49 protein-coding genes, 2 tRNA genes, 2 pseudogenes, 1 CRISPR repeat array and 1 riboswitch (2 of these 55 only partly in view) are annotated in these 57671 nt (G+C 39.2%); of the genes and pseudogenes, 27 read left to right on the top strand and 26 right to left on the bottom strand.

Features of this window, described 5'->3' with window-relative positions; genetic code table 11:
• The 10 genes from DXB54_RS01495 to dnaA all read right to left on the bottom strand — a co-directional run.
• Window positions 1–886, bottom strand: partial view of a hypothetical protein gene (locus DXB54_RS01495; RefSeq protein WP_118694035.1) — the 5' portion only. The gene continues 797 nt to the left of window position 1, outside the view; 886 of the gene's 1683 nt are visible here — the first part of the coding sequence; the start codon lies at window positions 884–886; the stop codon falls past the left edge of the window.
• A 13-nt stretch (window positions 887–899) separates the two neighbouring features.
• Complete coding sequence (locus tag DXB54_RS01490) at window positions 900–1496, bottom strand: Fe-S-containing hydro-lyase (protein WP_118694034.1); 597 nt, start codon at window positions 1494–1496, stop codon at window positions 900–902.
• 103 nt (window positions 1497–1599) lie between these two features.
• Window positions 1600–2442: a fumarate hydratase gene (locus DXB54_RS01485; protein WP_118694033.1), complete on the bottom strand. Its 843-nt coding sequence runs from the start codon at window positions 2440–2442 to the stop codon at window positions 1600–1602.
• Between the two features lie 116 nt (window positions 2443–2558).
• On the bottom strand, window positions 2559–2840 hold the full coding sequence (locus DXB54_RS01480; protein WP_021937856.1) for a hypothetical protein: 282 nt from the start codon (window positions 2838–2840) through the stop codon (window positions 2559–2561).
• Window positions 2841–2893: 53 nt separating this feature from the next.
• A complete protein-coding gene (gyrA, locus tag DXB54_RS01475) occupies window positions 2894–5482 on the bottom strand; it encodes a DNA gyrase subunit A (protein WP_118694032.1) in 2589 nt (862 codons plus the stop codon).
• A gap of 37 nt (window positions 5483–5519) precedes the next feature.
• On the bottom strand, window positions 5520–7445 hold the full coding sequence (gyrB, locus tag DXB54_RS01470; RefSeq protein WP_118694031.1) for a DNA topoisomerase (ATP-hydrolyzing) subunit B: 1926 nt from the start codon (window positions 7443–7445) through the stop codon (window positions 5520–5522).
• 32 nt (window positions 7446–7477) lie between these two features.
• Window positions 7478–8560, bottom strand: a complete 1083-nt coding sequence (gene recF, locus DXB54_RS01465) for a DNA replication/repair protein RecF (protein ID WP_118694030.1) — start codon at window positions 8558–8560, stop codon at window positions 7478–7480.
• Between the two features lie 22 nt (window positions 8561–8582).
• Entirely contained in the window at window positions 8583–8792 is a 210-nt protein-coding gene (locus DXB54_RS01460) for an RNA-binding S4 domain-containing protein (protein ID WP_021937860.1), read from the bottom strand.
• Between the two features lie 21 nt (window positions 8793–8813).
• On the bottom strand, window positions 8814–9926 hold the full coding sequence (gene dnaN, locus DXB54_RS01455; protein ID WP_118694029.1) for a DNA polymerase III subunit beta: 1113 nt from the start codon (window positions 9924–9926) through the stop codon (window positions 8814–8816).
• Between the two features lie 280 nt (window positions 9927–10206).
• Window positions 10207–11556, bottom strand: coding sequence for a chromosomal replication initiator protein DnaA (dnaA, locus tag DXB54_RS01450; RefSeq protein ID WP_330426330.1), 1350 nt, complete (start codon window positions 11554–11556; stop codon window positions 10207–10209).
• A 517-nt stretch (window positions 11557–12073) separates the two neighbouring features.
• Here dnaA and rpmH point away from each other — a divergent pair.
• The 8 genes from rpmH (at window position 12074) to rsmG (ending at window position 19405) form a co-directional block, all read left to right on the top strand.
• Window positions 12074–12208, top strand: a complete 135-nt coding sequence (rpmH, locus tag DXB54_RS01445) for a 50S ribosomal protein L34 (protein ID WP_004852723.1) — start codon at window positions 12074–12076, stop codon at window positions 12206–12208.
• 217 nt (window positions 12209–12425) lie between these two features.
• Entirely contained in the window at window positions 12426–12770 is a 345-nt protein-coding gene (gene rnpA / locus DXB54_RS01440) for a ribonuclease P protein component (protein WP_021937863.1), read from the top strand.
• A gap of 20 nt (window positions 12771–12790) precedes the next feature.
• Window positions 12791–13003 (top strand): membrane protein insertion efficiency factor YidD, encoded by a 213-nt coding sequence (gene yidD / locus DXB54_RS01435; RefSeq protein ID WP_199708717.1) that lies wholly within the window; start codon window positions 12791–12793, stop codon window positions 13001–13003.
• A gap of 11 nt (window positions 13004–13014) precedes the next feature.
• Window positions 13015–14388, top strand: a complete 1374-nt coding sequence (gene yidC / locus DXB54_RS01430) for a membrane protein insertase YidC (protein ID WP_021937864.1) — start codon at window positions 13015–13017, stop codon at window positions 14386–14388.
• The gene (jag, locus tag DXB54_RS01425) at window positions 14388–15023 is read left to right on the top strand and encodes an RNA-binding cell elongation regulator Jag/EloR (protein WP_021937865.1); all 636 of its coding nucleotides are present in this window, start codon (window positions 14388–14390) and stop codon (window positions 15021–15023) included. The genes yidC and jag overlap by 1 nt, the downstream gene beginning before the upstream one ends.
• A gap of 358 nt (window positions 15024–15381) precedes the next feature.
• Window positions 15382–16761 carry a tRNA uridine-5-carboxymethylaminomethyl(34) synthesis GTPase MnmE gene (gene mnmE, locus DXB54_RS01420; protein WP_118694027.1) on the top strand — a complete coding sequence of 460 codons (1380 nt, stop codon included), beginning with the start codon at window positions 15382–15384 and terminating at the stop codon, window positions 16759–16761.
• A 22-nt stretch (window positions 16762–16783) separates the two neighbouring features.
• Window positions 16784–18664 (top strand): tRNA uridine-5-carboxymethylaminomethyl(34) synthesis enzyme MnmG, encoded by a 1881-nt coding sequence (mnmG, locus tag DXB54_RS01415; protein WP_021937867.1) that lies wholly within the window; start codon window positions 16784–16786, stop codon window positions 18662–18664.
• A gap of 18 nt (window positions 18665–18682) precedes the next feature.
• The gene (gene rsmG, locus DXB54_RS01410) at window positions 18683–19405 is read left to right on the top strand and encodes a 16S rRNA (guanine(527)-N(7))-methyltransferase RsmG (RefSeq protein ID WP_021937868.1); all 723 of its coding nucleotides are present in this window, start codon (window positions 18683–18685) and stop codon (window positions 19403–19405) included.
• Between the two features lie 161 nt (window positions 19406–19566).
• Here the strand turns inward: rsmG and DXB54_RS01405 are convergent, their stop codons facing one another.
• The 11 genes from DXB54_RS01405 to trmB all read right to left on the bottom strand — a co-directional run bounded on the left by DXB54_RS01405 (window position 19567) and on the right by trmB (window position 31795).
• Window positions 19567–20526 carry a 3'-5' exonuclease gene (locus DXB54_RS01405; RefSeq protein ID WP_021937869.1) on the bottom strand — a complete coding sequence of 320 codons (960 nt, stop codon included), beginning with the start codon at window positions 20524–20526 and terminating at the stop codon, window positions 19567–19569.
• A gap of 30 nt (window positions 20527–20556) precedes the next feature.
• Window positions 20557–20630 (bottom strand) — tRNA-Arg (locus tag DXB54_RS01400).
• 166 nt (window positions 20631–20796) lie between these two features.
• Entirely contained in the window at window positions 20797–21678 is an 882-nt protein-coding gene (locus tag DXB54_RS01395; protein WP_118694026.1) for a DUF3881 family protein, read from the bottom strand.
• A 15-nt stretch (window positions 21679–21693) separates the two neighbouring features.
• Entirely contained in the window at window positions 21694–22980 is a 1287-nt protein-coding gene (gene serS, locus DXB54_RS01390; protein ID WP_118694025.1) for a serine--tRNA ligase, read from the bottom strand.
• Between the two features lie 193 nt (window positions 22981–23173).
• The gene (locus DXB54_RS01385; protein WP_021937872.1) at window positions 23174–23704 is read right to left on the bottom strand and encodes a DUF4446 family protein; all 531 of its coding nucleotides are present in this window, start codon (window positions 23702–23704) and stop codon (window positions 23174–23176) included.
• An 11-nt stretch (window positions 23705–23715) separates the two neighbouring features.
• A complete protein-coding gene (locus DXB54_RS01380) occupies window positions 23716–24666 on the bottom strand; it encodes a ParB/RepB/Spo0J family partition protein (RefSeq protein ID WP_021937873.1) in 951 nt (316 codons plus the stop codon).
• Window positions 24667–24938: 272 nt separating this feature from the next.
• Window positions 24939–25712 carry a ParA family protein gene (locus DXB54_RS01375; RefSeq protein ID WP_021937874.1) on the bottom strand — a complete coding sequence of 258 codons (774 nt, stop codon included), beginning with the start codon at window positions 25710–25712 and terminating at the stop codon, window positions 24939–24941.
• 515 nt (window positions 25713–26227) lie between these two features.
• Complete coding sequence (argS, locus tag DXB54_RS01370; protein WP_118694024.1) at window positions 26228–27919, bottom strand: arginine--tRNA ligase; 1692 nt, start codon at window positions 27917–27919, stop codon at window positions 26228–26230.
• Between the two features lie 284 nt (window positions 27920–28203).
• A complete protein-coding gene (locus DXB54_RS01365; RefSeq protein WP_021937876.1) occupies window positions 28204–29394 on the bottom strand; it encodes a hypothetical protein in 1191 nt (396 codons plus the stop codon).
• 99 nt (window positions 29395–29493) lie between these two features.
• Window positions 29494–31128, bottom strand: coding sequence for a D-alanyl-D-alanine carboxypeptidase family protein (locus DXB54_RS01360; RefSeq protein WP_021937877.1), 1635 nt, complete (start codon window positions 31126–31128; stop codon window positions 29494–29496).
• 22 nt (window positions 31129–31150) lie between these two features.
• On the bottom strand, window positions 31151–31795 hold the full coding sequence (gene trmB, locus DXB54_RS01355) for a tRNA (guanosine(46)-N7)-methyltransferase TrmB (protein WP_118694480.1): 645 nt from the start codon (window positions 31793–31795) through the stop codon (window positions 31151–31153).
• A gap of 362 nt (window positions 31796–32157) precedes the next feature.
• Here trmB and DXB54_RS01350 point away from each other — a divergent pair.
• Window positions 32158–32230 (top strand) — tRNA-Lys (locus tag DXB54_RS01350).
• 144 nt (window positions 32231–32374) lie between these two features.
• Here the strand turns inward: DXB54_RS01350 and DXB54_RS01345 are convergent.
• Window positions 32375–33838 (bottom strand): aminoacyl-histidine dipeptidase, encoded by a 1464-nt coding sequence (locus tag DXB54_RS01345; protein ID WP_021937879.1) that lies wholly within the window; start codon window positions 33836–33838, stop codon window positions 32375–32377.
• Window positions 33839–34088: 250 nt separating this feature from the next.
• Between DXB54_RS01345 and DXB54_RS01340 the strand changes: the two genes are divergently transcribed.
• The 4 genes from DXB54_RS01340 to DXB54_RS01325 all read left to right on the top strand — a co-directional run bounded on the left by DXB54_RS01340 (window position 34089) and on the right by DXB54_RS01325 (window position 37733).
• Window positions 34089–34916, top strand: a complete 828-nt coding sequence (locus DXB54_RS01340) for an Mrp/NBP35 family ATP-binding protein (protein WP_021937880.1) — start codon at window positions 34089–34091, stop codon at window positions 34914–34916.
• A gap of 63 nt (window positions 34917–34979) precedes the next feature.
• On the top strand, window positions 34980–35837 hold the full coding sequence (locus DXB54_RS01335) for an undecaprenyl-diphosphate phosphatase (protein ID WP_021937881.1): 858 nt from the start codon (window positions 34980–34982) through the stop codon (window positions 35835–35837).
• On the top strand, window positions 35830–36723 hold the full coding sequence (locus tag DXB54_RS01330; protein WP_021937882.1) for a radical SAM protein: 894 nt from the start codon (window positions 35830–35832) through the stop codon (window positions 36721–36723). The genes DXB54_RS01335 and DXB54_RS01330 overlap by 8 nt, the downstream gene beginning before the upstream one ends.
• A 2-nt stretch (window positions 36724–36725) precedes the next feature.
• Window positions 36726–37733: a hypothetical protein gene (locus DXB54_RS01325; protein ID WP_118694023.1), complete on the top strand. Its 1008-nt coding sequence runs from the start codon at window positions 36726–36728 to the stop codon at window positions 37731–37733.
• A 69-nt stretch (window positions 37734–37802) separates the two neighbouring features.
• Here DXB54_RS01325 and DXB54_RS01320 read toward each other — a convergent pair whose 3' ends face one another.
• The 3 genes from DXB54_RS01320 to DXB54_RS01310 all read right to left on the bottom strand — a co-directional run bounded on the left by DXB54_RS01320 (window position 37803) and on the right by DXB54_RS01310 (window position 41085).
• Window positions 37803–38972 carry a DHHW family protein gene (locus DXB54_RS01320; RefSeq protein WP_021937884.1) on the bottom strand — a complete coding sequence of 390 codons (1170 nt, stop codon included), beginning with the start codon at window positions 38970–38972 and terminating at the stop codon, window positions 37803–37805.
• Window positions 38973–38983: 11 nt separating this feature from the next.
• Window positions 38984–40345 (bottom strand): MBOAT family O-acyltransferase, encoded by a 1362-nt coding sequence (locus DXB54_RS01315; RefSeq protein WP_330426329.1) that lies wholly within the window; start codon window positions 40343–40345, stop codon window positions 38984–38986.
• Window positions 40346–40479: 134 nt separating this feature from the next.
• On the bottom strand, window positions 40480–41085 hold the full coding sequence (locus DXB54_RS01310; protein WP_021937886.1) for a hypothetical protein: 606 nt from the start codon (window positions 41083–41085) through the stop codon (window positions 40480–40482).
• 306 nt (window positions 41086–41391) lie between these two features.
• On the opposite strand from DXB54_RS01310, the gene cas9 reads away from it, so the two are divergent.
• The 4 genes from cas9 to csn2 are packed head-to-tail and all read left to right on the top strand — an operon-like array spanning window position 41392 to window position 47307.
• Window positions 41392–45450: a type II CRISPR RNA-guided endonuclease Cas9 gene (gene cas9, locus DXB54_RS01305; RefSeq protein WP_118694022.1), complete on the top strand. Its 4059-nt coding sequence runs from the start codon at window positions 41392–41394 to the stop codon at window positions 45448–45450.
• 3 nt (window positions 45451–45453) lie between these two features.
• Complete coding sequence (gene cas1, locus DXB54_RS01300) at window positions 45454–46326, top strand: type II CRISPR-associated endonuclease Cas1 (RefSeq protein WP_021937888.1); 873 nt, start codon at window positions 45454–45456, stop codon at window positions 46324–46326.
• On the top strand, window positions 46316–46636 hold the full coding sequence (gene cas2 / locus DXB54_RS01295; RefSeq protein WP_279220688.1) for a CRISPR-associated endonuclease Cas2: 321 nt from the start codon (window positions 46316–46318) through the stop codon (window positions 46634–46636). The genes cas1 and cas2 overlap by 11 nt, the downstream gene beginning before the upstream one ends.
• Window positions 46633–47307 carry a type II-A CRISPR-associated protein Csn2 gene (gene csn2, locus DXB54_RS01290; RefSeq protein WP_021937890.1) on the top strand — a complete coding sequence of 225 codons (675 nt, stop codon included), beginning with the start codon at window positions 46633–46635 and terminating at the stop codon, window positions 47305–47307. The genes cas2 and csn2 overlap by 4 nt, the downstream gene beginning before the upstream one ends.
• A 73-nt stretch (window positions 47308–47380) precedes the next feature.
• A CRISPR array of direct repeats spans window positions 47381–47877; the repeat unit is 36 nt; unit sequence GTTTGAGAACCTTGTAATTTATGATATGTCTTAAAC.
• 152 nt (window positions 47878–48029) lie between these two features.
• Here the strand turns inward: csn2 and DXB54_RS01285 are convergent.
• Complete coding sequence (locus tag DXB54_RS01285) at window positions 48030–49007, bottom strand: hypothetical protein (protein WP_021938198.1); 978 nt, start codon at window positions 49005–49007, stop codon at window positions 48030–48032.
• 392 nt (window positions 49008–49399) lie between these two features.
• Between DXB54_RS01285 and DXB54_RS12145 the strand changes: the two are divergent.
• From DXB54_RS12145 to DXB54_RS01240, 10 genes and pseudogenes are all read left to right on the top strand, one after another.
• Window positions 49400–49549: pseudogene (locus tag DXB54_RS12145) on the top strand (family 1 glycosylhydrolase); the annotation flags it as partial.
• A gap of 31 nt (window positions 49550–49580) precedes the next feature.
• Window positions 49581–49718, top strand: a pseudogene (locus DXB54_RS01275) (family 1 glycosylhydrolase); the annotation flags it as partial.
• Entirely contained in the window at window positions 49702–50571 is an 870-nt protein-coding gene (locus DXB54_RS01270; protein WP_118694020.1) for a hypothetical protein, read from the top strand. The pseudogene DXB54_RS01275 and the gene DXB54_RS01270, both read left to right, overlap by 17 nt.
• Before the next feature lie 241 nt (window positions 50572–50812).
• Complete coding sequence (locus DXB54_RS01265; RefSeq protein ID WP_021938195.1) at window positions 50813–51856, top strand: helix-turn-helix domain-containing protein; 1044 nt, start codon at window positions 50813–50815, stop codon at window positions 51854–51856.
• A gap of 53 nt (window positions 51857–51909) precedes the next feature.
• Window positions 51910–52608 (top strand): ABC transporter ATP-binding protein, encoded by a 699-nt coding sequence (locus tag DXB54_RS01260; protein WP_021938194.1) that lies wholly within the window; start codon window positions 51910–51912, stop codon window positions 52606–52608.
• An 11-nt stretch (window positions 52609–52619) separates the two neighbouring features.
• Window positions 52620–54896, top strand: a complete 2277-nt coding sequence (locus DXB54_RS01255) for an ABC transporter permease (RefSeq protein WP_021938193.1) — start codon at window positions 52620–52622, stop codon at window positions 54894–54896.
• Window positions 54897–55117: 221 nt separating this feature from the next.
• Entirely contained in the window at window positions 55118–55732 is a 615-nt protein-coding gene (locus DXB54_RS11910; protein WP_021938192.1) for a TetR/AcrR family transcriptional regulator, read from the top strand.
• Complete coding sequence (locus DXB54_RS11905; protein ID WP_021938191.1) at window positions 55732–56550, top strand: class I SAM-dependent methyltransferase; 819 nt, start codon at window positions 55732–55734, stop codon at window positions 56548–56550. Before DXB54_RS11910 ends, DXB54_RS11905 begins: the two co-directional genes overlap by 1 nt.
• Window positions 56551–56590: 40 nt before the next feature.
• Window positions 56591–57202: an L-2-amino-thiazoline-4-carboxylic acid hydrolase gene (locus DXB54_RS01245; RefSeq protein ID WP_021938190.1), complete on the top strand. Its 612-nt coding sequence runs from the start codon at window positions 56591–56593 to the stop codon at window positions 57200–57202.
• A 92-nt stretch (window positions 57203–57294) separates the two neighbouring features.
• Window positions 57295–57370, top strand: a riboswitch (cyclic di-GMP riboswitch).
• Window positions 57371–57465: 95 nt separating this feature from the next.
• A protein-coding gene (locus tag DXB54_RS01240) for a type II secretion system protein (RefSeq protein WP_021938189.1) crosses the window boundary here: on the top strand, window positions 57466–57671 show its start. 415 nt of this gene lie beyond the right edge of the window; only the first 206 of its 621 coding nucleotides appear in the window; its start codon is at window positions 57466–57468; its stop codon lies beyond the right edge, outside the window.

Below are 57671 nucleotides of genomic sequence, written 5' to 3'. Positions count from 1 at the left end.
GATCACACACAATGACGCCATCTACATCCATGGCTCCGAATAGACCGGCATTTGCCTTCATGGTAGGACATATATAGTATGGATTTCCCTCATTATCAAGCTCAAGATAATAATCATCTATAAGCTTTGTAGGATACTTCATCTGGACATGTCTCATGAGATTATCATTAAAATACGCTGATGGCACATACTTCATTGGCTTATCAAGCTTTACATACTGTGCCTCGTTCTTTACAGGATCCACCAGAACATATCCCGGAACCCCGGCATTCTTGTTGTTAAAGTATTTGATAAATCCAGCATATTCCAGAGACGCTACTTTCATAGGTCTTCCGTTGTAATCTATTGTGCTGTAGTAATCGCTTACCACATACTGGCTTACCACATCTGAAAGGGAACCTATGGCTCTCTCTCCGATTATCTTGGCTGTTTCTGTATCCATTAGAGCAATATTGTTTATATCTGTGCTCTCAGGTATATCTGTAGCAAAGTTTCCATCCTCAATGTTTATAAGACTTGCATACTTGGATGAAAAGAAAAGCTTGGATGAGAAAAATGACGCAAATATAAGAATCACGATTATGCCTGCGATTGCCATAATACCGTACTTGGTTACCTTATTTACCAGCTTTACTCCGTCTACTATTATTACATTTTCCTTTTTCTTTAAATTAAGGAAACATACCATAAGAAGAATAACAGTAACAATAAGCCACTGATACAGTTCACCGGAATATATGCTTAATGAAGGCACGCAAATATAATAATATATTGCTTCAACTATAAGAAACAGCACCAGCATTACTGCATTTACCTTTGAAAATACAAACCCGCTGGTGAATATGTTCTTATTTGCCGATGTTTTCTTTCTTGATTGCTTTCCCATGGAATATCCCTCCTTAAGTCCTTGAGTTTCTGTAATCCTCAACCGCTGTTTCATAGAGATTGTTTCCCTGGCAATCGATAACAACTATAGCCGGGAAATTTTCAACTCTCATTTTCCTGATTGCTTCTGCTCCAAGGTCATCATATGCAATGACCTCTGACTCCTTGATACAGCCGGACAAAAGTGCACCGGCTCCACCTACGGCAGCAAAGTAAACTGCCTGATCCTTGATTATTGAATCTATTACTGCCTGACCTCTCTTACCCTTTCCTATCATTCCGTTAAGACCCTTGCTTAAAATAAGTGGGGTGTATTTGTCCATTCTTGTACTGGTTGTAGGTCCTGCAGAACCTATTACCTGTCCCTCCTTTGCAGGTGTAGGTCCAAGATAATATATTACATTATTTGTAAGATCAAATGGTATTACACCTTTTTCATATAATGTCTTTCCATCGGCGTCACTATACTCTGACGCAAGGATAGCATCATACATTCTCTTATGCGCCGCATCTCTTGCACTATAGATGGTTCCTGAAATATATACATAGTCACCGGCTTTAAGGTCTTTAACCTGTTTCTTGTCAAATGGTGCATTTATATGTTTTTCCATTATTTATCCAATCTCCTTATCCAAATATCAGATTAGTTTATTATATAAATTGTCCAGATCATATAATATGTCTCTCAAATACAGTTATATTAATATTCTCATATTAAATTACGACTGTAACATGTCTGTTTACATGGCAGCACATATTTACCGCAAGTGGCATACCAGCAATGTGGGTTGCGTAGGTTTCAATATTTACTGCAAGGGCTGTGGTCTTACCGCCTAAGCCACCAGGACCTATACCGCTCTTGTTTATTGTATCAAGCACCTCTTCCTCTATCCTGGCAATGTGAGGAAGCTTTGAATGTTCCCCTGCCTTTCTTGTAAGAGCTTTCTTGGCAAGCTCTGCCGATAACTCAAAGTCTCCGCCTAAGCCAACACCTACAAATACCGGTGGGCATGCATTAGGTCCTGCTTCCATAACAGCCTTTACGATAGCTTCCTTTACACCCTCTTCTCCGTCAGCAGGCTTAAGCATGAACACCCTGCTCATGTTCTCGCTTCCAAAGCCCTTAGGAGCTATTGTGATCTCAAGCTTATCTCCCGGCACAATGTCATAGTGGATAATGGCAGGAGTGTTGTCGTTTGTATTTACCCTTAAAAGTGGATCCGATACAACTGACTTTCTGAGATATCCTTCTTTGTAACCTCTTCTTACACCTTCATTTATGGCGTCTGTAATATTCATTCCTTCAAGGTGTACATCCTGTCCTATATTAACAAAAAATACAGCCATGCCGGTATCCTGACATATTGCAATTTCGTCTCTTGCTGCTATATCAAGGTTATCACATAGCTGATTCATGATCTGTCTTCCAAGTTTGCTGTCTTCTTCTGCTGCTGCTTTTCTTATGGTATCTTCCATATCCTGGGACAAATGTATATTTGCCTTTATGCACATGTCCTTTACAACATCAATTATACTTTCTGTCTTTATTATCCTCATTCTTCTTTTTTCGGGAATAATTACTGTGAAACCTGTGATCCCTTAACACAGATTTCAGGGGGATGGGCCGCAAAACCCATCTCCCTGGTCATCAGTTGCTTGTTTGATTTAGTACATTACTCATCAAGGAAATCATCGTCATTATGTTCATAATCAGGATCCTTGCTGTGTATATACGCTTTTCTTACGTGAAGCAGAATTGTTATTACAAGAAAAAATATTGCGATCACCACAAGGATCACTATTACATCCTTTATGATCATGGATATTTTATCAGTGTTCCTGGCAATATTAATGATGTTTAATATCTCATTTTTTGCCTCCGTTGTGGCACTGCTTCCTGCTTCCGTTGTAACCTCCGTAGCTGTATCGGCAAGTACTTTAATAAAATCTGTCACTATGGCTTCCTCCACCCATCACAAAAAATTGATTATTTTTCGTGATTTTCTCTTTATTCCTTATCTTCATCAACAGAGCCGTTATCTTGTTCAGTCCAAGCATTGCCGGTATCTTCAACGTCATCAATAACTTCAATGGCTGTTGTTTCAACCTCATCCTCATCAACTATGTCGCTGGATGAAATTTCTGCCGGCTTGTCTCTTACCTTTGTAATAGCTGCAACAAACACCCCATTTTCATAATCAATGTTCATAAGTTTAACACCGGATGTTACTCTTCCAAGAGCTGACACATCACTGCTGTCAAATCTTATTATTATACCCTCATTGGTTATCAACATCATTTCATTTTCATCATTTACTATCTTGGCACCTACAAGATTTCCTGTCTTCTCAGTAATCTTGTAACACTTAAGACCCTTACCGCCACGATTCTGGGATGAGAATTCAGCAATATCTGTCTTCTTGCCCATACCATTTTTTGTAACAAAGAGAATATGGTCCCCATGACTTCCCATGATGAGTGATATTACCTTATCATCCTTTGAAAGGCTTATACCCTTCACACCCATAGTACTACGTCCGGTACTCCTTACATCTCTCTCATTAAATCTGATACACATTCCACCCTCAGTAATAAGGAACATATCATCCTTACCGTCAGTGATCTTAACCTCGATAAGGTCATCATCATCCTTAAGATCGATGGCGATAAGTCCTGATCTTTTCACATTTACATAATCAATGAGTGGTGTTTTCTTAATCATACCATTCTTGGTTGCCATGAACAGATATTTGTTCTCTTCATATCTCTTGAATGGAATGATGGCTGTTACCTTCTCACCAGGCAACATCTCAAGGAGATTTACGATAGCTACTCCTCTCGCAGTCCTGCTTGATTCAGGTATATCATAGCCCTTTAACCTGTACACCCTTCCCTTATTGGTGAAGAACATAATATAGTGGTGGGTAGTGGTCATGAATATATCTTCGATATAATCATCTTCGATAGTAGGCATACCCTTAATACCCTTACCACCTCTCTTCTGAGCCTTAAAGTTATCATCCTGCATTCTCTTAATGTATCCAAGATGAGTTCTTGCTACTACAATGTTTTCCTTCTCAATAAGCTCTTCATCCTTAATATCATCATCATCCTGACCAAGGGAGGTTCTTCTGTCATCACCGTACTTATCTGATATTGCCAGTAATTCTGTCTTGATAACACCGAGAAGCTTGTTCTTGTCTGCGAGTATTGCCTTTAACTCTGCAATCCTTGCAACTAACTCTCTGTGCTCGTTCTCAATCTTTTCTCTTTCCAGACCTGTAAGAGAACGAAGCTTCATATCTACGATTGCCTGAGCCTGTGCATCTGAAAGTCCAAATCTCTCCATGAGATTTATCTTGGCTTCATTTGCAGTTCTTGACGCTCTGATTATCTGTATTACTTCATCAATATTGTCAAGGGCAATAAGCAGACCCTGTAATATATGGTCTCTCTCTTCTGCCTTGTTAAGGTCGTACTGTGTTCTTCTGGTTACAACATCTTCCTGGTGCTTTATGTAATAGAAGAGCATTTCGTTGAGATTAAGTATCCTTGGCTGATTTTCAACCAGTGCAAGCATTATTACTCCAAATGTATCCTGGAGCTGGGTATGCTTGTAGAGCTGATTAAGAATAACATTGGCATTGGCATCCTTTCTAAGCTCAACAACAACTCTCATACCCTCTCTTGAGGACTCATCTCTTATATCTGTAATTCCTTCAATTCTCTTATCCTTTACAAGCTCAACCATCTTCTGGATAAGAAGTGCCTTGTTTACCATGTAAGGAAGCTCTGTAATAACAATTCTGCTCTTACCGTTTGGCATAACCTCAATATCGGTAACACCACGAACCTTTATCTTACCTCTTCCTGTTCTGTAAGCGTCGTTTATTCCCCTTCTGCCTAAGATCTGTGCTCCTGTAGGGAAATCAGGACCCTTTACTATCTCCATAAGCTCTTCTATGGTGGTCTCCCTGTTTTCCTCTATCTTGTTATCTATGACCTTTACCGCAGCACCGATTATCTCTCTTAAGTTATGTGGAGGGATATTGGTTGCCATACCAACTGCTATACCTGATGTACCATTTACAAGAAGATTAGGATACCTTGACGGAAGAACTGTAGGCTCCTTCTCTGTTTCATCAAAGTTAGGTACGAAATCAACTGTATTCTTGTTAATATCAGCTAACATTTCCATGGATATCTTTGAAAGTCTTGCCTCTGTATATCGCATGGCAGCCGCATGATCTCCATCCACTGAACCGAAGTTTCCGTGACCGTCAACCAGTGGATATCTTGTATTCCATTCCTGTGCAAGCTTTACGAGAGCTTCATAGATAGAACTGTCTCCGTGTGGATGATATTTACCCATTGTATCACCGACAATACGGGCACATTTACGATGTGGCTTGTCGGGTCCGTTATTCAACTCTATCATTGCATGGAGAATTCTTCTCTGTACAGGCTTTAATCCGTCTCTGACATCCGGCAGTGCTCTGGCTGCGATAACACTCATGGCATAATCTATATATGAGCGTTCCATTGTCTTTTTAAGACCAACCTCATCTACCTTATCAAAAATCTTATCGTCTTCCATTTTTTCATCCTTTCATCAAAAGAAAAATGTTCAAATATTAAATATCCAGATTCTTAACGTACTTCGCATTCTTCTCTATGAATTCTCTACGAGGCTCAACCTTGTCACCCATTAATACGTTAAATGTCATATCTATCTCTGACTCGTCGTCATCATCTATGGCAACCTTAAGAAGTATTCTTCTCTCAGGATCCATTGTTGTCTCCCAAAGCTGTTCAGGATCCATCTCACCAAGACCCTTGTATCGCTGAATCTTGTTGTTCTGATCTCTTCCTACCTCGTTAAGTATTCTGTTAAGCTCATCATCACTGTATGCATACCATATCTTCTTATTCTTCTCTAACTTATAGAGAGGAGGCTGTGCCAGATATACATGTCCCTTTCTTATAAGGTCAGGCATAAATCTGTAGAAGAAGGTAAGCAGAAGTGTTGCAATATGGGCTCCGTCTACATCGGCATCAGTCATAATGATTATCTTGTTATATCTGAGCTTGCTTATATCAAAGTTCTCATGTATACCTGTTCCAAATGCAGTTATCATGGCCTTAATTTCTTCATTTCCAAGTATTCTGTCTATTCTTGCCTTCTCCACATTAAGTATCTTACCTCTTAACGGAAGTATAGCCTGGGTTGCTCTTGATCTGGCAGTCTTTGCTGAACCACCAGCGGAATCACCCTCGACTATATATATCTCACAGTTCTTAGGATCCTTATCTGAACAGTCTGCAAGCTTTCCAGGAAGTGCCATATTGTCACCGAGATTAGCCTTTCTTGCCACATCTCTTGCTTTTCTTGCAGCTATTCTTGCTCTCTGGGCAAGTGTTGCCTTGTTTACGATTATCTTGGCTACATCAGGATTCTGTTCAAGGAAATAGGTTAACTGTTCGGTTACTATTCCTTCTACTGCAGGCCTTGCTTCTGAGTTACCCAGCTTCTGCTTGGTCTGTCCCTCAAACTGAGGATTACCGATCTTAACCGATATAACTGCTGTAAGACCCTCTCTCAGGTCATCTCCCGACAGATTGTCATCCTTGTCCTTAAGTATTCCGTTCTTTCTTGCATAATCGTTGAATACCTTGGTTATTGCAGCCTTAAAGCCTGTAAGATGTGTTCCACCCTCAGGTGTAACTATATTATTTACAAATGAATATGTTGATTCATTGTAAGAGTCATTATGCTGGAGAGCAACCTCTACCATTACATCATTCTTCATACCCTCACAGTAGATTACCTTCTCGTAAAGAGGAGTCTTATGTCTGTTAAGGTACTGGACAAATTCCTTTATACCTCCCTCGTAATGGAAACTTCTTACCTTTGCAGGCTCTTCTCTTAAGTCTGTAAGGGTAATTCTTAATCCCTTTGTAAGGAATGCTATCTCACGAAGTCTGTTTCTTAAGGTATCAAAATCATAAACTGTCTGTTCAAATATTGTATCATCAGGAAGGAATGTTACCTTTGTTCCGGATTTATCCGCAGGAGCCTCACCAATCTCCTTAAGCTTATACATTACCTTTCCTCTTTCGTAACGCTGCTTATATACTTTTCCATCTCTTGTTACTTCAACCTCAAGCCAGTTTGAAAGGGCATTAACCACTGACGCACCTACACCGTGCAATCCACCTGATACCTTGTATCCTCCGCCACCGAACTTTCCTCCGGCATGAAGTATAGTGAATACTACCTCAACAGCAGGTATACCTGTCTTCTTCTGTATACCTATAGGGATACCTCGACCATCATCAATAACAGTTATGGAGTTATCCTTGTTTATGAATACCTCAATATGAGTACAAAATCCAGCCAATGCCTCATCAACTGAATTATCTACTATTTCATACACAAGATGATGTAATCCTCTCTCGGACGTACTTCCTATGTACATACCAGGTCTTTTTCTTACCGCTTCCAGTCCCTCTAGGATCTGGATTTGGTCAGCATCATATTCTTCATAATTGTTACCCATTTTTGTCCTCCTTAATAATCAGCAAATGCTGATCACTCCTTAGAAACAGTACCATTCACTACTTTGTAAACACTGTTGATCGTCATCTGTTCTTTTATAAAATCGTCATAACCGGTACAGGTTATAATTGTCTGTATATCTTTTATCTCATCTATCAGCGAAGCCCTTCTCTTACTGTCAAGCTCACTCATTACATCATCAAGTAAAAGTATGGGATCGTCATTTATCATCTTCTTAACAAGTTTAATTTCAGCCATCTTTAATGAAAGTGCCACAGTCCTTTGCTGTCCCTGGGATCCGAATTTTCTTGCATCTATACCATTTATCAAGAATGAAATATCATCCCTGTGGGGTCCTGTCTGGGTACTTGTATAGTTTAAATCCACATTTTTCTTATCAACAAGAGTATCTTTGAATTTATCTGCTTCTACACTCTTTTCATATACTATCTCAAGCTTTTCTTTACCGGATGTAAGATTATAGTGTATGTCGTATATGATCTCATTCATCATCCGTACAAATCTTTCCCTTTCTTCTATGACCCTTGATCCATACAATACTAACTGGTCATCCCATACCTCAAGAGTATCCATGAGACTCTTATTGTAGGCAAGCTGTTTAAGAAGACTGTTTCTCTGATTTAATATCTTATGATATGAGGAAAGATTTTGGTAATAGAGCTTATTTAACTGGCACAGCTCCATATCAATAAATCTTCTTCTTTCAGAAGGTCCGTTTTTTATTATGGACAAGTCCTCCGGAGAGAAAAAAATCACATTTAATAAACCAAATAATTCAGTTGTTCTGTGTATTGAAACACCATCAACTGCTACTCCCTTATTTTTGCTTTTCTTGATATGCATATCTATTTCATGATCTACATCACATTTATTAATGCATACTCTTATATGTGACTCTTCCTGACCTATTCTTATTACTTCTCTGTCTTTGCTTCCTCTGTGGGACCTGGTAGTGGAAGACATATATATGGATTCCAGTATATTTGTCTTTCCCTGAGCATTGTCCCCATAAAGAATATTCGTATTTTTTTCAAAAGAAATATCCAGATTTTCATAATTTCTGAAATTATTTAACTTTAATGATTTTATGTACATAATGTCTATATTGATGAGATCACTACTTCTGGATACTTATCTTGTCTCCATCAAAGACAACCTCATCTCCGTCATATAGCTTTCTTCCCCTTCTTGTTTCAACTTCACCGTTTACAAGAACCAGTCCCTGAACTATATATTCCTTTGCTTCTACTCCTGAATCTACGAATCCCGCAGCCTTTAATGCCTGACCAAGCTTTATAAATTCATCTCTAAGTTTAATTATCTCCATCTTTTCTGCCTTTCAATCAGATCAATCTACACTATCATTTATTCCCATTGGAAGAATCAGGTACAGATAACTTTCCTGCTCATCCTTAATAAGACAAGGTGCCTTCTTGTTGTTCATGTAGATAGTTATCTCTTCATCATCAATTACTCTTAAAGCATCCATAAGGAATTTAGGATTAAATCCAATAATAAGATTTGCACCTTCCTTTTTTATCTCAACCTCTTCAGTGTTTGATCCTACAAGGGAATCTATCTTTAATCTGAGAAGATCATCCTCTATGGAAAGCTTGATAGGCTTCTTGTCTGATTCCTTTATCATGATGGAAGCTCTGTCTATGGAATTAAGAAGGTCTCTCTTATTTGCGGTTATTTTTATTTCATAATCAACTGAAAGCATGCTGTTTATTCTGAAATATTCACCCTCAATAAGTCTTGAAACAACCTTTGTATCGTTGAAACAGAATAATACATTATTCTCGTTAAAGTATATCTTTACTTCATCATCAATTCCGCCGTTTATTATCTTGCTTATATCAGAGAGAGACTTACCCGGTACAACAACCTTAACATCATTGTTTATTCCCTTAAGTCTTACCTTTCTTATGGAAATTCTGTGACCGTCAAGGGAAACTATGCTGAGAATATTATTATTTACCTCAATAAGCTCTCCTGTCATAAGCTTATTATTCTCGTTATCTGAAATTGAGAAGATAGTCTGGTTGATTATCTCTCTTAAAGTATACTGTGAAATTGTTACACACTTATTCTTTGCAACCTCAGGAAGGCTTGCGAAGTCATCTCCTGACTTACCTGAAAGAACGAACTTGGACTTCTCACATCTTAAGGTTGTCTTAAAATCTTCATTTACATCTATAAAAACTTCACTGTCAGGGAATTTCTTTATAATGTCTGAGAGAAGCTTGGCATCTAAGGCAACCTTTCCTTCCTCTGTAACGTTTCCCTTTATGTAACTTTCAATTCCTATCTCCATATCATTTGCAGTGAGCTTGATCTTGCCATTTGCTGCTTCAATCAGTATACATGAAAGAATAGGATGAGTAGTTTTGTTAGATACAGCTTTCATAACAATATTTATTCCCTGGAGAAAACTGTTCTTCATACATGAAATTTTCATAATGTTTATAACTCCTTTCAGGCACCGTGTGCATCTCATTTAATTAATAATATTATAGTAGTAATAGTAGTAGGGGTATTGTAAGTGTTGATAATTCCCGAACCCCTTGAAAATAAAGGAATTATCTGCCATGTATAAATGTTGTTAATCAATAGATTGATGTTTATTACCATGGGGGTTATAAACATTGTCAATTTTGAGGAAAAATCATTTAAAATGAGTTTTCAACAGGTTATACATACTAATCATCATTAATATAAACACCATATGTGGATAAATATTATGATGAAGGACTTATTTTTTTGGTTATTGCATCTATATCTGCTGCAAATTCTGAATCCTCGGAAAGCTTCTGCTCAACCTTCTTGATATTGCTCATGACAGTTGAGTGATCCTTTCCTCCAAAGAAGTTACCTATGGTCTTAAGACCGTTTACTGTGTACTTTCTGCACAGATACATGGCAACCTGTCTTGCATTGGAGATATCTTTTGTTCTTTTTGTTGACTTTATATCTTCAACTGATATTCCTGTGTGCTCTGAAACTACATTGATAATAAGTTCCGGAGTAATGGAAACTGTTCCTTCCTTTGATATGTGATCCTTAAGTATATCCTTTGCCTTTTCAAGGGATATATGAGTCTTTCCAAGCTCTGAGAATACACTTAACTTGTTAAGGGCACCCTCTAAGGCTCTTACATTGTATGTGATATTGTCAGCTATATATTCAAGTATATTCTCGTCTATATTATCCAGGTGATCCATCTCAACCTTGTTCTTAAGGATAGCCATTCTTGTTTCATAATCAGGAGCATGGATATCAATAGGAACACCCCATTCAAATCTTGAACGATATCTTTCATCAAGAGTCTTGATCTCTCTAGGAGGTTTATCTGATGAAAGTATGATCTGTTTTCCTTCATCATGAAGGGTATTGAAGGTATCAAAGAATTCCTGCTGGGTACTTTCCTTACCTATAAGGTACTGGATATCATCAATAAGAAGTACATCTACAGTTCTGTATTTATCTCTGAATTCCTGTGTTTTATTCTTTTTTATTGCCTCTACGATTTCATTTGTAAATGTATTTGAAGGAACATAGAGAACATTCATGCTTCGGTTATTTTCCATTATGTAATGGGCAATAGACTGCATAAGATGTGTCTTGCCAAGTCCTGCTCCTCCATATAAGAAAAGAGGATTAAACTTATCCTGTCCCGGAGAATCTGCAACAGCTATGCATGTTGCATAGGCATGTTTATTGCTTTCACCTACAATAAAGGTGTCAAATGTGTACTTTGGATTGAGGTTTCCCTTGTTTATTGAATAGTCCTGCTTAAGGGCAGGAGCTGCCTGGGATTTATCTGTATTAAAATCACTGGCAAGAGTTACTATCACTTCAACGGAACTATCGTTAAGTACTTCCCTTATTGCTGAAGCAAGGAGAATATCGTAAGATCTGTTTTTAATGAAATCTACACCTCTCTGTCCAAATTTCTCATCAACAACAAAATATACGGTTTTTCCTTCAACCTTATATATTGTTAAGGGTTTTATCCAAGTATTAATAAGTATGTGGGAGAGGTCATATCCCGATTCAAGGGTATTTAAAATCTCATCCCATTTTGACAAAATTTTCTCTTTCATAATGTAAAAATTGGTCCTTTCGTTGATAATTAGACATAGAAACAGATACTTATATTCTATAACAAACGGGTGCCGATTTCAAGTTTATTCATGTATTTGAACCAGTAATTGAAGAGTGGATAATGATCAATAAAAGTGGATCTTCTAATAATTTACAATGAAATGTATATTATATGGAAGAAAAAATTAAAGAAGAAATATAAAAAAACAGGTTTTGTAATATTTATGTAACATAATTTATGTTAAGTAATTAATATAATAAAAAAATATGTTTATAATGGAGCAAAAGGCTTAAAATGTTGATTTGATAAAAAAAATAAACACATTATCAATGAGTTATCCACAAGTTATAAACATTTTGTGGATAAATTTATGTAAATCAAAAGATGAAATTATGGTAATTTGAAACAAAATTGTCAATATTTTAAAAATAGCTTGACGATTACCGGGTATTTCAATATAATGGACAAGGTAATTTTTATGAGAAAGGAGGAGTATGGATATGAAGATGACATTCCAGCCAAAGAAGAGACAGAGATCTAAGGTTCACGGTTTCAGAAAGAGAATGAGCACTGCTAATGGCAGAAAGGTATTGGCCGCAAGAAGAGCTAAAGGAAGAAAGAAGTTATCAGCATAAGGTCACATGGTTGTGACCTTTTATTGTTGTTGTAATGATGTCTGTGACATCGTTACGCCGCAGCAACCCTTGCCGTAGGAAGCACCAAGTGTCGAAGACATATTTAGAATGGTGCTGACGAAATGCCGCCGAATGAATATGAGGGGGCGATACCAAACAGGCAATTACAAATGGTTGCTGATCCAGTTTTTCTAATTAAGTAAGATTCGGTGGTTATATGAGTAATTTTATTACGTTAAAAAACAGCAGAGAGTTTGGCAGTGTATATAATACAAAAAATTCGGTTGCCAACAAATATTTAATAATGTACCTGAGAGACAACTGCTTGGGATATAATAGAATTGGAATCTCTGTTAGTAAAAAAGTTGGAAATAGTGTGGTAAGACACAGGGTAACCAGATTAATTAGAGAAGCATACCGATTAAACATGGACAAGATTGACAAGGGCTATGACATTGTGTTCGTAGCCAGAGCCGGAGCATATGACAAGAAATACAGAGACATAGAAAGTGCTATGATTCATTTGCTTGGACTTAAAAGAATTGTAAAAAAGGAAAAATAAGTTCATATACGGTGATCAAAATGAAAAAATTGTTAATTGGTTTAATCAGATTTTATCAGAAGTACCTATCAGGATTAAAAAAACATGGTACTTGTAAGTATTTTCCTACATGCTCTCAATATGCTATAGAGGCATTGCAGAAGCATGGGGTGATTAAAGGAAGCCTTTTGGCAATCTGGAGAATACTCAGATGTAATCCTTTTTCTAAAGGAGGATACGATCCAGTTCCATAAAGGAGGACAAAATGTTTCTAACAGCGGAAGATGGTCTTATTCTCGGACCTATTTGCTGGTTATTCGGTAACATCTTTGAACTTATCTATAAGTTCGTTGAGTTGATAACCAAGGCAATGGGTTTCAACTATGTAAATCTTACAGTCTGCGTTATTCTGTTTACTTTCTTTATAAGAGCGTGTTTATTCCCTCTTAACTTTAAGCAGCAGAAATCATCAAAGATTATGAGTTTTATACAGCCTGAGATTAAGAAAGCAACTAAGAAATATAATGGCAAGACAGATCAGGAATCTCTCATGAAGAAAAATCAGGAGACACAGAAGATCCAGAAGAAATACGGTGTAAGTCTTACTTCAGGATGTCTTCCAACTCTTATTCAGCTTCCTGTATTCTACGGTCTGTACAGAGTCATTCAGAATATTCCTGTTTATGTATCAGATATGTTGATAAAATATCAGGAAGTTCTTGGGTATATTAAGACAGCAGCACCTGATAATTATTATGAGATGATTAATAAAATTGCCACAGACAATGTAGGTGCTGTTTCAACAGCTTCACAGTATGCTTCCATAATGATGAAGAATGCCGGAAATGGAATACCATCAGATAATAGTGTGATTGATGTTCTTGATAAGATGTCATCAACAGACTGGCATCAGGTGATGGATGCCTTTAACTTTGGATCAAATACCGATGCTGTAAACAGTGCTGTGCAACAGTTCAATAACATGAATAATTGTTTTGGATTGAATATTACAGATGCACCGGGATGGAAGCTTTCATTTGCACTTATCATCCCAATACTTGCAGCTTTATTCCAGTTTATAAGTTCTAAGTATTCAATGGCAGCAAATAATGCAGTAATGAACAATGCATCAGATCCTCAGACAGCACAGTCTGCAGGTATGATGAAGAGTATGACTTACATGATGCCTATCATGTCATTATTCTTCTGTATTAACCTTCCTATAGCTATTGGTATTTATTGGATTCTCGGTGCAATAATAACTCTTATCACCCAGATGATAATCAATCATCACTACAACAATTGTGATGTTGAGGAACTGCTTAAGAAGTGTGAAACAAAGGCTGCTCTTAAGGAAGCAAAGCGTAAGGCAAAACATCCTAACAAGAAATCTTTCTACGAGAAGATGATGGATGCACAGAATGGTAATGTAAGTGCTGAGGGAGACCAGGCACAGACCATTAACAGAAATGCAAGTACAAGATTAAAGAACTACGTCAACTCAGCGTCAAGTGCTGAAAATGAAGCACTTAATAACAGGGGTAATGTAAAGTATAAGCAGGGAAGTATAGGTTCAAAAGCAAATATCATGCTCCAGTATGGTGACAAAAAGAGCAATGATAATGGAGGAAAGAAATAATGGAATTCGTTGAGTTCAAAGCTAAGACCAAGGACGAGGCACTCACTAATGCATCACTTGAATTCGGCTGTCCTATTGAGTCAATAGAATATGAAGTAGTAAGTGAAGCAAGCAAGGGATTTATCGGTATCGGTGCTAAGCCTTGTATAATAAAGGCAAGAAAGAAGAAAACCTTCGTAGATGAGATCAAAGAATATATTGCAAGCATGCTTGATGCCATGGGCATTGAAGCTAAGATCAATATTGATTACGATGACATTGAAGGTGAGATGAACATTGACCTTGAAGGTTCAGATATGGGTATCCTTATCGGCAAGAGAGGTCAGACATTAGATGCTCTTCAGTATCTTATCAGACTTGCTGTAAATAAGAAGAGCGAGTCTTACATCAAGGTTAAGCTTGACACAGAGAACTACAGAGCAAGAAGAAAAGAAACACTTGAAAATCTTGCAAAGAACATTGCATTCAAGGTAAAGAGAACAAAGAGATCATTTGCCCTTGAGCCAATGAATCCTTACGAGAGAAGAATAATCCACTCAACATTACAGAATGATAAGTATGTAGCTACAAAGAGTGAAGGTGAAGAACCATATCGTAAGGTAATAGTATACTTAAAGAAGTATGACAGAAGATAATCAATAATATATTCTGTAAGAAAGTATATTAAGTCGATATAAAGATAAAATAAAGGAAAGCCTTTCATTGATCGATATGTGATAGAAATTATCATATGTTGAGATGTGGAAGGCTTCTTTTATTTATTAGAATCTTATTTTGAAAATATATATGGCAGCTTTTGTAAATTAGTAAATTTGCACCATGGCTTTTTAGTAAATTGAGATTGATTAGAAATAATATAAGTAATATAATGATTTCGTGTGTAATTTTACAGGATTTTTAATCAGATGTGCCAGGTTTAACTAATATTGCAGATTAGTGTTAATATTAATTCGAAAAAATCTGACATGATATTAAGTCAACAGGAGAAGAAAAATGTTTTTAACTGACACCATATGTGCCATTGCAACAGGAATGGGAAATGCGGGTATAGGAATAATCAGAATAAGCGGTTCAGAAGCCATAAATATAGCTTCAAAGGTCTTTAAGCCTGCAAATGATAAAAAGGTTGTTAAGACCATGAAGAGCTATACTGCGGCATTTGGTGGTGTGTATGACGGAGATAATATGATAGATGAGGGAATACTTCTGCTTATGAAGGGTCCTCATACATATACCTGTGAGGATGTATGTGAGCTTCAATGTCATGGAGGTGTCCATGTGTTAAAGGAGGTTCTGGAGGCTGTTATAAAAGCAGGAGCAAGAATCGCTGAACCGGGTGAATTCACCAAGAGAGCCTTTCTAAACGGCAGGATAGATATGTCACAGGCAGAGTCGGTTATGGACATAATAAATGCCAAGAATGATTTCGCAGTGAAATCCTCTCTCGTCCAGTTAAAGGGAGAATTAAAAGACAGGATAACAGAGATGAGAGATACCATACTCTACAATACAGCATTTATAGAATCGGCATTGGATGATCCGGAACATTATAGTTTGGAGGGTTATCCACAGAAGCTGCGTGTTATTGTGGATAACATGGTTGATAATGTTGATAAATTGTTAGCTACTTATGACAACGGAAGAGTCCTGAAGGAGGGGATAAAGACTGTGATCGCCGGTAAGCCAAATGCCGGAAAGTCCTCACTTTTAAACCTTTTACTGGGGGAAGACAGGGCTATAGTAACTGAGATAGAGGGAACTACCAGGGATACTCTTGAGGAAGTTGTCAACATTAACGGAATAATATTAAATATTGTAGATACAGCAGGAATAAGATCAACAGATGATGTTGTGGAAAAGATAGGTGTGGATAAAGCTCTTAAGAATGTGGATAACGCAGACTTAATTCTATATGTTGTAGACGGCTCAAAACAGTTAGATGATAACGACAGCCAGATAATAAGCCACATTAAGGGCAGAAATGTTATCACAGTGATCAATAAATCAGACCTTGATGTAGTTGTGGATAAGTTGTTGATAAGTGAAGAATTACCTGGTGATATAATAGAAATCTCAGCAAAATACGGTGACGGAAAGGAAGAATTGTATAACATTCTCAATGACAAATTCTTTTCGGGACAGTTACAGTACAATGATGAATTGTACATCACCAACAGTCGTCACAAGGATGAGCTTATAAAGACCAGAGAAAGTCTTTCAAAGGTTATAGAAAGTATAGACATGGGAATGGAGGAGGATTTCTTCTCAATAGACCTTTTAGATGCCTATGAACATCTTGGCATGATACTCGGTGAAACCATGAGAGACGATCTGGCAGATAAAATATTTGAAGAGTTCTGTATGGGAAAGTAAAAAAAAATTGGAGGACATGGAAATGCCTTATTTAGAGGAAGAATATGATGTGGTTGTAGTTGGTGCAGGACATGCAGGCTGTGAGGCTGCCCTGGCGTCAGCAAGACTTGGATTAAATACAATAATATTTACAGTGAGTATGGACAGCGTTGCCATGATGCCATGTAATCCCAATGTAGGAGGAAGCTCCAAGGGACATCTTGTAAGGGAGCTTGACGCTCTCGGCGGTGAGATGGGCAAGAACATTGATAAGACATACATCCAGTCCAAGATGTTAAATTCATCTAAGGGACCTGCTGTACACTCTCTCCGTGCCCAGGCTGACAAGAAGAATTATTCGGCAGCCATGAAGGAGACTCTTGAGAACACTGACAATCTTACCTTGAGACAGGCAGAGGTTTCGGAGCTTATATTGGGTGAGGACGGAAGAAGTGTTGTGGGTGTTAAGACATTTTCAGGTGCCATATACCATGCAAAGGCAGTTATCCTTGCCACAGGTACATATCTTAAGGCGAGATGCATATATGGTGATGTGGTAAATCATACAGGACCAAACGGACTTATGGCTGCAAATCACCTGTCCCAGTCAATGAGTGACGTGGGAATAGAGATACGAAGGTTTAAGACCGGTACGCCGGCAAGACTTGATAAGAGATCCATTGATTTCACCCAGATGGAGGAGCAAAAGGGTGATGAGCATGTAGTGCCATTTTCATTTACCAACACAGAGGACGATATAAAGAGAGACCAGATAAGCTGTTGGCTTTGCTATACAAATGAAGAAACCCATGAGATCATAAGGAATAACATAAGCCGTTCACCGTTATTTTCAGGGGTGATCGAAGGAACAGGACCAAGATACTGTCCTTCCATAGAGGACAAGGTCATGAAGTTCCCTGACAAGAACAGACATCAGATATTTATCGAACCTGAGGGTGAGAATACAAATGAGATGTACATGGGCGGAATGTCATCTTCTCTTCCGGAGGACGTGCAATATGCAATGATAAGGAGCATGAAGGGACTTGAACATGCGAAGATCGTGAGAAATGCCTATGCCATCGAGTATGACTGCATAAATGCCATTAACCTTAAGCCTACGCTGGAATTTAAGGATGTGGCAGGCTTGTACGGAGCAGGACAGATAAACGGCAGCTCAGGTTATGAGGAGGCTGCTGTACAGGGACTTATGGCAGGTATAAATGCTGCCCTTAAGATACTCGGAAGAAATCCTCTCGTGCTTGATAGATCCCAGGCATATATCGGAGTCCTTATTGATGATCTTGTCACAAAGGAAACCAGGGAACCTTACAGAATGATGACCAGCCGTGCCGAGTACAGACTGCTGTTAAGACAGGATAACGCAGACCTGAGACTTACGGATATAGGTCATGACATAGGTCTTATAGATGATGAAAGATATAAGAAGTTCTGCCATAAGAGGGAGCTTATCAACAGTGAGATAGACAGACTTGATAGTACAATGGTAGGGGCAAATAAGAGTATACAGAAGTTCCTTACATCTATGGGATCCACAACTCTTAAGACTGCCGCAAGCCTTTCAGAGCTTATCAGAAGACCTGAGCTTTCTTATGAGGCGATAGCACCTATCGATCCTGAGAGAAATGAGCTTCCGGAGGATGTTATCGATCAGATCAATATATCCATTAAATACAAGGGATATATTGATAGGCAGAAGGAACAGGTAAATCAGTTCAAGAAGCTTGAAAACAGAAGGATACCTGAGGATATTGACTACAATGATGTTACAAATTTAAGGAAAGAGGCAAGGCAGAAGCTTATGCTCATAAAGCCTGAGAACATAGGACAGGCAAGTCGTATATCAGGCGTAAGCCCTGCGGATGTTACAGTGCTCCTTATTTATCTTAAGTCGAGAAAGTAACAGGAAATGGAAAAAAGTATGGAATTATTAAAGGATATATGTGGACAGTTTGGAGTGGAACTGAATGATGAGCAGATCAGTCAGTTCAATATATATTATGAAATGCTTATTGAGTGGAATAAGGTAATGAATTTGACCTCCATAACAGAGAAGAAGGATGTAATGTATAAGCATTTTGCAGACAGTCTTCTTATTGCTAAGTTTAAAGATATGAAAGAACCTTTGAAGGTTATAGACGTTGGAACAGGTGCAGGATTTCCGGGAATACCCCTTAAGATAGCTTTTCCGGAGCTTAAGATAACTCTTATGGATTCCCTTCAGAAGAGACTTACATTTCTTGATGAGGTGATCAAGACCCTCGGAATTACCGATATTGAGACAGTTCATATGAGAGCTGAGGATGGCGGTAAGAATATGAAATACAGGGAACAGTATGATCTTGTGGTTTCAAGGGCAGTATCAGCACTGGCAGCATTATCAGAGTTCTGCCTGCCATTTGCAAAGGTAGGGGGATACTTTATTCCTTACAAATCAGTTGCCCTTAATGAAAATGATAAGGAAGAAATGCAGAGTGGAAAGAAGGCAATCCGTATCCTTGGAGGACAGGTGGAGAACATATTCACTACAAATATTCCTGAGATCGACGCAGAGAGAAAGTTTGTATTTGTGAAGAAAATTCAGTCTACGGATATGAAGTATCCAAGAAAAGCAGGTACGGTTACAAAGAAGCCGTTGGCGTAAAAAAAGAAAACCTGAAAAGGTTTTCTTTTTTTGTAAATATATTCTTTTTATGTCTTATCAGTCTACTGCCAAAGACAGGTAATATAGCTGATACTTCAATCCAAAATTAAGTGGTCGTTTATGAAATTTATAAAATAAATTCTTGATAAAACTAATATATTTTATTTGTTGTGACGCTTTTCTTTACGTCTCTCGCGGATCTCTTCCTGCTTTATATTGATCTCTTCAATACCTGATTTATCAATAGGCTTTATAGTCTTAACTATATAGTATCCTTCGTTATCCGGCTTGAATTTAATCTTTCCACAGAAATAACCGTGGTGCCAGCATTTTCCAACGCTTATGTATGATGAAGGGCTGTTGGCAAACCATTTGATTTTCTTAGTGACCTTCTTATTACACTTGTAACATCTTACCTCAGATACCTTCGGATCATCGAGAGCTTCCTGTTTGGTTTTAAAGGTTCGTGTAATATATTCATACATATTGTTGTGTCTGTCAGTAATCTCGTCCTTAATATCCGATGGATGGATATAAAGATCAAAAGAATATTGATTGTTGATATTTTTTGGTTTCATTGCTTTCATAACCAGAGCAGTATATTTTGAATCGTTGAGAGCTGAGTGAAATGGCATATCTTCAGGAATATTGAGTTCAGATACAGCTTTTTCAAGCTTGCTTACACTAGCACTCCTCTTATCCTTACCTGATGCCTTGTCAGCATATATCTGCTGCAGGTTAATGAACTTCACAGGACGTGGTAACTTAGGCATATAGTAGAAATCCATATTTGTCTGAAGCTCTGTAAGATCCATAGGACCCCAGGTACAGAACATGTAATCATCACCACACCATTTTAGAAATTCATTGCAGACTTCTTTGAAACCACGACCCTTGGTGTTGAGGTCATATTCATCATAATTTAGTATAGAACGAATCTTTGAATGAAGTTTCTTATATATTCTCGGTCGTACAAGGCTGCAATATTCATCAATTATATTGAAGTTCTTGTCTACCTTGACAGCACCAATTTCTATAATTTCAAAAGGCATTCGCGGATGTTCTCCCATGTGACCTGAGTAGCTTTGATTCCATTCCAGGTCCATAACTATATAATTCATAAAAGAAATCCTCACGAGTATTAAAAAATATGCACCTGGCGGGATTCGAACCCACGACCTTCCGCTTAGGAGGCGGACGCTCTATCCTACTGAGCTACAGATGCATCAACTTTATAAGTTTACTATATATTTTTGAAAATGTAAATACCCTGTGGGATAATATACTATCATTATATATTTAATAACATAATATATATATATATTACCAAATGTCAAATGATATACAATCACTTTTCGGGTAAAAGATTTTGTCTTAAGTTATCCATACTTTTACAATACAACAAGACCCTGAAGCCATACAACACCTTTAAATCTTCTTCCTACAGCCGGTTCACCCATAAGGTCTTCTTTACTTATGGCTATGGTCATGGCAATATCATTTGTCTGAACAGTAAGGATATAAATATGTTCACCAGTAAAGGAATTAACCTTTTCCTCAACCTTTAAGATGTTTCCGATAAGGGAGTAGTGCTCTGTCTCAATACCGTATGGCATGAAATTCGTATCAACTATAGAAAGGATATCCTCATGTCTGACTCTTTTATTTATCAGGGAATAGGTGTCCATATCATCCAGCGTGAGACTTTCCAGGGCAGTCTTGTCTCCCTGCCTTGCAGCCTCCAGGAGTTTGCTTCTATTTGCCTGGTTAATTCCGGATTCTTCAGCATGTCCGGAATCTTCCTGAGGAGATATGTTTAGTATTATCTTTCCCTGGGTTGAAAGGGCAGACAGATAAACCTTGTTCATGTACAGATTTGATACATTGAGCCAGGTTGTGTGTTCATATTGGGCTATATTTCTAAGGAAAAATATTAGTGTCATGCCAAGCTCGTATGAATCGCTTATACCTGCAAATGCTTCTTTGTCGCCATGTTTTTCAATATATATACATTCCTGATTGGTGAGCTGATCCGATGTCACATAAGGAAAATAATGCTCTATGGAGAGAGAACCGTCTGCAGCAATCTCTCCAACCAGAGACAAACCAAAGCCGTCACCGAAATCTCTGTCTAACTGGATAATCTTGGTATCAGCACTGACAGAGGTAACGGTCTTTCTTGTAGGCTCGGCTAAAACTTTTCTATATACGGGCTCAAGCAGCATTCGGGATGTAATTTTTGAAAATCCAATAGCTCGCAAATAACTATGCATGCATTACCTCCGATATTATTTCTTCTCAAGCTTTTCCTTGCCACCCATGTATGGACGGAGAACTTCAGGTATTCTTACGGAACCATCTGCCTGAAGGTTGTTCTCAAGGAATGCAATAAGCATTCTAGGTGGTGCAACAACAGTGTTATTAAGGGTATGAGCAAGGTACTTATTACCATTTGAATCCTTAACACGGATCTGAAGTCTTCTTGCCTGTGCGTCACCGAGATTTGAACAGCTACCAACCTCAAAATACTTCTTCTGACGAGGAGACCATGCCTCAACATCAAGAGACTTAACCTTAAGATCTGCAAGATCACCTGAACAACATTCGAGGGTTCTTACAGGAATATCTAATGAACGGAAGAGGTCTACAGTGTTCTTCCATAATTTATCAAACCACATCTTGCTCTCTTCCGGCTTGCAGACAACAATCATTTCCTGCTTCTCAAACTGATGTATTCTATATACACCACGCTCCTCTATACCATGAGCACCTTTTTCTTTTCTGAAACAAGGAGAGTAGCTTGTGAGGGTCTGTGGAAGCTGATCCTCAGGGATGATCTGGTCGATAAACTTACCGATCATTGAGTGTTCTGATGTACCGATAAGGTAAAGGTCTTCGCCTTCAATTTTATACATCATAGCGTCCATTTCTGCGAAACTCATAACGCCTGTAACTACATTGCTTCTGATCATGTATGGAGGAATACAATATGTAAATCCTCTGTCAATCATAAAGTCTCTTGCATATGATATAACTGCTGAGTGAAGTCTTGCAATGTCTCCCATTAAATAGTAGAAACCATTACCTGCAACTCTTCTTGCTGAATCAAGATCAAGACCATTTAAGCTTTCCATTATTTCTGAATGATAAGGAATTTCAAAGTCAGGAACAACAGGATCACCGAACTTCTCGATCTCTACATTTTCAGAATCATCCTTACCGATAGGAACAGAAGGATCAATGATATTAGGAATAACCATCATGATCTCCTTGACTTTAGAATCAACCTCAGGCTGTAATGACTCAAGCTCTTTAAGTCTTGATGCCTGTGCAGCAACCTGCTTCTTAACTTCTTCAGCTTCTTCCTTTTTGCCCTGTGCCATTAAAGCTCCGATCTGCTTTGAAAGAGTATTTCTCTTGGCACGAAGGTCATCAGCTTCCTGCTTTATTGCCCTTGACCTGGCATCCAGTTCAATAACTTCATCAACAAGTGGAAGCTTGCTGTCCTGAAATTTGTTCTTAATGTTCTGTTTTACTACGTCTGGATTTTCTCTTAAAAACTTAATGGCTATCATCTTTCTTCTCCTTGTATAAAATAGTATTACCAAATTAATCTAATAATAAACTTGATATATAATTAAAATTATTGACTATAGTCAAAAAACTATATATAAATCATCTGAAATATTAATTAAAAATATTAGCTGAAAGTATCAGTTAAAAATATCAGTTAAAATAATAGTTAAAAAATATAGATAAACCAAATTATTAACTTTCAATAATCTCTGAAATTTCTTCATCAAGCGTTTTGGCTCGCTCAATAGCCTCTTTTTCTTCTTCAGATAAGGCTACATAGGACTCTCCCTTGATGATTTCTTTTGCGTAATTAAAGCAGCCTTCTCTTGAGTGCATACAGTTAAGTACAACACCATTATTGTCACTGTCGAGAAGAGCAAGTGCGAAGCTTAGGCTTCCACCCATACCCTCAAAGGCATCATATTTTACCAAAGCAACCTTACTTATACAGTTTCCCAGGTATTCTTGTATTTCCTTGTGCTCCTTTGTAAGTCGTCTGGAATTATTCTTAACGGCGTCCATTTCTGCAAATCTCTTCATTATTATATCTTCAAGATCAGCACCTGAGGTTCCGTTAAGTAAAATACTGATTTCCTTGTTTCGCTGCTTCATATTGGCCATAACATAAAATAATAAAACAAATAATATAACTATCAGAATAAGCAGTATTATTAGTATGTAGGCCGGATCAATACCTATTTTACTTAGTATTTTACTGTTCATACTATGCCACCTTATCTGTTTATGGAATATAACATCTCAGTTATACGATCAAGCTCGTCCTGAGAGTAGTAATCAATTTCAATCTTACCTTTGCCGTTATTCTTTGCTTTTATTGAAATCTTGGCACCTAGTATATCCTTTAATCTTGTTTCAAGTTCTGAGTAGAATACACTCAAGTCTTTCTCTGCCTGCTTCTCAGTTTCCGGCTTATTGGTTTCTTCTAATTGCTTTAATACCTTCTTGACAAATGCTTCTGTTTCTCGGACACTTAAGTTCTGATCAAATATAGCCATTGCCACTTCATACTGAAGCTCTTCATCTTCAATGGGAACAAGAGCACGTACATGTCCGGTTGTAAGCATACCGTCTATAACCATCTGGCGAACCTTATCACATAACTTCAATAATCTTAACGAATTAGTGATGGTAGAACGGCTTTTTGAAACTCGTTCTGCAACCTCATCTTGTTTGAGATTGTACTCATTTATAAGACTTTCATATGCCAGAGCTTCTTCAATAGGGTTAAGATCTTCTCTCTGTATATTCTCAATAAGAGATATCTCCATTATCTCCTTAGGAGTGTAATCTCTGATAACTACAGGAACTTCTTTAATCCCGGCAATTCTTGCTGCCCTCCAACGACGCTCACCTGCAATTATTTCATAATATTTATCTTTCTTAGTTACGATCAGGGGTTCCAATACACCAAATTGTTTGATGGATTCCGCCAGTTCATTAAGGGCATCTTCATCAAAATTCTTTCTTGGCTGTCCATGGTTTGGTTCAATTTCGGTAATCTTAAGAGTTTTCTCAACCTCTTTAACAACCTCCTTGACTACTTCCTTTGTGACAGTTTTGGTTACAGTATTCTTACCTGATGACTTGTTATTTGAAGAACCAAAATCATCGGTAGGAATAAGATCGGAAAGACCCTTGCCTAATCCTCCTCTTTTTACTGCCATTTAAAATACTCCTTTGTTCAATTTTAATACTGGTTAGCTTAACAGTATTTGATTTAAGGTTAATACTATTATGTTTAAGTAAGCATTTAAACTCAATACTATTTATATTAAGTAGGCATTTAAGCTCAATATAATCTAAACTAAATACATTTGAATAATATTAAGTTTAATCAGTCTGTTTCTAATAGCGTTTAAGTTTAATGTTAATTAGCATAATAAGTGATTAGCCATAATAAACGTTTAAATTTAATATTGTTTGATAAAATATTGACTTAAACTGTTACAATGTCATTCTCAATTATTTCGTCTGCAAGCATCATATAGTGCTCTGCACCGGCTGACTTTGGATCATATATAATAATAGGAAGTCCATAGCTTGGTGCCTCTGCAAGACGAACATTTCTAGGAATAACGGTATTGTAGATATTTTGTGTAAGATTTTCACGAACATTTTCCACAACCTGAGCTGACAGATTTGTTCTTGAATCATACATTGTAAATACTACACCCTCAATCTTAAGGGTTCTGTTAAGTTTCTTTTTAATAAGATTTACAGTATATATAAGCTGTGATAAGCCGTCCAATGCAAAAAACTCACATTGTATTGGAACTAAAACAGTATTTGCAGCAGTTAAGGCATTTACTGTCAACATTCCAAGTGCAGGTGGACAATCAATAATAATGAAATCATACTTTGACTTCACCTTCTTGAGGTTGTTCTTAAGAATATGCTGCATATCCTCCATACCCACAAATTCTACCTCTGCTCCTGCCAATTCACGGCTGGCGGGTATTACATTCAGGTTTGGAAAGACATTTATAAGCATACACTCACCAATATTGCACTGGTCAGTCATCATATCATATACAGTGTAGCCAAGATCATTCTTATCTATACCAAGACCACTGGTCATATTGCCCTGGGGATCAAGGTCAACCGCAAGAACTCTCTTTCCTTTCTTAGCCAGACATGCTGCAACATTTATTGCAGTTGTGGTTTTGCCAACACCACCCTTCTGGTTAGCTACAGCAATAATTCTTCCCACGTTATCTCTCCTTTATTGTGTTGGCTCTATAAGTTAGTAGTAGAGTTATTATGTTCTTATGTATAGAATGTTTCACGTGAAACATTTTATATAATGAGAACTATAAACAATGCTTGTATATTATAGCACTTATAAATTGTTTCTTCTATATTAAATACTACTAAAATGAAATTATTTTTGCTAAATGTTTCACGTGAAACATTGATGATTAATTCAAACTTAAATAGGTTTCAGATAAAAAATATATAATGAAAAATTTAAATAATTTTACAATAAAGTATAGATGGTAAAAATATCAAAAACCAATATGTACTACTACATGTTAAAGAAAAAATATCAATATTCAAAAATTAGCACATGAATGTTTCACGTGAAACACTATTATAAAATGTGATCCCCGGATTTATTTAAAATATAAATCCGGGGATCCTTTGACATTGTTAAATAATCATTATATTTATTGTTAATATTTTATTCTGTATTATTTTTGTTGCAATATAGTTGAGTTTAATTTATTACATTGCTTCCGGTGCCTGAATACCTAATAATTCAAGTGCGTCAGATAATGTCTTCTTTGTAAGGTATGTGAGCATTACTCTGGCATTCTTGACATTCTCCTCAGGTACATTTATTCTTGTTGAGTTGTAGAACTTGTTAAATGCCTGAGCAACATCAACGGAAAATCTTGCAACGATTGATGGCTCATACTTATCAGCAGCGTCAAGAACAACCTTAGGAAATCTGTTGATTTCCTTAAGAAGGAAGATTGCGTCCGGTTCTGTGATTACTGAGAAATCAACTTCATTAGATGGGTCAAAGTTTTCTGCAAGTCTTACAACACTGGAACATCTTGCATGTGTATACTGCACATATGGACCGGTCTCGCCGTCGAAGTTAAGTACCTTATCCCAACTGAATGATACATCCTTAATTCTTTGATTATATAAGTCGTTGAATAATACTGAACCTACACCAACCATCTTGGCAACCTCTTCCTTGTTTTCAAGGTTAGGACTCTTCTCTGTAATTATTTCAAGACTCTTTTCAATGGCGTCATGAAGAATATCCTCAGCATATATAATGTTGCCGTTTCTCGTAGAAAGCTTAGCTCCTTCAAGACTTACAAGTCCGTAAGGAATATGAACTAACTGGTCCTTTGCCCATTCATTTCCAAGAAGCTCTACTACCTTGAATACCTGTGCGAAATGAAGCTTCTGTTCCTGACCGGTCACATACAGACATTTGCAGAAGTTGTAGGTCTTCTTACGGTAGAAGATTGCCGCAAGGTCTCTTGTGGCATATATTGAGCTTCCGTCCTTCTTTGTGATTATACATGGAGCCATGTCATACTCTGAAAGGTCAACGATCATTGCACCTTCACTTTCCTTCAGTAAGCCGGCTTCTGTTATCTTGTCAACAACCTCCTGACACTTATCTCTGTAGAAGCTTTCTCCTAAATAGTAATCAAAGTCTACTCCAAGAAGATCGTAGGTTCTCTTATATTCAACAAGGCTTATATCCTTGAACCATTGCCAGATTGAAAGGGCTTCCTCATCACCATGTTCCATCTTGGCAAACCATGCCCTTGCTTCATCTACTAATTCAGGGTTCTTGTCAGCTTCCTCATGGAATTTAACATATAATTTCATAAGCTCTGAAATTCCGTCTTTTTCTACGGCTTCCTTGCTTCCCCATGCCTTGTAAGCCACGATGAGCTTACCAAACTGTGTACCCCAGTCACCAAGGTGGTTAATTCTAATGGCATTGTATCCAAGCTTAGAGAAGATCTTGTAGAGTGAATTACCAATGATAGTAGTTCTGAGGTGACCTACATGGAAGTTCTTGGCTACGTTAGGAGATGAGTAGTCAAGGCAGATATTCTTGCCTTCACCTATATCTGATCCACCAAAGTTCTCGGAATTTGCTGCTTCTATCATTGACTTAACAAATACTTCTGTCTTAACGAAGAAGTTAAGGTATGCACCCTTTACTTCAATCCTGTCAAGGTAATCCACATCGCCTATAGCTTCCTTAATGTCTGCTGCAATCATATTAGGAGCTTTGTGCATGGTCTTGGCAAGTCTGAAACAAGGAAATGCAAAGTCACCCATTTCAGGCTTAGGTGGTATTTCAATAGTAGCTGAAATATCTTCCTTAGACATTCCTTCTATCTGCGCTGCAAGTAAATCAATAATTTTGTTTTTCATAATGATATCCTTTCGTCATATCCAGCCTGCAGTAATTTAATAACAAGGCCTGGTGAATTTATTTAAAATATAATAAAATACAAAATTTATACGTACTTATCTATAAAGAACAATTGATCAACGTATAAAATTAAAGTAAAAATAAAAGTGTTATTACATCCACATATACTAATTAAAAAATGTAATACAGCGTAGTGTATGTTTATAAGCTGTAGTATGAGTATATATTATATAAGAAAAAAGCTTACATGATATATCAACAGAACATATGTTCTACATACTTATCAATCCTGATTTATAGGAAATGAAAATCTTACATTTGTACCACTGATAATGTCACCATCAATACTGAAGGTTCCCTTCATAAGGAAAATGATCTCCTGTATTCGATGGAGACCGCTGTACCAAGGGGCTGTATGGGTGTAGTTTGTGTCGATTCCTATGCCGTTATCATTGATATATACATCTATAAGGCGGCTGCTTATATATATATTTGCAGTGACCTTATTGGCATTGGAGTGCTTGAACACATTGTTCATAAGCTCGTCTATTATATATATCAGGTTGATGGTCACAATTTGCGGAATTTTAATGTCATAGTCAGGGCAGTCAACCTTGTATTCAATCATACATTCCTTATGGGTATCAGATAATTCCTTGAATTTATCCGACAGAAGAGTCCATACAGGTTTGCTGGTATCCGGTTCATTTGTCAGTTCAAATAATACTGAGTCAATGGATTTTGACAACTCATTGTTGGCTTCGATCAGTTCATCAAGAGTTACCTTAGCCCGGTTCACGTCAGATTTAATCATCCATGAGAGGATATCAAGCTTGTTTTTATTCCCCTCAAAGGATGCCCTTATCTTGTCATTTATTTTTATGGCAGTGATCTGACGGAAATATCTCTCTAACATGAGTATCCTTAAGCCATGGTTGATGTCCTGTTTAAGCAGTTCTGAAGAATGCTCTTTATCAGCCTTTTCAAGAGCTTCTTTTTGTTCCCTAAGCCTTTCCTCAGCTTCCTTAAGAGCTTTTTTGTCGTTCTGTTCAAGGACATTCTGGGCAAGCAGAGAATCTATTACTTTGTTGGATGAGCTTAAGGAAGAAATACGGGCTTTAAGCTCATCAATTTCTTTCTCAAGGCCTGTGATCTTTTCACTGAGGGATGACTTTACCTCTTTGAGATCCTTAAGGTTCTGCTCTATCTGGGTGTATTTTTCCTCATTTGTGGTTGGATCAACTGCAAATGGTGAAAATACGTTGTGACTGCTGGTATTTCTGAAGGAGTATATTTCCAGAGTCCTTGTCAGCTCATCAATCTTTATCTTTAACTCAAATTCTTCGGTCTTAAGGGACTGAACTTCCTCAAGCTTTGATATAAAGTCATGGTTGAAATACTCAATCATATCTTTATTGGATTGCTGAATAGTCTTCAAGCTGTCTGCTGTGGACATTTCTGTATTTGTATCCATGTTGATATACTCCTTTCTCTTATGTTCTTCCTATATAAATTAAATTCATGTGTATCCGGAAGCAGTATCTGCACCTTAAGTTCCGGTCTTGTGGCAAGCTTACTTGTTTGCTGATCTTGAACTATCGGAGGTTCTCTTGTTTGTTGGATTTGTATTTCTGTAAGCTGTATTGCTTGCAGGTCTTGGTCTTCCTGATGAAGGTGAACTGCCGTTTTTCTTTTGCTCAGACAACTTCTTCTGCATACGTCTGGCTTCATATTTCTTCTCACGTTTTTTGGTGACTATGATAGCATATATAACACACACGACAACAATGAAAAATACAACTAAGAAGATGATCAGGATTATCTGTAGAATACTGATCTGCTTTGAAACCGCAGTCTTTTCATTTGCAGGTTTAACCTCCACATTGTCATAGTCTGAGTCTATAGATGTCTCGGTGGCGTTCTTAAGAGAATAGTCAACGGAGGCGGTTACAGGCACGTATGCAAGCACTTCATTATTGTATTTAAGAACAATATTTGCCACGGTATAAACATTTTTGGTGGCCTCCACAGGAGTACTCAGGTACTCTATGGAGGTGTTTATATTGCTCTGTGAGTTATTGCTGTTAAATGCCAGCGAAAAATCCTTGTCGAATGATAATGAAATACATTCCTCAGGGATAGCAAGGGTATTTATAAGGTATTCACATGCCTTACTGTTGTCTGTGCTGTTTATGGTGTAGTCACTTAACGGATTCACATATGAATAGTTATTGAAGCAGTAATTGTCTATGGCTTTGGTGTCTGAGTAGGTCTTTGAGGCACCATCACAATTCATGAGAACCGTAATAAGCTCAAGATCACCCTTCTTGCTCCAGGTAACCAGCGTGTTCTTGGCAAGCACGGTGTACCCGGTCTTGCCGCCTTCAAAATATTCATAATAATATGAACTGGAATCGTATATCATACGACAGTGCATCCACAGGTTACGCTCTTCCTCACAGATATTTGTAGGAGGTATAACGTAGTGCTCAGTGGAAGCTATCTTTCTTAATTCGTCATATTTAAGGGCTTCCCTGGTGATAAGAGCCATGTCATAGCAGGTGGTGTAATGGTTCTCGTCAAAGAGTCCGTTTGGATTCATGAAATGAGTATTCTTACATCCAAGCTCCGCTGCACGTTTATTCATCATCTCAACAAATTTGGAGCTGTCACCTTGACCCATTTCTTCAGCAAGTCCAAGGGCAACTTCATTTGCAGATTCAAGCATAAGGGCATAAAGACCCTGTTCAAATGTAATCTGTTCACCCTCCTGAAGACTTATGCTGCTGCTTCCCGGCTCAATGCCGTAGATAGCCTCGTGGGACATGGTCATAACCTTGTTCATGTCTATGCCGCTCTCAAGAGCCATAAGGATGGTCATCATCTTGGTGGTACTGGCAGGGTATGCTTTGTTAAATGCATTCTTCTGATAGAGTATGCTTCCTGTTTTGGCGTCCATGACTATTGCCTGTTGTGACACAAGATCCGGAAACCTGGTAGGATCATCAGGATACTCTGTGGTTTCAAGATATTCAGAAGTTGCTTCCTCGGAGTCGCCTTCCTCTGAGGTGATGTTTTCTTCTGCATGGGAGATATGTGCAGTCATACCCAGCGAACACATGGTAAACATCAATAATATAAATACAACACCAAGAACTGCGTGTCCGCAGTTAGTGGTAGAAAATAGTTTTTTTAAAATCCTGATCATTAAATAAGCCCCCACAAATTGTCTACTTGTCTCTGTACGCCACTAAACGGTTGATCGGCGTGCCCATTGCTGAGAATTTTGTTTCATACTCTGTCATAATGTTGCCTTCATTGTACTCAGAGTTATGAAGATCATAGGTGTAATTAAGCAGCTTCCAGCCGGCAAGGGGAACCTGTTCCAGTGAAAAATCAAACAGATCACGATTGTCAGTCTTAAAGATAACCTGTCCATCCGGAATGAGTATCTTGTCGTAGAACCCGAAGAAATGGGTGGATGTCAGGCGTCTCTTGGCATGTCTGTCCTTAGGCCATGGATCCGAGAAGTTCAGGTATATTCTTGATACCTCGTCTGTATCAAATACTTTCTCTATATATTCTGCGTCCATGCGGATGAAGTAAAGATTGTGCATATCTTCCTCGAGCTCTCTCTTCTCAAGGGCACGGAGCAGCACGCTTGAATACTTTTCTATACCGATATAGTTAATGTCCGGATTGCGTCTGGCAAGCTCCATGATAAACTGTCCCTTGCCCATGCCGATCTCTATATGGATAGGGTTATCATTGCCAAAAACTTCGTGCCAGCGGCCTTTCATGGTCTCCTCATCATGGATAACGTAGTCGGTGGCTGCTATCTTTTCACGGGAGCCTTTTACATTTCTTAATCTCATATATTTACCAAATGATATAGTATCATTATTATCCTTGTTCAATAAATTCAGTACATTGCAAATATACATAGAAGCAATGCACACCTACCCATAATCATATCATAATAGGAAATCATATTCAAACATTATTAATGCTTCCGGAAAGCAAAATGTATTAAAAATAAAACAAAAAATCTATTGATTTATTATTAAAAGATGGTATAATCGGTGAAGTAGTTCTGAGAAAAACAGTCGAAAAATGCAGTAAACTTTGAAATAAAAATATTTCAAAAAAAAATAAAAAAAGTACTTGCATTTTGAAAATGACTGTAGTATAATCCTATATGTTGTCGGGCAGAACTGCTGAAGACAATAAGAAATACGGGCCGCTAGCTCATTTGGTAGAGCACCTGACTCTTAATCAGGGTGTGCGGGGTTCGAGCCCCCGGCGGCCCACTAATTTGGACTTGACTATGAATAATCATGGTTGGGCCCATTTTTTTGTGCAAAAAAATTCTGGAGTATAAAAAGCCGTCATGTGGAAGCTTGTACAGGTACAATTTCCAGGTGACGGCTTTCGGTTTATTATTTTATTTTATCTTATTTAAGCCTCTTTAAGATCTCGAGAGTATATTCCCAGGTTCGTTTTACACTTTCCACATCCATGGATTCATTTGTAGTGTGGATATCTTTCATGTCAGGCCCGAAGGAAACGCAATCAAGGTCAGGTATCTTGCCTGCAAATAAACCACATTCTACTCCGGCATGTAATGCCTGGATGACAGGCTCTCTTCCATATTGCTCTGTGAATATATCTTTCATAAGGTCTCTGAGAGGAGAGTCCTGACGATACTCCCAGGCAGGGTAGTCACCGGTAAGGGTCACATAGCCTGACAAAAGCTCAGTGAGACTGGTGATCTTATCCAGCATTTCCTGCTTTCTGCTGGCAATGCTGCTCCTTACACAATAGCTGAGGACAACCTCTGTGTCGGTGGTCTTTAATATTCCAAGGTTTAATGAGCTTTCCACAAGGCCTTTTATGTTGGAGCTCATACCCTGTATTCCGTAAGGCATGTTCACAAGGGCAGCTATCACACGGTTTGTTGAAATGTTATCCATCATATCATTTGCAGCTGCTTCGGATGATGAATCTGTAATTTCTGCGGCAACCTTTATATCTGGGTCGGACACTACATACTCATGCTTGAACAGGTCTTCCATATGGGAGACACAATCCTTAACTGTCTGTATATCGGATTCATTTACAGCAATAACAGCTACAGCTGTTTTAACAATGGCGTTGTCCTTAAGTCCCCCCTCTATGGATACGAGATTGAAGGATAACTTCCTATTTAACGTATAGAGGATACGGCCAAAGAGGATATTTGCATTTGCCCTGTTCTTGTCTATCTCTACGCCGGAATGACCGCCCAGAAGTCCTGATATATTAATGGACATAAGTGTCTTGTCTGCGGCAGGAATGAAACTTACAGGAATGTGGCTTGCGGCAGTTACACCACCGGCACAGCTTACCAGCAGATAGCCTTCATCCTCTGAATCAAGGTTAAGCATGATCTTTGACTTTAATGGACTACAGTCAATGGCGGCGGCACCTAACATGCCTATCTCCTCGTCAACTGTGAATACTGCCTCAAGAGGCGGGTGCGGTATGTCGCTGCTGTCAAGGATTGCCAGGGCATAGGCAACGGCAATTCCGTCATCGCCTCCCAGGGTAGTGCCATTTGCAGAGATAATACCATCCTTAAGAACAAGCTCCAGACCGTCACGTTCAAAGTCGATATTGCAATCCTTGCCCTTCTCGCATACCATATCCATGTGTCCCTGGAGCATTACCGGGGCAGAAGCCTCGTATCCCGGGGTTCCGTCCTTGAATATAATCACGTTGTTTGACTGATCCTTTATGTATCTAAGATCGTGTTCCCTGGCAAATGTTACCAGATAGTCGCTGATCTTTTTGGTGTTTGATGAGCCGTGGGGGATAGAGCATATTTCCTCAAAATACTCGAATACCTTATGGGGTTCCAGTGATGATAATACTTTCATGTGTTTATACATCTCCTTCTATGATAAATTTATTGACCTGTTATGTGACTGTTTAAGATCTGCATATAATTCGTTAAGAAATCTCAGACAGTTTTTTTATAAATAGATGGTATAATTATATATCATAGGATATAATTATGCATTAGTGAAAATTTTAAGATGTCAAATGGCAGAAAAACTTAAAGTGTCAAATGACATATGAAAAAGAAAAGCACGCTATGCCGTGCCAGTGATTTAAGGAGGCATAAAAATGGCAGAGAATTGTTCCCATAATTGCAGTACCTGTGGGAAGGAATGTGAGAGCAGAACTGAAAATCAGAGTATGCTCATACCTGCAAATAAAAATTCTAAGATAAAGAAGGTTATCGGAGTAATAAGTGGAAAGGGAGGCGTTGGCAAGTCTTCCGTCACCTGTGGTCTTGCGGTTCTTATGCAGAGGATGGGTTATAAGACAGCGGTTCTTGACGCGGATATGACAGGCCCTTCGGTTCCTAAGGCGTTTGGTATATATGAGGAACCAGAGGCAACGGATGACGCTCTTTATGCCGTGGAGACAAAGACAGGGATAAAGATCATGTCCATAAATCTGTTGCTTGGCGATGAGACAGCTCCTGTGCTGTGGAGAGGTCCTATAATTGCAGGAACAGTTAAGCAGTTCTTCAGTGATGTTATATGGGGAGACATAGACTTTATGTTCGTGGATTGTCCTCCGGGAACCGGAGATGTGCCCCTTACAGTGTTCCAGTCTCTTCCTCTTGACGGAGTTATCGTTGTTACAACTCCTCAGGATCTGGTATCAATGATCGTTGCCAAGGCGGTGCGTATGGCTGATCAGATGGATATACCTGTGCTTGGCATGGTGGAAAATATGTCTTATTTCGAATGTCCTGACTGTGGCAAGAGACACAATATATTCGGCGAGAGCAAGCTGTTATATGTGAAGGATATGTTCGGCATAAAGGATGCAGTGAGACTTCCTATAAATCCTGAGATCGCAGAGCTTGAGGATAAGGGACGTATTGAGGATATGCCTGAGACGGACCTTAAGAAGATAGCGGAGATCTTAAGCAGGAGCTAATGTAGTAATAAGCTTTCTATGTGTGAATAAGATAAAATAAACAATAAAAAGGGAAATAGGAAAATGGAGATTTTAAAAGCAATCATATACGGTATAGTAGAGGGAATTACTGAATGGCTGCCCATAAGCAGTACAGGACATCTCATTCTTGTGGAAAATTTCCTGCCGTTTAAGGGAGTAAGTGAGAATTTCTTTGATATGTTTGATGTGGTTATCCAGCTTGGTGCCATTATGGCGGTGGTTGTGTTGTTCTGGAGCCAGATATGGCCATTTGCATTTACCAGAAAAGCAAGAAACGGCGAGACAGGATTTGCCTCTGTATTTAAGAAGGATATATGGTCTATGTGGTTCAAGATCCTGGTATCCTGTGTTCCTGCGGCTGTCATAGGCATATTGTTCGACGACTTGTTCAACAGGTTATTCTACAATCCTGTGTGCGTATCTATTGCACTTATTGTGTTTGGTGTGGCTTTCATCATCATTGAGAGATGGAACAAGGGCAGAAGCTCAAAGGTAAATGCACTGTCGGAGATCGGCTACAATACAGCCATACTGATAGGTATCTTCCAGGTTATTGCGGCAGTATTTCCGGGCACATCCCGTTCAGGAGCTACCATTGTTGGTGCACTGCTTATCGGCGTGTCAAGAAAGGTGGCTGCGGAATATACCTTCTTCCTTGCCATACCGGTTATGTTCGGTGCAAGTCTTCTTAAGATAGTGAAGTTTGGATTTGCATTTTCAAGTCTTGAGCTTGTAGTACTGGCGGTGGGAACCATAGTGTCCTTCCTTGTTTCAATGGTTGTTCTTAAGTTCCTTATGGCATACATAAAGAAGCATGATTTTCAGGTGTTTGGCTGGTACAGGATAGTACTTGGAGCCATAGTACTTATTTGCGGAATTGCAGGAGTGATAAATGTGTAATCTATGTCCGAGAAATTGCGGAGCCGACAGGGAGAATACCTTGGGGTTTTGCGGAGTAGGAAATAAATTAAAGGTAGCCAGGGCTGCTCTCCATATGTGGGAGGAGCCCTGTTTGTCAGGTTATAATGAAGAGGGCTCCGGTGCCATATTCTTCTCAGGCTGTTCTCTTGGGTGCGTATTCTGTCAGAATATAAATATTTCAAGGGGAAAAGCGGGGAAGGAGATCACAGTGGACAGGCTGGTTGAGATCTTCTTTGAGCTTAAGAGCCAGGGGGCGTTAAATATTAATTTCGTCACACCGGATCACTATGTTCTCCAGATAATAAAGGCCATTGATATGGCAAGGGAAAGAGGCTTTGATCTGCCATTTGTATATAACTGCAGCGGCTATGTGAAGCCTGAGATCATTGATCTGCTGGATGGATATATTGATATCTATCTGCCGGATTTCAAATACATGTCGGGAGAGCTTGCGAAAAAATACAGCATGGCAGAGGATTATCCTGAGTATGCGAAGCCGGGACTTGAAAGAATGGTGAAGCAGGTGGGCGGAGACAGGATGAGCTTCAATGATGAGGGGATAATGACCCGGGGAGTGATCGTCAGACATATGCTGCTTCCCGGCTGCATGGAGGACTCAAAGAGGGTGATAAAGTATCTCTATGAGACCTATGGAAATGATATCTACATAAGCATAATGAGCCAGTATACGCCTATGCCGGGTATCGAAGAGAAGTATCCGGAACTTGCACACAAGGTGGACTTTGATGAGTACAATGAGCTGGTGGATTATGCAATAGAGCTTGGGGTTGAAAATGGATTTATTCAGGAAGAGGAGGCTGCTGAGGACAGCTTTATACCTGAATTTGATTGTACGGGGGTATAAATATGTATGGTGCACTGATGATGGCGATAGGGATGATAAGTGGAATTTTTGTCAGTCTTATAATAGGGACGTTGATAATACATGTGATAAATATAGCCTTTGGAGCTAAAACTATATCAGTGAATTTATTTGGAATTTTATTTCACAGAACCGGTAGGAACAACGAGAAATGGGTTGTGAAAAGGACCGGCTTCAAGCCCTATATTAAGTTTCAGGATGACAATACGGGGCTGACCAGGGGAAGAGAAAAGTGCATGTCGGTGATCGCTGCGGTTATATTTGGCACTATCATTGCAAATATAGTATTTGTCATATGGAAGTGTCCGGGATTTTTCATCAGTGATCTTGGATATTTTATGAAATATGTGCTGGTATTTGGCGGATTTATGTTCCTTGGCATGCTTTTTACCACATTTTCAGTCTTTAGCAAGGCCACAGAGCTTCATTATATTACCAATGATATATTTGCAGAGGTTAAGAGAAAGGGCTCCATATCCGGCGTGAACTGCAATGTGGATCCGAAGGTATTTAATGCTGCACCGCTGGCCGCCAAAGAGGTGTACCAGAATTTCAGGCTTCTCAGGGCTGAGTATATGGGAGATATGGCAACTATGGCGGAGGTAGTTAAGTGGTATGAATGGTGCGAGAGGGAGCAGAATATCAATCGCAGCACCAACAGGAGAAGTACGACTACCCTGACAAATGACAGTCTCAAGCTGCAGATGTTGTTCTATTACAGTTATTTCTACAATGCTCCTGACAAGATCGGCAAGGCAAGGAGAATGTACACCAATGTGGAAAAGCTGCTAAAAGCAGGCGTAGACAGTAATGACAAGAGGATATATGACTATTATCTTTATTATGTTGAGAACAATGCTGGTGAGGCTGAAAGGATTGCAAATGAGGGGCTTGAAATGATGAAGGACTTCTCTGATGAGATCCCGGAGTTTAAGGCAGCAGAGGAGAAGTGGTTGGAGTACCTGAAGGGACAGATATTTAACAGGAAGTAACAAAAACCCCACGAGGTCGCAACTCGTGGGGTTTTCTATTATCTTAATTCCTCGAAAATTATCTATATTTTATTTCAAATTCAACTTCGCCAGATTTGTATCCTCAGCAAATGTTATACAATTATATATAAACACTGCCTGGTCGTAATCGGCTACATTAACAAGGTCGCTGTAGGACAGGTTTGTGTATCTCATGTCAAGCATTGTGATGGTTTCATAGTTGCATGACAGGAACTGGATAAGGGAGTTGGCGTAGCTGTCCTTGATTATAAGGAGGGACTTACCATTACTTACCCCTTTGTTCTTAAAGGTCACACAGGCAGCGTTCTGACCTGTGAAGGTACTGTATTTGTCCTTGACGTCCAGGTATTCCTTGTAGAAAATGCCGTCATGCTCTGTGGTTGTGACGCCGTTTGAAATCTCCATGGTGGTGGAAACCGAGCCGTCTGCCAGGGTGTACATGTCGATCTCATCCTTCTTCACAGACTGGTCAAGGGTCTTTGAGAAGAGGGTTCCCTGGAAGCTTTCACTGCCTACAGTTTTGGTGAAATCATCAATAGAGTATGGTGTGTATCCAAGCTGATCGCCGGCGGCATTGTATGCAATGTATGCGCCAAGGGATGTCCAGTGGTGGTCAGTTCTGTAGTAGATATACTGATCCTTGGAAGCCTTTAAAGCGTCAATTATATTAATTCCGGTTACATTATCTAATTTGTTGTAGCAGTAATCTATGACGTCCTGCTCATCTTCAGTTACGTTCTTAAGATAATCCGGCAGCAGATCCTCGCCATATATTCCCACTGATGTAGGACATAGCATGAAATATACCGGTATATCGGGATTTTCCTCTGCAAATGTATTGATGACATTTACATTTTTATCAAGGTCTTTGTAATCACATCCGGTGCCGATATCACTATTTGTGGATATGAGCTGCATCATCTGGTCATCCTTGGTGTAGACCGTTGAGATCTCGGATTTGCCAATGGCAGTTTCAACCTTGTTCTTGGTGGAGATCCAGTTTTCCCTTCCGTAGAAGCGGTCGGAGAACCATTTGTCAAAGCCGTTCATGAAGTCTTCGCTCTTTATGGACTCAAGGGAAACCTCCGGGTATTCCTCCAGATAGCGGTTCTCATTTTCAGAGAATGGCTTCTTGTCCTTTGGAAGATGTGTAAATGTCATGACCGGAAGCCCGATCAGTATTACGAAAAACAATGCGATTCCTATCTTTTTATGCATATCCTCACCCCCTAGAAATTAAAATAAAGGAATGGATTATAGCTTGCGTCTACCAGATAAGATGTGGCAATGAGCATAATCACGATCATATAAACAACCGACAAAACATGGGAACAGGAAGGCACCTTAGCGGTGAACTTCTGTGCCAGATTTTTCACAAGGCTTGTACATCCGATGATGGCGATCACGAAGAGCAATCCGAAGTTCATCAGGAAGTACACTGTGTGCTCGTCTGCAAATGTACTGCCGAAGCTGAACATCCGCTTCATATATGAAAATGCTGTTGGCAGATCCTTTGTGTCGAAGAGAACCCAGCCCAGCATAACAAGCAGCATTGCGTATATGTGCTTGATAAATCCGGGGATCTTATCAAGAATGTATTCTTTGTTTTTCTTTTTCAGGAGTGTTATCACAAGCTTCTCAATGATTATGAGTATTCCGTACATTACACCCCAGGTGATGAAGTTCCAGCTTGCACCATGCCATATTCCGGTGAGAAGCCATACAACAGCAGTATTGAAAATAGTTCTGCCGAAGCCTTTTCTGCTGCCTCCCAGAGGGAAATAAACATAGCTCTTAAACCACTCTGACAGTGTCATGTGCCATCTTCTCCAGAATTCGGAGATACTCTTGCTCATGTATGGGTAGTTGAAGTTCTCAGGGAAATGGAAGCCAAGCATTTCGCCAAGACCTATTGCCATATCTGAATATCCTGAGAAATCAAAATAAATCTGAAGGGTATACGCCGCAATCCCAAGCCATGCGGTGGCAACCGGAACGGTATTGATATCCATTACTTTTACCGAATCCCACAGGGTTCCGATGTTATTTGCAATTAAGACCTTCTTACCTATACCTGCACAGAAACGGAGGATACCATGCCATATGGTATCAAGATCCAGATGTCTTTCCTTAAGTTCTGCTGCCACATCCTCGTATCTTACGATAGGACCGGCAACTATCTGTGGAAACAGGGTTACAAATGCTGCAAATGTTATAGGATTTTTCTGGACTTCTATGTTTCCACGGTACAGGTCAATGGTGTATGACATGGACTGGAAGGTGAAGAAGCTGATACCTATAGGCAGCAGTGTGGTTGGGGCACCGAAGCTTGTGTGGAAGATGTTGTTGATATTTTCTACTATGAAATTGCTGTATTTGAAGAAGCCTAACAATGAAAGGTTCATGACTACAGACACAATGAGTGCCAGTTTTCTGGTGGTTTTATTTCCACCGAATTTGTAGATGACCAGTCCGGCGAAGTAGTCTATGAGGGTGGAGGCGATCATTATGAACACATATATTGGTTCACCCCATGCGTAGAAGAACAGACCGGTGATAAGTATGAAGAGGTTCCGCAGTTGTTTTGGCATTATGTAGTAGAACACCAGAACAAAAGGGAGAAATAAATATAAAAATGTTAAGCTTGAAAAAACCATAATTTTCCTACCTATTAAGATGTGTTAATCAATTCATTGTTGAATTATATGATTAAAACCTGTCAGTGTCAACAACGTCCGGCATTGAATTTAAAGTCAGGAATGTCAAAATTGAATTTGGTTATTATATCCTCTGAGGCAGGGACGTCCACGGTCTTGGCAGCCATGGCTTTTTCTATGTCAGAAACCGCTTTTTCACACTGAATCATGTACTTTAATACGCTTCTGCAATAGTTGTCCTCATCACAGAGAGTTTTGAGCCCCTTCCTTTTTATATACACGGAAAGTATTTCGGGTTTTGTGTTCATAAGATAGACGATGGCTGATTTTATGGTTCTTATGATCATATATCCCAAGGCAATGATCATGACACCTACGGCTATCCAGGTTTCTACTGCCTGGAACATGATACCGCCTCCTGACGCCATGGTTGCTTTGAAAAATGCTATGAACAATACAATCAGAATAAGAAAAAATCCGTTTACTATCAAAGTGTTGAGATATCCCTTTCTACGTTTTGGTATTCCCTGAAGCTCGCTTGTATATACATTCTTTGTATATTCTATTTTTTTCTTTGCCTGTGACACCATTTCTATAAGTGTGGCATAGTCATCGTTTTCGTTTGTGAAATTTGAAAATGATTGGTCTGTCTGAACGCCTTCTGCAAGTTTCATGTGATGTACCCCCTTAATCTAAATATATATAACAATAAATTACAATGTTATTGAAATAAAAACACACAGATGTTACAATAAAAAAGACTTCCGAAGAAGTCTTTTCTGTCGCACAATGCTAACCTTACGGCGATGTCGGATAAAATCCTTATTTGAACTCACCTTGTAATTTATGTATGACTAAATTTTAGCATGTGGGGATATAAAAGTCAAACAAAATGGGAAATAAAAAAGTGTCAAATGACACATGAAAAAGGATAGCACGCCATCACTTCGTGAGCCGTGCCAGTAAGTGGGAGGAATGTTATGAACGAAAGATATTATGTGGGGCTTGATATGGGTACAGCTTCTCTTGGTTGGGCTGTTACTGATGAAAAATACAGATTGATAAGAAGAAAAGGAAAAGATCTGTGGGGAGTGAGATTATTTGACACGGCAAATACCGCCGCTGAAAGAAGAACAAACAGGGTTGCCAAAAGGAGACTGGCAAGGGAACGTGCCAGGGAAGGATATCTCAGAATGGTATTTGCACCGGCCATAGAGGCGGTTGATCCAGGATTTTATCAGCGGCTTGATGACAGTAAATATTGCGAAGAGGATAAGATAGTAAAGCAGCCATTTGCTTTATTTGCAGGGAATGGATATACGGATAAGGACTATTATGAACAGTATCCTACGGTATTCTATCTTAGAAAAGAATTGCTCACTTCCAAAGAACCTCATGATGTGAGGCTTGTATTTCTTGCGCTTCTGAATATGTATAAGCACAGAGGTCATTTCCTGAACTCCAATATCGGAGAGGGCAGTACCGGTAGTATAGAAGAGATGTATGAAAACCTGAGATCAGACATAAGCCAGTATATGGAACTTGAGCTGCCTGATATAGATGATTATGACAAGTTGAAGAATATTCTGACTTCCAAGGAATATTCTGCCAGCAGGAGAGTGGAGCTTATCATAGAAAGCTTAAATCTTTCCAAGTCCAAGGATAAGAATATAGTTGAAATATGGAAACTTACATGCGGTCTTAAGGGAAAACTCAGTAATTTATTTGCAGTGAATACAGAGGATGATGAGGCGAAGAATTTCAGTATTTCTTTCAGGGATAGCAGTTTTGATGAAAAGGTTACTGCTGTGGAGAATATTCTCGGGGAAGAGCAGTTTGACATATTTATGCAGATAAAGGAGATACACGATCACTGCGTCCTTGCAAATATTATGAAGGGATACGAATATCTCTCGTTTGCAAGGGTGGATTCCTATGAGAAACACGGAAAAGACCTGGCAATACTTAAAAAGCTCATAAAAGAAAATGCTCCCGGTGAGTACTATGGAATGTTCAGGGAGATGGCAAATGATAATTACAGTGCGTATGTTGGATCTGTGAATTATAAGAATGGACCTGTGAGACGTGGGGCAAAATGTGACAGAGACGCTTTCTTTAAGAAGGTGAGTACTCTTGTGTCCAAAATGCCGGAATCACAGGATAGAGAATATGTGCTTCAGGAGATCAGCAAGGAAACATTTCTCCCAAAACAGCTTACGGCGTCTAATGGAGTGATTCCTAACCAGGTGCACAAAAAGGAAATGAAGAAGATCCTAAAAAATGCTGAAAGCTATCTGCCATTTCTTTTGGATAAGGACGAGTCCGGATATACAGTTTCTGAGAGGATCATTAAAATGTTCGAGTTCCAGATTCCATATTATGTTGGACCTATTGCCGAGAAGGTGGGAGAGGAATCAAAGAGTAAGAATGTATGGTCTGTAAGGCTTGAATCCGGCAGGGTATATCCGTGGAATTTTGAGCAGAAGATAGATGTCAAGGAGTCTGCGGAGAAATTTATCTCACGAATGGTAAATAAGTGTACATATCTTAATGGCGAGCAGGTGCTTCCGAAGAATTCATTATTATATGAGAGATTTACATTACTGAATGAGTTGAACAATCTCAGGATAAATGGTGAGAAGATATCAGTGGAATTAAAGCAGAATATATACAATGATCTGTTTAAATCGGGTAAGAAGGTTACTGCCAAAAAGCTGAAGGAGTATCTTAAGACAAATGGGTACGTGGAAGCAAAAGAGGATCCTGTTATATCCGGAATAGATGGAGACTTCACCAACAGACTTGCAAATTATGGAAAATTTGCCGCAGTATTTGGAGTGGAGACTCTTACATATGATCAGGAAAAAATGACAGAGGATATTATAAAATGGTCTACTTTATATGGTGATACCAAGTCTTTCCTGAAGCAGAAGATCACTGAGAATTATGGGGAGGACAAGCTTACAAAGGATCAGTTAAAGAGGATACTGGGATTTAAGTTCAAGGATTGGGGCAGACTGTCAAAGGCACTTCTTGAAACCCGGGGCTGCAGTAAGGATGATGGAGTGATCGATACTGTCATAGGTCGTATGTGGAATGAAAATTACAATCTCATGGAATTGATCGAGAGTCGAAACTTCACATATAAAGAGGAGATAAGTGAAAGATCAATGGCGGTGGACAAGTTACTTGGAGAGATCAAATATGAGGATCTGGATGAATTATATATATCTGCTCCGGTAAAGAGGATGACCTGGCAGACCATACTTGCACTTAAGGAGATCTGTAAGGTTATGGGATATGGTCCGTCTAAGATATTTGTCGAGATGGCGAGAGATCCAAATGCTGAGAAAAAGAGAACTGAAAGCCGAAGGAGTAAATTTGCTTACCTGTACAGAAGTGTTAAGGATGATACATTTGACTGGCAGAAGGCCATAAAGGAAACCGATGAGGGACAGTTCAGAAGTAAGAAATTATATCTTTACTATACCCAGAAGGGCAGGTGTATGTATACAGGTGAGAGGATAGAGCTTAGTGATCTGTTCAAGGATAACCTGTATGATATAGACCACATCTATCCAAGACACTTTGTAAAGGATGACAGTCTCGACAATAATATGGTGCTGGTTAAAAAGGAGAAGAATGCTCATAAGAGCGATACATTCCCTATAGAGGCTGATATAAGAGGTAAGATGGCGGGCTTTTGGCATGCACTGGCTGATGGTGGTTTCATTACAAAGGAGAAGCTTAAACGATTAATGAGAACTGATGGTTTCTCTGACGATGAGAGAGTCGGCTTTATTAATCGTCAGCTTGTGGAGACGAGACAGGGAACGAAGGTTATCACCGATCTGTTTAAGCAGACATTTCCTGATACGGACATTGTATATGTGAAGGCACCGAATGTAAGTGATTTCAGACACGAGTTTGATCTTATAAAGTGCAGGATGATCAATAATTTCCACCATGCAAATGACGCTTACCTGAACATTGTTGTTGGAAATGTGTACGATGTTAAATTTACCAGAAATCCATATAATTTCATAAAGGATTATGAGAAGGGTAAAGAAAAATATAACATGGCAAAGATGTTCAAGTACAATGTGTCCAGAAATGGTGTCACGGCATGGAGCATTGATGGTGAGAAAAGTATTGATACAGTGCGTAAGGTGATGGCAAGGAACACACCACTTGTGACCAGGATGAATTATGAGAGACATGGTAAATTGTATAATGTAAGCCTGATAGGAACAAACAGTATAAAAGAAGCAAGTAAGGATATGTATATACCATCTAAGTTAAATGATAATCGGTTATCTGATGTGAAAAAATATGGAGGATATTCTGATGTTAAGGGAACATATTTCTTCTTGGTTGAATATACAGAGAAGGGAAAACGGGTTAGATCCCTGGAGGCATTACCATTATATCTTAAGGATCATTACAACACCAAGGAGCAGTTGGAGGAATATTGCAGGGAAATGCTTGGACTTAAGGAACCTAGTGTAAGATACAGACGTATAAAGATGTATTCCAAGATTAGGGTTAATGGATTTGAGGTGTTATTGACGGGAAGATCAGAAAATAGATTATTAATAAGTAATGCTGAGGAGCTTAAGATATCATATCAAGATGCAAAGTATATTAAAAACCTAGCGATGCTTAAGGAACGGGATGTTCAGGAAGAGATATATGAGGAATGTGGTGCCACCAGGGAGGAAAATGGTAAGGTGTTCCTGATGTTAAAGGACAAATTCGTGAACGGTATATATGCAAAGAGGATTAATCCGATAGGAGATAAGTTAGATGAGAATAAATTCAATAATTTATCTCTGAAACAGCAGGCAGAAATTATACTTCAATTAGTTGGTATTACCCAGCAGACAAATTATGGGGCAAATTTAGAGTTGATTGGTGCAAGTAAAAAGACGGGAACGATGAAACCCAATAAGGTATTGTCAAGTTACAGCGAAGTTTTATTAATAAACCAGTCAGTCCTTGGAATATACGAAGAGAGGGTAGATTTATTAACTATATAAAATATGAGTTGGAGAACAATAGTAGTATCTAAGAATGCAAAGCTTGATTATCAGATGGGGTATATGGTAGTCAGAGGTGCAGAAACTACAAAGGTACATATGAACGAAATAGGGACAGTCATTGTGGAGAGTACGGCTGTCTCTATGACGGCGTATTTGCTAAGTGAGCTGGTGAAACACAAGGTAAAGGTTATATTTTGTGATGAGAAGAGAAATCCTTCATCGGAACTGTTGCCGTATTATGGTAGTCATGACACAAGTGCAAAAATAAGGAAACAGTGTGAATGGTCGGCAGATGATAAAGCATCTGTATGGACGGAAATAGTTTCAGAGAAAATACGAATGCAGGCAAGGGTTCTGGAAGTGTATGGAAGACCTGAAGCACATATGCTGTATGAATATGTTGAGCAAATGGAATATGGAGACGCCACTAACAGGGAGGGGCATGCGGCAAAAGTGTATTTCAATGCACTATTTGGAAAGGAATTCACCAGGACAGAAGAAAATCCTACAAATGCTGCACTGAATTATGGGTATTCCCTGATATTGTCAACATTTAACAGAGAAGTAGTTGCAAATGGCTATATTACCCAGATAGGACTTTTTCACGATAATATGTTTAATCAATTTAATCTGGCGTCAGATCTGATGGAGCCATTTAGACCTATTGTTGATGATATGGTAATGGAGCTGGAGCCTCAGACATTTGAGGTTGAAGAAAAAAGGTTTATGTTGGACATTTTCAACAAGGAATTGTATATTGCAGGCAGATTGGAATATCTGCCTAATGCTATAAAGGTATATTGTCGTAGTGTATTTGACGCCTTAAATGATAAGGACGTATCATTGATAAAGTTTTATAAAAATGAGTTATAGATTTATGAGAGTGATTGTAATGTTTGATCTGCCGGTGGTGACGGCTGCAGGCAGAAAGGAATATTCCAAATTCAGGAAATATCTGATCAAAAGTGGTTTTTTAATGATGCAGGAAAGTATATATTGCAAGCTTGCACAAAATGCTTCGGCAGCAGATCTGATTGTTGAAGGAGTAAGGAAGAATAAGCCCCCGGAGGGATTGATACAGGTGCTAAGGATAACTGAAAAGCAATTTTCAAAGATGGAATTTGTATTGGGAGAACATATAGGGGATGTTCTTGAAAGTGATGAAAGGTTGATAATTCTATGAGGTTGGTTAATGTATCTTATAATATTGACATAGAATTTGCAGAAAATCGTACTGAAATAATTTCTATAGAAGGTCCGGATATATACACGGAATTTATTCAGGAGTTAATTTCCCAGCTTGATGGAGAAGCTGGAAATTTTGTGCTGTCAGAAAAGAACGATACATTGAAAATGGATAAAAAAGTTGAATTTATTTCCAATCCATTTGGTGTAGATTTCAACGAGAAAAGAATTATAAGTAAAGCATATAATGTCCTGAGAGACAGTGCGGAAGGATTAGATGAACTTCGTGAGAAAATAAATTCTTCTATAGTAAATATCCTGGATGAGGTAATTTTAAGATCACCATATGATAATTTTGTGTATAATCTGGATCTTGACTGGAATACGCTGTTTAAGCTGTATGAGGTTAAGGTTCAGTTTGAAGAGGGAAAGCTGGTAGATAAATTAATCCAGTATATAAAGATGTTGGCAGAATTGCTGGGAATAAAAGTGGTATTTTTGCTTAACATGTCTACTTTTCTTACAAAGTACGAACTTCAGGAGCTATGCAAGTCTGCTCAGTATGAAAAGGTAAACCTTGTACTTCTTGAGCAGAGGGAGTTGGAATTGACAGACGTAAAAAATCGGAGTCATATTATTGACTGCGACAGGTGTTTGATTATAAAATAAAAGTGTACATAAATTACAGCTATCACAAGTAGTATGGGTTCGGTGATGACCAATTTGAGGTTTGAGGTTTGAGGTTTGAGAACCTTGTAATTTATGATATGTCTTAAACAACAGCCCTCCAGCTAATTTATTAAATTGTGTTTGAGAACCTTGTAATTTATGATATGTCTTAAACAAAGCCCCTTGCAAAGACTTACGGCAACCAGTTTGAGAACCTTGTAATTTATGATATGTCTTAAACAGTAAGGTTATCGAATTCGCAAATGCCTTGGTTTGAGAACCTTGTAATTTATGATATGTCTTAAACTTTATTGACGCAATCTCAACCGCATGGATGGTTTGAGAACCTTGTAATTTATGATATGTCTTAAACGACTCGTACAGATTGACCCCGATATTATTAGTTTGAGAACCTTGTAATTTATGATATGTCTTAAACTTTATATTTTTTGACTTGTAAGAACCCTAGTTTGAGAACCTTGTAATTTATGATATGTCTTAAACATTTTGCAATATAAATTGCCTTACGCTCTGGTTTGAGAACCTTGTAATTTATGATATGTCTTAAACTATTTAAGGTCAGCAGCGACTGGAGTGGGGGGGTTTGAGAACCTTGTATGGTTTCTCGATGCAAGAATATTCATGAGAACCTTGTACATTTACAAAAGTGACAAAAAGAGGCATTACTGCCTCTTTTTCTACGTCATGCATTAAACACAATATTAAATCTGTTGCTCAATTTCTTTGACATATTTTTGAACCTCATCCTCGGTCAATTCACATTCTTCAGCTATCTGGAAAATGGATTTTCCCTTTTGAAGTTTCTTTGTAATTTGTTGTTTCAGTGTTTGGGTTATGCCATCGTTTAAACCAGAATTATATCCCTGTGTAATGCCTTGTTCAATGCCTTGTTGTACAAGTCGGTCACTTAATGCTACATAATCTTCATCGCCCATTTCAGACACCCTCTCTCGAATTAGATCATCATTATTCAATAAATTATCTTCTATATTATGTAATGAAGTTATTAATAACTCAACTTCATTTGCATTAAGTATATCATTCTTGTAAAGATTATCCAATTCTGTTTTTGCGTTAATCCTGAAATTATATAATGCTTTTGCAAGCTTCATTTTAGTTTTTTCAGCATATTGACTGGCTCTGATCATTCTGCTGTATAGCTGTACCTGTTGGAAGGGGATTAAAAGATACATTTTCTTTCTTGAAAGTTCTGAGACCGTTTTGCTGGCAGATATACATGGTAATTCATAGGTGACAGTATTGCCATCGGGCAAATGCAGATTTACCCTGATCTTATCCTCTTTATTTGCACCGGCTAGAAATACTACTGCCTGTAGAGGCATAACAATTTCTATTTCATATTTGTCATCTGCAACTCTGGATATGTCTCCATTTTGTCTCAAACCGCGGATGGTTTCCCTCATACCATATTCAACCATCCGTATTGCCATATTCCCCTCCAAAAGCTGGTATTCTATATGATATTTGCAGTTTTCAATCTCCAGAAACATATCCATATAAGTGGTATTTTCATTGGCGTCAATGGTCTGCTCTTTGTCCAGAAAAACTATTTCTGCGTCTTCTGCATGATGTTTGGAAAATACGGAATTAATCAATAAAATTAACAGTCTTGGACATGATTCACAGACTCTTTTTATTTCTTTGTCGTAAAAAGCCAAGTTCTCCTCCTTAAGATTTGTTTATAGAATTTTAGATTGCAATCAGAAGAGATAATTATCATATTCCCACCATATACTAATTTCCTCGTATTGTCAAAATTTCAATGACTGTAAAAATGTCTACTGACTTTGTGGTGGCCAATCTATGTAAAAACAAACAGAAGTGGAGAAAAAATTCTAAAAAAAGCCATAATTAGCATAAAATTAATTGCAAAATGGCTAAAATTTGCACTTCCATCCCCACTTTTTGATCAAATCAAAACTGATGATAAAATTTGTATACGATTTGTATAATTTGCAGTGCCCTGTCATATCCATCCGAACAAAGCAAATAAGCAATATCCTATTATTTACCAACTCCGACAAAAATAAATTGGAACATTTTATCTGCAATGGTATACTTAAGGAAAAGGGAACAGGAGAAACTTATTATGGCATTCAGGAGAGACTTTTTATGGGGAGGCGCGACAGCAGCCAATCAGTATGAAGGTGCGTGGAATGTGGACGGAAAAGGTGCGTCGGTATCGGATCATTGCACCAATGGCTCACACACAATTCCCAAGAGGATAACAATCAGGAGAGGTGGCGAAGCGATATGGCATGGTGTATGTGGACAAATACGACGATGGGACCGGAGATCTGTCCAGAAAGAAGAAGGACTCGTTCTTCTGGTATAAGAAGGTAATAGAGACAAATGGGGAAGAAATTTAGAGAAAAAGTACCGAAACTAAAATGGAAATACCGGGTATGCCTGTACCTGCTGGCAATATTTGCAGGGGTATTTGCAGTTATAGGAAGCCAGCTTGTGGCATTGCCAAAGTGGGCGGGTGTAGTTACCCATGTGGTGGCATTTATTCTGGTGGTCATCTCATTCCTATACCTTTATCTGTATTTTAAGAACAGTGTAAACCTGTTCACTGACAGGATCACCAGAAATCATCCGTTTCTGGACAAGGTTACCCACAATTACAGCGACAGGACGGTTGTGCTGGCGGTGCCGGGAATGTTGTTAAATATCGTGTTCATGGTCTTTAACGGATATGTAGGGATAAGAACTCTGTCAGCCTGGTATATTTCCCTGGCGGTGTATTACGGACTCCTGGGAAGTATGAGGTTCAGATTTGTTGGATATGAGTATTTCAGCCGCAAGGGCAGATATGACCAGAACAAGATACTGGATATATTTACCCAGAGCGGGTATCTGCTTATAGTAATGAGCCTTGCCCTGTTCAGCATGGTGGTAATGATCGTCCATAACGGAAAGGGAAAGAGCTACCCACTGTATGTAACCTATGTTGTAGGAATATATACACTTGTGAAAATGATAATGGCAAGCGTGAATATGGTAAAAGCAAGGCGGCTTCAGTCTCCGGCGGTTATGGGTATCAGAAATATCGGATATGCAGACGCAATGGTGTCGGTATTATCAACCCAGACTGCCCTGTTCTCCGCATTTGGCAAGAATGGCTCGGCTCTTGTAATGAGAATGAACGGAGTTACGGGAATGCTGGCATGTGCTGCGGTGGTGGTTCTTGGTATAACCATGGTAACCGGAGCAAAGTAAAATAGAGCAGCAACCATTTGAAATTGTTTTAAGGGAGCTGCAGCGTAATAATTTCACAGACATCAATATGATAAAAAAATGACCCGATCATGTAAAAAGTGACCGGGTCATTTTTTGTCTTTAAAAATGGAATAAAAACAGAAAAATGGAATAGAAATTTGCTTTAGGGCATGTTATAACAAACTAGATAGATAAAACGAACAAAAGTTAGAGTAATATAACAAGACAAACAGGAGAGTATATGGACGAGAAAATACAGGAAATTATCAGCAAAAATGCCTATATGCAGCGGATGATAAAGCGTATTCCGGAAGAGATGGTTTCATATTATCTTGAGAAGATAAAGGACAATATAGTGGAGCTTCCCGGTGGGATCATACATTCCAAAATGGGACAAAACGGCGAATATATGAATTTTGCCCTGCCTATGGAGGGAATAGAGCTGCTGGAGTATTACATTGGCTGCTCCAACAGTATACCGGGGCAGGATAAGGCTCACGCAGTGGCAAATATGGCGATCATCCACTACTGCACAAAGGGACGTGCGGAGATCATCGTGGGAAGTGGCAGATATGCCTACATGCAGCCGGGGATAATGTGTATCGAGTGGAAGCAGGAGGCACAAAAGGATTTTAATTTCTACGACAAGGCATACGGCGGCATGGAGATAATCATAAGCCTTGACTATATCAGCAGGGAAGATGGGGATATGCTGAAACGGTTGGGAATAGATATGGAGGAATTCAGGGAGGCCTATGATAAGGATAATGACTATTACATAGGAACCTGTTCCGAGAAGCTCAGATATGCATTTGAGGATCTGGGGGGGATGATACGGGAAGGTACAGCGAGAAAGGAAAATTATCTGGTATCAACCATAAATCTGCTGAACAAGATACAGACTGAGGAGATCAAGGTTTCAGACAGGCAATATTACCTGACAAAGGGTCAGAGGAAGATAGTCAGGGAAATACATGACATGTGTGAAGAGCATATCGGTGAGGATATCACCATGGCGGAGCTTGAGAAAAAATACGGCATAAGCGGAGTATCCTTAAACAAATATTTTGAGATCGCCTATGGAAGTACCATCAAGCGGTACATGCAGGAAGCAAGAATGCAGGAGGCGGCCCGGCTGTTGGCGGAAACTAATCGGTCGGTGGCGGATATCGCACTTTCTGTAGGCTATGAAAGCCAGAGCAAATTCGGAAATGTATTTAAGAGAAAATACGGTCATACGCCCCTTGAGTACAGAAGGCTTAATTTATCAAAAACAGAGGAGTAATCAGGAAGATCACCTGCTAATAGAAAACTTCTAAAAAAGTGGAGGAAGATGAGATGTTTATTCAGATGAAAAATGGAAGAAAAAGCTATGGAAAGGGAGAGAGTGAGGTTCATGCACTGGACGGTGCGGACATATCACTGGAGAAGGGTAAGGTATATGTTATCCTGGGACCTTCCGGTTCGGGAAAAAGTACCATGCTCAACATGCTTGGGGGACTGGACAGCCTTGACGAGGGTACCATCACTGTAGATGGCAGAGAGATATCGGGACTTAAGGCAGCAGATCTTACAAAGTACCGCAAGACAGATGTGGGCTTCGTGTTCCAGTTCTATAACCTTATCCCGGATCTTACCGTGAAGGAGAATATACAGGTTGTTTCAGATATTGCAGACAAGCCTCTGGATATAGATGAGGTTATGCAGGCGCTGGACATTGACAAGTACAGGGATAGATTTCCAAATGAGCTGTCAGGCGGCCAGCAGCAGCGAGTTGCCATAGCAAGAGCCCTTATAAAAAATCCAAAGCTCCTGCTCTGCGATGAGCTTACCGGTGCACTGGATTCCAAGACCTCAAGAACAGTACTTAAGTTCATAGAGAAGGTAAACCAGCAGTTTGGAACCACAATAGCCATCATTACCCACAATGAAGCCATCGCAGGCATGGCTGACGCCGTAATAAAGATAAAAGACGGCAAGGTTTCATCTAACACTGCAAATGAAAATAAGCTCCCTGCTTCTGAGCTGGCACTGTAAGGGGTGAGGGCATGACATTAAATAAAAGACATTTGAGAAATATAAAGAACAATCTTTCCTTCTATATATGTATAGCCATCCTGAACATAATCATTGTGGTCCTGTATGTGGCACTTATAGGATCATATTACGGACAGAGAAAGTATCTTAAGGAATTCTACAACGATACCAATGTGGAGGACGCACAGTTTGTCACGGCAGATCCTATAAATACCGCAGACATAGAAAAGCTTGAGGATGAGTATAACGTGGAGCTGGAACCACAGTACTATGCTGACGTAAATCTTACAGAGGCTGACTGTGATGAAAGAGTGGGATCAGACATTGCGGAGGATTACACCATCCGTATATTCAAGCCGTCAGAGAAGATCGACATTTACAAGGTGCTTGACGGCAGGGATGTGGAAAATGACAACGAGATCCTCTTAAATCCCCATTTGATGGACGCAAGAAAGCTGGAGATCGGCGACAGCATAAATATTGACGGCACAGATTACGAGATAGTTGGAACCATGGCGAGACCGGACTATCTGTCAGTATATAAGAACATGACAGATAATCTGTTCCTGTTCGACGCATTTGGATATGGAATCACCACAGATAATGCATTTGCCCGGTTGGATGATGATCAGAAGATCATATACTACACGGTAAGATACAGCGAGGACAGCAAGGAGCGAGAGTTTAGGGAAAAGATACACGAGGATTACTATACTCTGTCATACACTGCCGCCTCTGCAAATGTAAGGATAAAGGTTCCCCTACAGGAGACGGACCAGCTCAGTATGTATATCAATCAGGTAATGCCAATGATGATAGTCTTTGTAATGATCATCATAGCAATAATCCTTGGTCGTAAGATCAAACAGGAATCAAGGCAGATCGGCGTGCTGTCAGCTCTCGGTTACAGCAGGGGAAGACTCTCCATGTACTATGGAATGTTCGGTGTCATCCCGGGAATAGTTGGCGTTGTCATGGGAATGATAGTGGCAGTCCCAAGCAGGACCTATCTGGCGAAAATGATATATGAATCTAAGACAGAGATACTTCCTGTAACATATGATGTGTCTATGCCGGCTTATGTGGGCATACTGCTCATTCCGGTAATTGCATACTGGCTGGTGGGCGTTGCGACAGCCTTCAGAGTATTGAGATTTAAGACAGTTGATCTGCTCCACGGAAATGGCAGCAGGAAGAAGCACATGCGTATGCGTATGGCGAAGTCAGAGATGAAGTTTAGCACAAAGTTCAAGATCCGTTCCATACTTGGAAATTGGAGCCGAAGCCTTGTGGTGGTATTCGGCATAGCGGTTGGCGGAATAATGATGGTATTCTGCGATATGTGTATTACTTCCATGAACAACTATTGTGATAAATCTGTAAATGAAGTAGGAAGCTATAATTACGAGTATTTCTTAAACAGTATACATACAGAGCCTGTAGAAGACGGCACCGAGATAATGGTAGGCTCTTTCAGTGTGGATGGCTACGCTACAAATGTCATCTACATGGGCATGGATGATAATGAATACATGGATCTTAAGAGCACGACCGGAGAGAAGCTTACCCTGGACAGCGGAAAGCATTATATTTCTGCAATGGGGGCAATGATATATGGGATCAAGAAGGGAGATACTCTTGATTTCTATGATCAGGCGTCTCTCAAGGAATATAAGATCGTGATAGATGATATCGTGAAGAATGATTCCCAGAGTATCGTGTACGGCAACTGGAAGGATACCTGTGAGCTGCTTGGAGTTCCGGAGGGCAGCTATAACGCAGTTCTTTCCGACAAAAAGCTTGGCTACAAGGAGTCAGAGTACATGTACAAGATCACAAAGGAAGAGCTGTCGGATCAGATCGGTCAGGTTGTTATAAGCATGAAGAGTCTCATGGCACCTTGTATCATACTTGCCATGATCATAATCATCATATGCGTATATCTTATGGTAAATATGTTGGTAAGCGAAAATGCCACGTCAGTATCCATGCTCAAGGTTCTGGGCTATGATAACAGAAGGATAAATAAAATGGTCATCAACGTGTACCATTTCCTTGTACCTGTGGGAATACTGCTTGGTTCTGTTCTGGGTGCAGTGCTGTGTAAGGCTAATTTCGAAGCAAGTACTTCCGCATACAACACATACATTGAGACAGTGTACAGTCCATGGAATTTCGTAAGATATGCAGTGGTGGTTATTGTGAGCTATGTAGTATCCCTGTGGATCCTTGGCAGAAAAGTAAAGGGCGTTGACATGGTTGAAAGCCTTAAGGACAACAGAGAGTAAGTCATATAAGATTTTGAAAAATATTGTGACAGGATAAGAGAAAGCTGCAAATAAAAGTAAATGCATGATCATAAGTACCCTCTTTACCGGGCAAAACGGTAAGGAGGGTATTTTCATGGTTTTATATTCTTGATTAAAAAAGTATACTGTGCTATAAAGTAAACAGTGTTTACCAAAAGGGAGGGATAGTTATCCGAGAGAGTTCAAAGGAAACAAGAGATATGATACTAAAAAGTGCCAGGGACATATTTCTCGAAGTAGGTTATCAGGAGGCTTCCATGCGAAAGATAGCAGCAAGAGCCGGTATCACAGCAGGAGCCATATATAAGTATTTCTCCGGTAAGGAAGAGATGTTCGGAGAGATATTTGCAGAGAGTGGAAAAAAGCTCATGGAGATCACCCGGTCCATGATGGGAATGGATTTCACAGCCATGACAGATGAGGAACTGGTAAATGTGCTGTATTCAAGGGTATCGGTGCAGACCTTTAACCTGTTGGAGGGAGACATGAAACTCTTCCATATGCTGCTAAAGAATGATTCGGGAAAATGTATAGAGCAGTTCCGGGACATCTACATAGAGCGGGGGGCGGCATTTGCCATGAATTATTACGGGGAGTTGTACAGACGGGGGATCGCTTGTAAGAAGCTGTCGGCGAAGACGGTGTACATGCTCACCCGGTCGGAATTCTCAATGGTGTGTGAGATGATCGCGGATGAATCCTGCCGGGATGGTATCACCGTGGAGATGAAGACGGCGTTTATGGAGGCTATGGATATTCTGCTTCACGGAATCGAGGCAGAGCTTGGGATAGATAAAACAGGAGGAAAGAAATAGTGGATAAGATAGTGATCGAAAAGGGAACGGTGCAGGAGACATTGTTGTTACCTTTATATGGAAGGAAGCGTGCCATGGAGATGTATCCGGGAAACTTCCATGACAATGACTGTCAGGAGATATTCGAGAGAGTGTTAATAACATATGAGAAGAAGGGGATAATGGAGAAGACGGGAGCCATCATGGCGGCTACCAGACAGTACAACATGGCTGCTATCTGCAAGGCTTATCTTAAGGAGTACCCAAAGGCCTGTGTTGTCAATCTGGGATGTGGTCTTGACACCACCTTCAGGCAGGTGGACAACGGACAGGCAAGGGCGTACAACCTGGATTTCCCTGACGCCATAAAGGTGCGGAATGAGTTGCTTGGTGACAGGGAGCGGGAGACAAATATTGCATGCAACCTTAATGATATATCCTGGTTTGACAAGATTGATTTCCGTCCGGAGGATGGCATAGTATTTTTCGCTTCCGGTGTATTTTATTACTTCAAGACAGAGGAGGTTAAGGCACTGACTGTTGCCATGGCGGAGCACTTTAAGGGCGGTAAGCTGGCATTTGACGCTACAAATAAAAAGGGACTTAAGAACATGCATAAGACATGGCTTGATGGCTACGATGATGTAAGCGTGTATTTCAGTGTGGATGATCTCAGTGATATATCAGGCTGGAGCGGTAACTTTAAGAATATAGTAAGAAATAAATATCTCTCGGGATACAGGCCTCTTGACAAGAGATATGGATTTATCCTTAATACCGTGTTCAGGAACCTGGACAGATCGGGCATGTGCCAGATGATAGAGATAGATTTTGCTTAAGCGGTTTTGTGGACAGATCAGTTGATAAAGGAGACTTGAAATGAAGTACGGATTCACACAGAAATTATTTGGATATTTTTATCATAGTTCATGCATGAAGGAGGCGAAGAACAGGCACATTTCCATAGACAGCAGAGCTATAAAAAGAGAGTACCGGGCGGTGCTTGAGCGTGCCGAGGATATAGGGAAATCCAGGCTTATGAGTTCATATTGCATGGGTGCATATTTCATTGCCTTAAATAGAATGACCCAATTATCTCCGGAGGAATGTTTTGAGCTGTATAAGGATGGATTATATGGTAATAAATTATTTCACAAGGCAGTGGGAGACGTGGACAGCTATCTTGACGAGAAGAAGATGGCAGGAAGAAAGGAATGGTCAAGGCAGTCACATCTTAAGAAATACAGGAATGACTGGGTAGTTGATATTATTGAAGGGGGACCTCAGGATGATTTTGTGCTGGGATACGATTATCACATCTGCGGTATCTGTAATCTCTGCCGGGACGAGGGCTGCTTCGAGCTGGCGAAATATCTGTGCCGCATGGATTATGTGCTGGCGGATATGATGGGAATGAAGCTTACAAGGACCCAGACCCTTGCAGAGGGTGGAAAATATTGCGATTTCCGTTACGGAAGAAAAACACGGTGATTGTTCTAAATAAAAAAATCTGCATTGGATGGTGCATTTTATGACGACTGTGTTGACATAGTTCCCTTCCAGGTATTAGTATACCACTATATGTGTATATTCGGCAAAACACTCTAAAGAGTGTGACGCAAAGCTATAGGGCCTGTAAAATGGTAGCCAGTTGTACTTGTTTGTTGATCTGCTAGTAGCGTAAAGCATTTTTTTACGGGGGATTCATATTATAAGAATATGAGCTTTGCGATGAAGATGAGGAAGGGGAAGCTATGAAAAGCAGAGTAAGAAACAGTTTCGATTCAAAGGGTATCACCATGGTTGAATTGATAATCGTAATTGCTATTATGGCTATTCTGACAGGTGCGTTGGCACCTGCCATAATAAAGTATCTTGAGAAGAGCAGAAGGGCGAAGGATGTTCAGAATGCCACTGATATTGAAAGTGTTTTGGTACATGCATTTTCATCAGGAGATAT

It is taken from the genome of Coprococcus sp. OM04-5BH, assembly GCF_003482105.1.
Lineage (GTDB): Bacteria > Bacillota > Clostridia > Lachnospirales > Lachnospiraceae > Coprococcus.
Note: the sequence above shows the minus strand (reverse complement) of the source record. Positions and strands in the feature narration are given on the sequence as shown.

Coding starts and splice junctions, on each gene's coding strand:
- DXB54_RS01405 (WP_021937869.1), bottom strand. CDS start 20,526: ATGAATTATATAGTTATGGACCTGGAATGGAATCAAAGCTACTCAGGT.
- DXB54_RS01255 (WP_021938193.1), top strand. CDS start 52,620: ATGACATTAAATAAAAGACATTTGAGAAATATAAAGAACAATCTTTCC.
- jag (WP_021937865.1), top strand. CDS start 14,388: ATGGAATTCGTTGAGTTCAAAGCTAAGACCAAGGACGAGGCACTCACT.
- DXB54_RS01330 (WP_021937882.1), top strand. CDS start 35,830: ATGTGTAATCTATGTCCGAGAAATTGCGGAGCCGACAGGGAGAATACC.
- DXB54_RS01345 (WP_021937879.1), bottom strand. CDS start 33,838: ATGAAAGTATTATCATCACTGGAACCCCATAAGGTATTCGAGTATTTT.
- yidD (WP_199708717.1), top strand. CDS start 12,791: ATGAAAAAATTGTTAATTGGTTTAATCAGATTTTATCAGAAGTACCTA.
- DXB54_RS01325 (WP_118694023.1), top strand. CDS start 36,726: ATGTATGGTGCACTGATGATGGCGATAGGGATGATAAGTGGAATTTTT.
- DXB54_RS01270 (WP_118694020.1), top strand. CDS start 49,702: ATGGGGAAGAAATTTAGAGAAAAAGTACCGAAACTAAAATGGAAATAC.
- DXB54_RS01315 (WP_330426329.1), bottom strand. CDS start 40,345: ATGCCAAAACAACTGCGGAACCTCTTCATACTTATCACCGGTCTGTTC.
- gyrA (WP_118694032.1), bottom strand. CDS start 5,482: ATGGAAGACGATAAGATTTTTGATAAGGTAGATGAGGTTGGTCTTAAA.
- yidC (WP_021937864.1), top strand. CDS start 13,015: ATGTTTCTAACAGCGGAAGATGGTCTTATTCTCGGACCTATTTGCTGG.
- csn2 (WP_021937890.1), top strand. CDS start 46,633: ATGAGGTTGGTTAATGTATCTTATAATATTGACATAGAATTTGCAGAA.
- recF (WP_118694030.1), bottom strand. CDS start 8,560: ATGTACATAAAATCATTAAAGTTAAATAATTTCAGAAATTATGAAAAT.
- DXB54_RS01385 (WP_021937872.1), bottom strand. CDS start 23,704: ATGAACAGTAAAATACTAAGTAAAATAGGTATTGATCCGGCCTACATA.
- DXB54_RS11910 (WP_021938192.1), top strand. CDS start 55,118: ATGATACTAAAAAGTGCCAGGGACATATTTCTCGAAGTAGGTTATCAG.
- DXB54_RS01365 (WP_021937876.1), bottom strand. CDS start 29,394: ATGGATACAAATACAGAAATGTCCACAGCAGACAGCTTGAAGACTATT.
- DXB54_RS01260 (WP_021938194.1), top strand. CDS start 51,910: ATGTTTATTCAGATGAAAAATGGAAGAAAAAGCTATGGAAAGGGAGAG.
- dnaN (WP_118694029.1), bottom strand. CDS start 9,926: ATGAAAATTTCATGTATGAAGAACAGTTTTCTCCAGGGAATAAATATT.
- rsmG (WP_021937868.1), top strand. CDS start 18,683: ATGGAATTATTAAAGGATATATGTGGACAGTTTGGAGTGGAACTGAAT.
- cas9 (WP_118694022.1), top strand. CDS start 41,392: ATGAACGAAAGATATTATGTGGGGCTTGATATGGGTACAGCTTCTCTT.
- gyrB (WP_118694031.1), bottom strand. CDS start 7,445: ATGGGTAACAATTATGAAGAATATGATGCTGACCAAATCCAGATCCTA.
- mnmG (WP_021937867.1), top strand. CDS start 16,784: ATGCCTTATTTAGAGGAAGAATATGATGTGGTTGTAGTTGGTGCAGGA.
- serS (WP_118694025.1), bottom strand. CDS start 22,980: ATGATAGCCATTAAGTTTTTAAGAGAAAATCCAGACGTAGTAAAACAG.
- mnmE (WP_118694027.1), top strand. CDS start 15,382: ATGTTTTTAACTGACACCATATGTGCCATTGCAACAGGAATGGGAAAT.
- rnpA (WP_021937863.1), top strand. CDS start 12,426: ATGAGTAATTTTATTACGTTAAAAAACAGCAGAGAGTTTGGCAGTGTA.
- DXB54_RS01395 (WP_118694026.1), bottom strand. CDS start 21,678: ATGCATAGTTATTTGCGAGCTATTGGATTTTCAAAAATTACATCCCGA.
- DXB54_RS01335 (WP_021937881.1), top strand. CDS start 34,980: ATGGAGATTTTAAAAGCAATCATATACGGTATAGTAGAGGGAATTACT.
- argS (WP_118694024.1), bottom strand. CDS start 27,919: ATGAAAAACAAAATTATTGATTTACTTGCAGCGCAGATAGAAGGAATG.
- DXB54_RS01320 (WP_021937884.1), bottom strand. CDS start 38,972: ATGCATAAAAAGATAGGAATCGCATTGTTTTTCGTAATACTGATCGGG.
- DXB54_RS01380 (WP_021937873.1), bottom strand. CDS start 24,666: ATGGCAGTAAAAAGAGGAGGATTAGGCAAGGGTCTTTCCGATCTTATT.
- DXB54_RS01485 (WP_118694033.1), bottom strand. CDS start 2,442: ATGAGGATAATAAAGACAGAAAGTATAATTGATGTTGTAAAGGACATG.
- DXB54_RS01490 (WP_118694034.1), bottom strand. CDS start 1,496: ATGGAAAAACATATAAATGCACCATTTGACAAGAAACAGGTTAAAGAC.
- DXB54_RS01310 (WP_021937886.1), bottom strand. CDS start 41,085: ATGAAACTTGCAGAAGGCGTTCAGACAGACCAATCATTTTCAAATTTC.
- DXB54_RS01265 (WP_021938195.1), top strand. CDS start 50,813: ATGGACGAGAAAATACAGGAAATTATCAGCAAAAATGCCTATATGCAG.
- DXB54_RS01360 (WP_021937877.1), bottom strand. CDS start 31,128: ATGATCAGGATTTTAAAAAAACTATTTTCTACCACTAACTGCGGACAC.
- cas1 (WP_021937888.1), top strand. CDS start 45,454: ATGAGTTGGAGAACAATAGTAGTATCTAAGAATGCAAAGCTTGATTAT.
- cas2 (WP_279220688.1), top strand. CDS start 46,316: ATGAGTTATAGATTTATGAGAGTGATTGTAATGTTTGATCTGCCGGTG.
- DXB54_RS01460 (WP_021937860.1), bottom strand. CDS start 8,792: ATGGAGATAATTAAACTTAGAGATGAATTTATAAAGCTTGGTCAGGCA.
- DXB54_RS01340 (WP_021937880.1), top strand. CDS start 34,089: ATGGCAGAGAATTGTTCCCATAATTGCAGTACCTGTGGGAAGGAATGT.
- DXB54_RS01245 (WP_021938190.1), top strand. CDS start 56,591: ATGAAGTACGGATTCACACAGAAATTATTTGGATATTTTTATCATAGT.
- rpmH (WP_004852723.1), top strand. CDS start 12,074: ATGAAGATGACATTCCAGCCAAAGAAGAGACAGAGATCTAAGGTTCAC.
- trmB (WP_118694480.1), bottom strand. CDS start 31,795: ATGAGATTAAGAAATGTAAAAGGCTCCCGTGAAAAGATAGCAGCCACC.